49 protein-coding genes and 1 tRNA gene (2 of these 50 only partly in view) are annotated in these 57,109 nt (G+C 72.0%); 26 read left to right on the forward strand and 24 right to left on the reverse strand.

Going from position 1 to position 57,109, the window contains the following annotated elements; genetic code table 11:
* Positions 1 to 434: the final stretch of an AI-2E family transporter gene (locus tag V6R91_RS02210; protein WP_336393956.1), read on the forward strand. 781 nt of this gene lie to the left of the window's left edge; only the last 434 of its 1,215 coding nucleotides appear in the window; its start codon lies off the left edge, out of view; it ends in the stop codon at positions 432 to 434.
* A gap of 22 nt (positions 435 to 456) precedes the next feature.
* Here V6R91_RS02210 and V6R91_RS02215 read toward each other — a convergent pair whose 3' ends face one another.
* From V6R91_RS02215 to V6R91_RS02225, 3 genes are all read right to left on the reverse strand, one after another.
* Positions 457 to 1,692 carry a lactonase family protein gene (locus V6R91_RS02215; protein WP_336393957.1) on the reverse strand — a complete coding sequence of 412 codons (1,236 nt, stop codon included), beginning with the start codon at positions 1,690 to 1,692 and terminating at the stop codon, positions 457 to 459.
* Between the two features lie 7 nt (positions 1,693 to 1,699).
* The gene (locus V6R91_RS02220) at positions 1,700 to 2,986 is read right to left on the reverse strand and encodes an adenylosuccinate synthase (protein ID WP_336393958.1); all 1,287 of its coding nucleotides are present in this window, start codon (positions 2,984 to 2,986) and stop codon (positions 1,700 to 1,702) included.
* A gap of 93 nt (positions 2,987 to 3,079) precedes the next feature.
* Complete coding sequence (locus V6R91_RS02225; RefSeq protein ID WP_336393959.1) at positions 3,080 to 4,429, reverse strand: cytochrome P450; 1,350 nt, start codon at positions 4,427 to 4,429, stop codon at positions 3,080 to 3,082.
* 354 nt (positions 4,430 to 4,783) lie between these two features.
* Here V6R91_RS02225 and V6R91_RS02230 point away from each other — a divergent pair, with 354 nt between their 5' ends.
* The 3 genes from V6R91_RS02230 to V6R91_RS02240 all read left to right on the forward strand — a co-directional run bounded on the left by V6R91_RS02230 (position 4,784) and on the right by V6R91_RS02240 (position 9,836).
* Positions 4,784 to 5,518, forward strand: coding sequence for a Pr6Pr family membrane protein (locus tag V6R91_RS02230; RefSeq protein WP_336393960.1), 735 nt, complete (start codon positions 4,784 to 4,786; stop codon positions 5,516 to 5,518).
* Between the two features lie 48 nt (positions 5,519 to 5,566).
* Positions 5,567 to 7,009 carry an argininosuccinate synthase gene (gene argG, locus V6R91_RS02235; protein ID WP_336393961.1) on the forward strand — a complete coding sequence of 481 codons (1,443 nt, stop codon included), beginning with the start codon at positions 5,567 to 5,569 and terminating at the stop codon, positions 7,007 to 7,009.
* A gap of 199 nt (positions 7,010 to 7,208) precedes the next feature.
* Complete coding sequence (locus tag V6R91_RS02240) at positions 7,209 to 9,836, forward strand: penicillin acylase family protein (RefSeq protein WP_336393962.1); 2,628 nt, start codon at positions 7,209 to 7,211, stop codon at positions 9,834 to 9,836.
* Between the two features lie 21 nt (positions 9,837 to 9,857).
* On the opposite strand, the gene mnhG is transcribed toward V6R91_RS02240, so the two are convergent.
* The 7 genes from mnhG to V6R91_RS02275 all read right to left on the reverse strand — a co-directional run bounded on the left by mnhG (position 9,858) and on the right by V6R91_RS02275 (position 17,401).
* On the reverse strand, positions 9,858 to 10,232 hold the full coding sequence (gene mnhG / locus V6R91_RS02245; protein WP_336393963.1) for a monovalent cation/H(+) antiporter subunit G: 375 nt from the start codon (positions 10,230 to 10,232) through the stop codon (positions 9,858 to 9,860).
* On the reverse strand, positions 10,232 to 10,498 hold the full coding sequence (locus tag V6R91_RS02250) for a monovalent cation/H+ antiporter complex subunit F (protein ID WP_336393964.1): 267 nt from the start codon (positions 10,496 to 10,498) through the stop codon (positions 10,232 to 10,234). The genes mnhG and V6R91_RS02250 overlap by 1 nt, the downstream gene beginning before the upstream one ends.
* Complete coding sequence (locus V6R91_RS02255) at positions 10,495 to 11,127, reverse strand: Na+/H+ antiporter subunit E (protein WP_378879374.1); 633 nt, start codon at positions 11,125 to 11,127, stop codon at positions 10,495 to 10,497. The genes V6R91_RS02250 and V6R91_RS02255 overlap by 4 nt, the downstream gene beginning before the upstream one ends.
* Positions 11,124 to 12,707: a Na+/H+ antiporter subunit D gene (locus V6R91_RS02260; RefSeq protein ID WP_336393965.1), complete on the reverse strand. Its 1,584-nt coding sequence runs from the start codon at positions 12,705 to 12,707 to the stop codon at positions 11,124 to 11,126. Before V6R91_RS02260 ends, V6R91_RS02255 begins: the two co-directional genes overlap by 4 nt.
* A complete protein-coding gene (locus V6R91_RS02265) occupies positions 12,704 to 13,252 on the reverse strand; it encodes a Na(+)/H(+) antiporter subunit C (protein WP_336393966.1) in 549 nt (182 codons plus the stop codon). Before V6R91_RS02265 ends, V6R91_RS02260 begins: the two co-directional genes overlap by 4 nt.
* Entirely contained in the window at positions 13,249 to 16,185 is a 2,937-nt protein-coding gene (locus tag V6R91_RS02270) for a Na+/H+ antiporter subunit A (protein ID WP_336393967.1), read from the reverse strand. The genes V6R91_RS02265 and V6R91_RS02270 overlap by 4 nt, the downstream gene beginning before the upstream one ends.
* Before the next feature lie 151 nt (positions 16,186 to 16,336).
* Positions 16,337 to 17,401, reverse strand: a complete 1,065-nt coding sequence (locus V6R91_RS02275) for a LacI family DNA-binding transcriptional regulator (RefSeq protein ID WP_336393968.1) — start codon at positions 17,399 to 17,401, stop codon at positions 16,337 to 16,339.
* Positions 17,402 to 17,481: 80 nt separating this feature from the next.
* On the opposite strand from V6R91_RS02275, the gene V6R91_RS02280 reads away from it, so the two are divergent.
* On the forward strand, positions 17,482 to 18,711 hold the full coding sequence (locus tag V6R91_RS02280) for an MFS transporter (protein ID WP_336393969.1): 1,230 nt from the start codon (positions 17,482 to 17,484) through the stop codon (positions 18,709 to 18,711).
* 31 nt (positions 18,712 to 18,742) lie between these two features.
* On the opposite strand, the gene V6R91_RS02285 is transcribed toward V6R91_RS02280, so the two are convergent.
* The gene (locus tag V6R91_RS02285; protein ID WP_336393970.1) at positions 18,743 to 20,242 is read right to left on the reverse strand and encodes a chromosome partitioning protein; all 1,500 of its coding nucleotides are present in this window, start codon (positions 20,240 to 20,242) and stop codon (positions 18,743 to 18,745) included.
* A gap of 204 nt (positions 20,243 to 20,446) precedes the next feature.
* Here V6R91_RS02285 and nucS point away from each other — a divergent pair, with 204 nt between their 5' ends.
* From nucS to V6R91_RS02315, 6 genes are all read left to right on the forward strand, one after another.
* Entirely contained in the window at positions 20,447 to 21,142 is a 696-nt protein-coding gene (gene nucS, locus V6R91_RS02290; RefSeq protein ID WP_336393971.1) for an endonuclease NucS, read from the forward strand.
* Positions 21,143 to 21,229: 87 nt separating this feature from the next.
* Positions 21,230 to 24,157 carry a glycosyl hydrolase gene (locus V6R91_RS02295; RefSeq protein ID WP_336393972.1) on the forward strand — a complete coding sequence of 976 codons (2,928 nt, stop codon included), beginning with the start codon at positions 21,230 to 21,232 and terminating at the stop codon, positions 24,155 to 24,157.
* A gap of 21 nt (positions 24,158 to 24,178) precedes the next feature.
* Complete coding sequence (locus V6R91_RS02300) at positions 24,179 to 24,679, forward strand: MarR family winged helix-turn-helix transcriptional regulator (RefSeq protein ID WP_336393973.1); 501 nt, start codon at positions 24,179 to 24,181, stop codon at positions 24,677 to 24,679.
* Between the two features lie 9 nt (positions 24,680 to 24,688).
* Positions 24,689 to 25,408 carry an HAD hydrolase-like protein gene (locus V6R91_RS02305; protein WP_336393974.1) on the forward strand — a complete coding sequence of 240 codons (720 nt, stop codon included), beginning with the start codon at positions 24,689 to 24,691 and terminating at the stop codon, positions 25,406 to 25,408.
* Positions 25,401 to 26,696: a hypothetical protein gene (locus tag V6R91_RS02310; protein ID WP_336393975.1), complete on the forward strand. Its 1,296-nt coding sequence runs from the start codon at positions 25,401 to 25,403 to the stop codon at positions 26,694 to 26,696. Before V6R91_RS02305 ends, V6R91_RS02310 begins: the two co-directional genes overlap by 8 nt.
* A gap of 40 nt (positions 26,697 to 26,736) precedes the next feature.
* A complete protein-coding gene (locus V6R91_RS02315; RefSeq protein WP_336393976.1) occupies positions 26,737 to 28,812 on the forward strand; it encodes a bifunctional lysylphosphatidylglycerol flippase/synthetase MprF in 2,076 nt (691 codons plus the stop codon).
* A 93-nt stretch (positions 28,813 to 28,905) separates the two neighbouring features.
* Here V6R91_RS02315 and V6R91_RS02320 read toward each other — a convergent pair whose 3' ends face one another.
* Complete coding sequence (locus tag V6R91_RS02320; RefSeq protein ID WP_109208752.1) at positions 28,906 to 29,112, reverse strand: cold-shock protein; 207 nt, start codon at positions 29,110 to 29,112, stop codon at positions 28,906 to 28,908.
* 360 nt (positions 29,113 to 29,472) lie between these two features.
* Here V6R91_RS02320 and V6R91_RS02325 point away from each other — a divergent pair, with 360 nt between their 5' ends.
* From V6R91_RS02325 to V6R91_RS02345, 5 genes are all read left to right on the forward strand, one after another.
* Entirely contained in the window at positions 29,473 to 30,105 is a 633-nt protein-coding gene (locus V6R91_RS02325) for a GntR family transcriptional regulator (RefSeq protein WP_336393977.1), read from the forward strand.
* A 57-nt stretch (positions 30,106 to 30,162) separates the two neighbouring features.
* The gene (locus tag V6R91_RS02330) at positions 30,163 to 30,663 is read left to right on the forward strand and encodes a GNAT family N-acetyltransferase (RefSeq protein WP_336393978.1); all 501 of its coding nucleotides are present in this window, start codon (positions 30,163 to 30,165) and stop codon (positions 30,661 to 30,663) included.
* A gap of 184 nt (positions 30,664 to 30,847) precedes the next feature.
* Positions 30,848 to 32,818 (forward strand): cell wall-binding repeat-containing protein, encoded by a 1,971-nt coding sequence (locus tag V6R91_RS02335; protein WP_336393979.1) that lies wholly within the window; start codon positions 30,848 to 30,850, stop codon positions 32,816 to 32,818.
* A gap of 126 nt (positions 32,819 to 32,944) precedes the next feature.
* A complete protein-coding gene (locus V6R91_RS02340) occupies positions 32,945 to 33,649 on the forward strand; it encodes a hypothetical protein (protein ID WP_336393980.1) in 705 nt (234 codons plus the stop codon).
* The gene (locus V6R91_RS02345) at positions 33,646 to 34,191 is read left to right on the forward strand and encodes a hypothetical protein (protein WP_336393981.1); all 546 of its coding nucleotides are present in this window, start codon (positions 33,646 to 33,648) and stop codon (positions 34,189 to 34,191) included. Before V6R91_RS02340 ends, V6R91_RS02345 begins: the two co-directional genes overlap by 4 nt.
* Positions 34,192 to 34,577: 386 nt before the next feature.
* Here the strand turns inward: V6R91_RS02345 and V6R91_RS02350 are convergent, their stop codons facing one another.
* From V6R91_RS02350 to V6R91_RS02375, 6 genes are all read right to left on the reverse strand, one after another.
* A complete protein-coding gene (locus tag V6R91_RS02350) occupies positions 34,578 to 35,927 on the reverse strand; it encodes a hypothetical protein (RefSeq protein ID WP_336393982.1) in 1,350 nt (449 codons plus the stop codon).
* A 2-nt stretch (positions 35,928 to 35,929) separates the two neighbouring features.
* Positions 35,930 to 36,631 carry an ABC transporter ATP-binding protein gene (locus V6R91_RS02355; RefSeq protein ID WP_336393983.1) on the reverse strand — a complete coding sequence of 234 codons (702 nt, stop codon included), beginning with the start codon at positions 36,629 to 36,631 and terminating at the stop codon, positions 35,930 to 35,932.
* A complete protein-coding gene (locus V6R91_RS02360) occupies positions 36,628 to 37,638 on the reverse strand; it encodes an ABC transporter ATP-binding protein (protein WP_336393984.1) in 1,011 nt (336 codons plus the stop codon). The genes V6R91_RS02355 and V6R91_RS02360 overlap by 4 nt, the downstream gene beginning before the upstream one ends.
* 4 nt (positions 37,639 to 37,642) lie before the next feature.
* On the reverse strand, positions 37,643 to 40,327 hold the full coding sequence (locus tag V6R91_RS02365) for an FtsX-like permease family protein (protein WP_336393985.1): 2,685 nt from the start codon (positions 40,325 to 40,327) through the stop codon (positions 37,643 to 37,645).
* Positions 40,324 to 42,693, reverse strand: a complete 2,370-nt coding sequence (locus tag V6R91_RS02370; protein ID WP_336393986.1) for an FtsX-like permease family protein — start codon at positions 42,691 to 42,693, stop codon at positions 40,324 to 40,326. The genes V6R91_RS02365 and V6R91_RS02370 overlap by 4 nt, the downstream gene beginning before the upstream one ends.
* A gap of 154 nt (positions 42,694 to 42,847) precedes the next feature.
* Positions 42,848 to 42,931, reverse strand: a tRNA-Leu gene (locus tag V6R91_RS02375).
* A 155-nt stretch (positions 42,932 to 43,086) separates the two neighbouring features.
* On the opposite strand from V6R91_RS02375, the gene V6R91_RS02380 reads away from it, so the two are divergent.
* The 7 genes from V6R91_RS02380 (at position 43,087) to pknB (ending at position 51,997) form a co-directional block, all read left to right on the forward strand.
* Positions 43,087 to 43,845, forward strand: a complete 759-nt coding sequence (locus tag V6R91_RS02380) for a DUF3662 and FHA domain-containing protein (protein WP_336393987.1) — start codon at positions 43,087 to 43,089, stop codon at positions 43,843 to 43,845.
* A complete protein-coding gene (locus V6R91_RS02385; RefSeq protein WP_336393988.1) occupies positions 43,842 to 44,381 on the forward strand; it encodes an FHA domain-containing protein FhaB/FipA in 540 nt (179 codons plus the stop codon). The genes V6R91_RS02380 and V6R91_RS02385 overlap by 4 nt, the downstream gene beginning before the upstream one ends.
* Before the next feature lie 18 nt (positions 44,382 to 44,399).
* On the forward strand, positions 44,400 to 45,638 hold the full coding sequence (locus tag V6R91_RS02390; RefSeq protein WP_336393989.1) for a PP2C family protein-serine/threonine phosphatase: 1,239 nt from the start codon (positions 44,400 to 44,402) through the stop codon (positions 45,636 to 45,638).
* Positions 45,635 to 47,029, forward strand: a complete 1,395-nt coding sequence (locus tag V6R91_RS02395) for an FtsW/RodA/SpoVE family cell cycle protein (RefSeq protein ID WP_336393990.1) — start codon at positions 45,635 to 45,637, stop codon at positions 47,027 to 47,029. Before V6R91_RS02390 ends, V6R91_RS02395 begins: the two co-directional genes overlap by 4 nt.
* Position 47,030: 1 nt before the next feature.
* Complete coding sequence (locus V6R91_RS02400) at positions 47,031 to 48,491, forward strand: peptidoglycan D,D-transpeptidase FtsI family protein (protein ID WP_336393991.1); 1,461 nt, start codon at positions 47,031 to 47,033, stop codon at positions 48,489 to 48,491.
* Positions 48,488 to 50,212: a serine/threonine-protein kinase gene (locus V6R91_RS02405; RefSeq protein ID WP_336393992.1), complete on the forward strand. Its 1,725-nt coding sequence runs from the start codon at positions 48,488 to 48,490 to the stop codon at positions 50,210 to 50,212. Before V6R91_RS02400 ends, V6R91_RS02405 begins: the two co-directional genes overlap by 4 nt.
* Before the next feature lie 90 nt (positions 50,213 to 50,302).
* Entirely contained in the window at positions 50,303 to 51,997 is a 1,695-nt protein-coding gene (gene pknB, locus V6R91_RS02410) for a Stk1 family PASTA domain-containing Ser/Thr kinase (RefSeq protein WP_336393993.1), read from the forward strand.
* 24 nt (positions 51,998 to 52,021) lie between these two features.
* On the opposite strand, the gene V6R91_RS02415 is transcribed toward pknB, so the two are convergent.
* Genes V6R91_RS02415 through V6R91_RS02425 form a run of 3 tightly spaced genes read right to left on the reverse strand, consistent with a single transcriptional unit; the run spans position 52,022 to position 53,669 of the window.
* On the reverse strand, positions 52,022 to 52,672 hold the full coding sequence (locus tag V6R91_RS02415; RefSeq protein WP_378880215.1) for an anthranilate synthase component II: 651 nt from the start codon (positions 52,670 to 52,672) through the stop codon (positions 52,022 to 52,024).
* A gap of 8 nt (positions 52,673 to 52,680) precedes the next feature.
* Complete coding sequence (locus V6R91_RS02420; RefSeq protein WP_336395025.1) at positions 52,681 to 52,866, reverse strand: hypothetical protein; 186 nt, start codon at positions 52,864 to 52,866, stop codon at positions 52,681 to 52,683.
* Positions 52,866 to 53,669, reverse strand: a complete 804-nt coding sequence (locus V6R91_RS02425) for a class E sortase (RefSeq protein WP_336393995.1) — start codon at positions 53,667 to 53,669, stop codon at positions 52,866 to 52,868. The genes V6R91_RS02420 and V6R91_RS02425 overlap by 1 nt, the downstream gene beginning before the upstream one ends.
* A gap of 55 nt (positions 53,670 to 53,724) precedes the next feature.
* Here V6R91_RS02425 and V6R91_RS02430 point away from each other — a divergent pair, with 55 nt between their 5' ends.
* Positions 53,725 to 53,964: a cell division protein CrgA gene (locus tag V6R91_RS02430; protein ID WP_336393996.1), complete on the forward strand. Its 240-nt coding sequence runs from the start codon at positions 53,725 to 53,727 to the stop codon at positions 53,962 to 53,964.
* A 182-nt stretch (positions 53,965 to 54,146) separates the two neighbouring features.
* Here V6R91_RS02430 and V6R91_RS02435 read toward each other — a convergent pair whose 3' ends face one another.
* Together V6R91_RS02435 and V6R91_RS02440 are read right to left on the reverse strand one after the other, a co-directional pair.
* A complete protein-coding gene (locus tag V6R91_RS02435) occupies positions 54,147 to 55,040 on the reverse strand; it encodes a rhomboid family intramembrane serine protease (protein ID WP_336393997.1) in 894 nt (297 codons plus the stop codon).
* Between the two features lie 9 nt (positions 55,041 to 55,049).
* Positions 55,050 to 55,622 (reverse strand): peptidylprolyl isomerase, encoded by a 573-nt coding sequence (locus V6R91_RS02440; RefSeq protein WP_336393998.1) that lies wholly within the window; start codon positions 55,620 to 55,622, stop codon positions 55,050 to 55,052.
* A gap of 93 nt (positions 55,623 to 55,715) precedes the next feature.
* Here V6R91_RS02440 and V6R91_RS02445 point away from each other — a divergent pair, with 93 nt between their 5' ends.
* Together V6R91_RS02445 and V6R91_RS02450 are read left to right on the forward strand one after the other, a co-directional pair.
* Positions 55,716 to 56,231: a DNA helicase gene (locus V6R91_RS02445; protein WP_336393999.1), complete on the forward strand. Its 516-nt coding sequence runs from the start codon at positions 55,716 to 55,718 to the stop codon at positions 56,229 to 56,231.
* Positions 56,224 to 56,721 (forward strand): aminoacyl-tRNA deacylase, encoded by a 498-nt coding sequence (locus tag V6R91_RS02450; RefSeq protein ID WP_336394000.1) that lies wholly within the window; start codon positions 56,224 to 56,226, stop codon positions 56,719 to 56,721. Before V6R91_RS02445 ends, V6R91_RS02450 begins: the two co-directional genes overlap by 8 nt.
* A 52-nt stretch (positions 56,722 to 56,773) precedes the next feature.
* Here the strand turns inward: V6R91_RS02450 and V6R91_RS02455 are convergent, their stop codons facing one another.
* Positions 56,774 to 57,109 carry the 3' portion of an NUDIX hydrolase gene (locus tag V6R91_RS02455; RefSeq protein WP_336394001.1) on the reverse strand. Its footprint extends 105 nt past the window's final position, so only the last 336 of its 441 coding nucleotides appear in the window; its start codon lies beyond the right edge, outside the window — the gene reads right to left on this strand; its stop codon occupies positions 56,774 to 56,776.

Raw genomic sequence — 57,109 nt, forward strand, 5'->3', positions numbered from 1 at the left:
TCGGCGGCTACCTGATGGGGATGGTGATCCTCGCCTTCTGCAACTCGGTCGTGGCGTTCCTCCTGCACGCGTTCCTGGGTCTGCCCTTCCCGGCGTTGATGGCCGTGCTGGCCTTCTGCATCACGCTCATCCCGCTCATCGGCTCCGTGCTGTACTGGATCACGGCGACGGTGATCGCGCTGTTCACCGGCTGGGTGCCGGCGCTCATCTTCGCCGTCATCTATCTCGTCTACATGCAGCTCGAGGCGTATGTGCTCACGCCGCGCGTGATGAACAGGACCATCTCGGTGCCGGGAGCGCTCGTGGTGATCGGCGCCATGGTCGGCGGCACCCTGCTGGGACTGCTGGGCGCGCTCGTGGCGATCCCGGTGACCGCGTCGATCCTGCTCATCATCAAGCAGGTGTTCATCCCCCGGCAGGACGCCAAGCTCTGACGACGGCCGCGCCGCCGCCGCGTCAGCGGATCGCGACGATGCAGGTCGGCGAGGGCGCCGCCGCCCGGTGGCGCACGCGTCCGGGGACGCCGGTGCGGATGTCGAGGCTCAGCGAGGCGATCTCGTCGGAGCGCTGTCCGGCGACGAGGAGGGTGTCGCGCACCACCAGATGGTGTCGCGGCCAGTCCACGCCGGCGTCGACGAGCGCGACCGGCAGGACGGACTCGCCCGCGCCGCGGACCCGCAGCGCCGCGAGGGTGTTGCTGCCGCGCACGCCGGCGTAGAGGAACTCCCGGTCGTGCGACAGGGCGAGCTCGGCCGCGCTGTCGCCCGGGAGCGTCCCGGCGCCGAGCGGCGTGCCGGCCACGACGCGCCACGTCGCGGGGCCCGAGCCCGTCGCCGGCGGGAACGGCGCGAGCACGAAAAGCTCGCACGACAGCTCCGTGACGACGTAGAGATGCCCGCTCGGGTGCCACACCATGTGCCGCGGCCCGCTGCCCTTCGGCAGCGCCACCTGCTGGAGGGGCCGGAGCCCCTCGCCTGCGGTGCGCCAGAACCGCACCAGATCCAGGCCCAGGTCGGTTGTGGCGATCAGTCCGTCCGGCAGGAAGACGGTCTGGTGGGCTCGGGACAGGCGAGCGGATGCCTCATCCCCCGCGTCGTCCGCCGCCTCCCGGTCGTCCGCCGCCTCCCGGTCGTCCGCGACGTCGTGGTCGGGCACGAGGTGGGCGAACTCCGTCCCCGCCGCCGCGCGGAGGGCGCGGGCGGCCGCGGCCAGGTCGATGTCGCCCGCCGCGGGCTCCGACGATGCGCCCGGGCCGTACGGGTCGGCCGCGGCGGCCGCGAGGGTCGGCGACCCGGGCCGGCCGGCGGCATCCAGCTCCATCCGCACGACGCGTCCGTCGCCCCAGCAGGCGGAGACGAGGAAGCGTGCGTCGGGTGCGACCACGACGTGGCAGACCGCCTCACCGGCGGGAACCGGTGCGCCCAGCGGCACCAGCGTCGCCTCGCCGGTGCGCCGGAACGCCTGCACCTCGCCGCGGGCTTCCAGCGCCGCGTACACCACGTCGCCGCGCTCGATGCTGCCGGAGCCCGGATGCAGCGCGAGCCACGACGGCGAGTCGACGGCCGCGGCCTCCCCCGCGAAGGCCGGTGCGCCGCCGGCCGACGCCTCGTCGGCCGCACCGGCGAGCAGCACCCCGATCCCGGAGGCGCTGCCGTCCATGTCGGCGGTGTACCCGCCCAGCAGGAACCTCACCGGCTGCTCAGTCGATGAGGTCGTGACGGACGATCACCGCGTCGCGCGCCGCGCCGACGCCGATGACCGAGATGCGCGTGCCGCTCATCGCCTCGAGGGCGAGCACGTACTCCTGCGCCTGGATCGGAAGCTCGTCGAAGGTGCGGGCGCCCGAGATGTCCTGCTTCCAACCCGGGAAGTACTCGAGGATCGGCTTGGCGTGGTGGAAGTCGGACTGGTTGACCGGCACCTCGTCGAAGCGCTGCCCGTCGACGTCGTAGGCGACGCAGACCGGGATCCGGTCGAGGCCGGTGAGGATGTCGAGCTTGGTCAGCACGAGGTCGGTGATGCCGTTGATGCGGGTGGCGTAGCGGGTGATGGGCGCGTCGTACCAGCCGACGCGGCGCGGGCGGCCGGTCGTGGTGCCGAACTCGAAGCCGCGCGAGCGCAGGAAGTCGCCGTTCTCGTCGAACAGCTCGGTCGGGAACGGACCCGAGCCCACCCGCGTCGTGTACGCCTTGACGATGCCGACGATGCGATCCAGGCGGTTCGGGCCCACGCCCGAACCGGTCGCGGCGCCACCCGCCGTCGCCGACGACGACGTCACGAACGGGTAGGTGCCGTGGTCGACGTCGAGCATCGTGGCCTGACCGCCCTCGAACACGACGACGTCGCCCTCGTCCAGCGCCTCGTTCAGCAGGAGGCCGGTGTCGGCGACCATCGGCCGCAGCCGCTCGGCGTACCCCAGCAGATCGTCGACGATCTCGTCACACGTGATGGCGCGACGGTTGAAGACCTTGACCAGCAGGTGGTTCTTCTGGTCGAGCGCGCCCTCGACCTTCTGGCGCAGGATGTTCTCGTCGAAGAGGTCCTGCACGCGGATGCCGACGCGGTTGATCTTGTCGGCGTACGCCGGCCCGATCCCGCGACCGGTCGTGCCGATCTGGCGCTTGCCGAGGAACCGCTCGGTGACCTTGTCGAGCGTGCGGTGGTACTGCGTGATGATGTGCGCGTTCGCGCTCACGCGCAGGCGCGAGGTGTCGAGCCCGCGCGCGTGCAGCGCCTCGAGCTCGGCGAAGAGCACTTCGAGGTCGATCACGACGCCGTTGCCGATCACGGCGTTCACGCCGGGCGAGAGGATGCCGGAGGGCAGCAGGTGCAGCGCGTACTTCTCGTCGCCGATCACGACCGTGTGGCCGGCGTTGTTGCCGCCGTTGAACTTGACCACCCAGTCGGTGCGCTCACCGAGGAGGTCGGTGGCCTTGCCCTTGCCCTCGTCTCCCCACTGGACTCCGACGATCACGATGCCTGGCATGGGCTACTCCCCCGCTAGCGGACGGTTACACCCCATCCTATCGGGGCGGGCCGGGAGGGCCGGATGCCGAGGGCCGGATGCCGCGGGCCGGGGTCAGTGGAAGGGGCAGCGGGGCGTGGCATCCGTCGCCCGCACGCGTCCGCCCGACGCGGGCTTGGTCGGCAGTCGACGCCGGTCGACGCCGAGGCCGTCGCCGAGGATCGTGATGCGCGGATCGGAGAGCGTCGCGACGGCGGCGGCCAGCCCGGCGATCGCGAGCTTCTCACCCGGGCAGCGGTGGCCGGTGGCGACGGCGGCTCCGCCGTGGGGGACGAAGGCGGCGATGGCCTCGTAGTCGTCGACCCCCACGAAGCGCTCGGGGTCGAAGCTGCCGGCGTGCTCCCACGAGTGCGCGTCGAGGTCGGTGCCCAGGATGTCGAGCAGGACGCGACCGCCCGCCTCGACCCGGTGACCGTCCAGCTCGACGTCGGTCAGCGCCCAGCCCGGCAGGAACGGCACGAACGGGGCCGTGCGGCGGATCTCCTGCGCGAAGGCCGTCGCCAGCGTGCCCCCGACGAGCGTGCCGCGCCCCTCGGTCTCCGCCGCGATGCGGGAGCGCCACTCCGGCCGGTCGTGCAGCTCCTTCGCGGCGAACGCGACGAAGCGCGCCACCGCGATCATCGGGCGGAAGCTGTTCTGCAGCTCGACGCCGGCGAGCTTCGCGGGCAGGAGCGCCCCGTCGCGGTCGCGGTGCTCCGCCCACGCGCGCAGGGCCGAGCCGTCCGGTGCCGCCAGTCGACCGGCCCGCACCGCCTCGATGAGCTGCGCGGCGTGCCGGTCGGACCACCACCGGTTGATCCTCGCCATCACGTAGCCGGGTGAGTACGGCGCGCCGAAGCCGTCGACGATCTGCGCCTGGCGCTGCGCCCAGCGGGTCTGCGCGGCCGGGGTGCCCGGAATACCTGCCCAGCGCATGATCGCGCGGCCGAGCGCGCCGACCGCCGCATCGTACGCGCTGCGGCGCTCGCCTCCGATCCACGCGGCCAGCTCGGCCTGCCACTCCCGCTCGAGGAGCGGGAGGATGCGCCGGACCTCGACGTCCTCGTAGAGCACGGCGACGAACGTCGCCTTGCGGTGCCGATGCTCCTCGCCGTCGAGGCTGTGGACGGACGCGTGACCGAAGAGGGTCTCCTGCACGAAGGCGGGCATCGCGCCGTGCCGCCTGATGAGCCGCTCGTCGTAGAAGAGGGCGACTCCCTCCGCGCCGCGGACGAGCAGGGCGTCACGGCCGAGCAGCCGCATCGGCGCGGACCGGGCGCCCTCGCGCACCCGCTGCCAGACGTGCTCGCCGAGGTCGTAGCCGCGGGTGAGCAGACCGATCGCGTCGTCGAGGAGGGGGCCGCTGCCGAGCTCGTCGCCGTGCGGGCGGCCGTGCGGGGTCGGTGGTGTCACGGGAGGGGCCATGGGGTCAGGGTGTCAGGCCCGCGCGGGAGGAGGCAGGGGCTGTGATGTCGGCGGCCGCTGTGCTACCGGCGCCGTGGATGAGCCGCAGCCTGCGGCATCCGTCGCCGATGCGGCGCTCGCCCGCGAGCGATGAAGCTCCGCCCTCGACGGGTCCGAACCGCCGGATGTAAGCGCTTGTAGGAGTTGTCCCCCGAACGGCGGACGCGTTGTGGACTTCACACAAAGCGTCGACACGGATGAGCGTTTTCCGCGCTGTCCGCGGGCCAATCTTTGCCACCTCGGGCCTCCACCGCGAGTACACCGGTGCTCGGGGAGACGACACGCACCCGCGTGGAGTCGAAAGGGGTTGGGGAAATGCACTGGGCATGGTTCCGAATCGCAGCGGCGATCACCGGATTCTCCGGGGTCGTCGCCGGATTCATCGTCAACGTGGATCGCGCAGCGCGTCAGGGGCAGAGCCTCGGCGACGTGCTGGCGAACTACTTCAGCCTGTTCACGATCGTGTCGACGTCGCTCAGCGTCGTCGCACTGCTCGTGGCCGCATCATGGGCGATGCGGCACCCGGGCTCGAGCCGCGAGCCGCTGGGCATCGCGCTCGCCGTCGCCGCCGTCACAGGACCGATCCTGCTGCTCGGCCTCGTCTACAACATCCTCCTGCGGGGCCTGCCGTCGGCCGTCGCGCTCGGCGACTCCGTCGGCATCGCGATGCTCGACAAGTACGCCGTCGAGGTGCTGCACGTGGTGCTGCCGATCTACTTCCTGCTGGACCTGCTGCTCGCGCCGCGCCGCCGCGCGCTGCCCTGGTGGTCGCTGGGCGTGCTGGTCGGCTACCCGCTCGTGTGGACGACCTACACGATGATCCGCGGCGAGCGCGTCGGGAACCCGGACGGCACCACGCCGTGGTGGTACCCGTATCCGTTCCTCGACCCGCACGGTGCGGGCGGGTACGCGTCGGCGTTCGTCTACATCGGGGCGATCCTGGTGGGATTCCTCGCGATCGGCACGGCGATCGTCCTCATCGGCCGGTACCGGGAGCGACGGGCCACCCGTCACCGCGCGCCGGCCACCCGCGGACCGCTGGTGGTGTGAGGACATGCGTGCGAGGCATCCGGATGCCGCTCAGTAGACTTGTCATCCATGTCGAAGGTCCTCCAGTCCCTGCCCGTCGGCGAACGCGTCGGCATCGCCTTCTCGGGAGGACTTGACACCTCCGTGGCCGTGGCGTGGATGCGCGACAAGGGCGCCATCCCGTGCACCTACACCGGCGACCTCGGTCAGCCCGACGAGGACGACATCGGCTCGATCCCCGACCGCGCCCTCACGTACGGCGCCGAGATCTCACGCCTCGTGGACTGCAAGCCGGCCCTCGTCGAGGAGGGCTTCGGCGCGCTCGCGTGCGGCGCGTTCCACATCCGCTCCGGCGGGCGCACCTACTTCAACACCACCCCGATCGGCCGGGCCGTCACCGGAACGCTGCTCGTGCGTGCCATGAAGGAGGACGGCGTCGACATCTGGGGCGACGGCTCCACCTACAAGGGCAACGACATCGAGCGGTTCTACCGCTACGGGCTCCTCGCGAACCCCGCGCTGCGCATCTACAAGCCGTGGCTCGACGCCGACTTCGTCACGGAGCTCGGCGGCCGCAAGGAGATGAGCGAGTGGCTCGTCGAGCACGGCTTCCCCTACCGCGACGCCGCCGAGAAGGCGTACTCGACCGACGCCAACATCTGGGGCGCCACCCACGAGGCGAAGACGCTCGAGCACCTGGACGTCTCGCTCGAGACCGTCGAGCCGATCATGGGCGTGCGGTTCTGGGATCCCGCCGTCCAGATCGAGGCCGAGGACGTCACCGTCACGTTCGATGCGGGCCGCCCGGTCGCGCTCAACGGCAAGGAGTTCGCCGACCCCGTCGAGCTCGTCTTCGAGGCCAACCGCATCGGCGGCCGCCACGGCCTCGGCATGAGCGACCAGATCGAGAACCGCATCATCGAGGCGAAGTCGCGCGGCATCTACGAGGCCCCGGGCATGGCGCTGCTGTTCACGGCCTACGAGCGCCTGGTCAACGGCATCCTCAACGAGGACACCCTCGCGACGTACCACGAGCAGGGCCGCCGGCTCGGCCGCCTGATGTACGAGGGCCGCTGGCTCGAGCCGCAGTCGCTCATGCTGCGCGAGTCGATCCAGAAGTGGGTGGGCTCGACCGTCACCGGCTCGGTCACGCTGCGGCTGCGCCGCGGCGAGGACTACACGATCCTCGACACCACCGGCCCGCGCCTGTCGTACCACCCCGAGAAGCTCTCGATGGAGCGCGTCGGCGACGCGGCGTTCGGGCCGACCGACCGCATCGGGCAGCTGACGATGCGCAACCTCGACATCGCCGACTCGCGCGTCCGCCTCGAGTACTACGCGTCGAAGGGCCTCATCGGCGGCGCGACCGGCGAGCTCGTCGGGCACCTCACGCAGGGCGAGGCGGGCGAGATCACCGAGCGTGCCGAGCAGTACAGCGCCGAGCAGGAGGAGCTGGCCGAGGCGACGGATGCCGCGTCCGAGGCCGCGGCCTTCGACTCCGGCACCGACTGACGCGGCGGCCGCGGCCGGTCCCGCACACCCCCGGCGGTGCGGCGGCGACGCGGTGCGCCGGTGGTGGCGGGTGCGATTCGGCACCGGCGTGATTCGGGGTTAGCATGCGATCGGTGAGCACGCGACCCGACGCGTGCGGCACCCGATTCCGCGATGCCCGACACCGCGTACCCGCAGCCAACGCCCGGAAAGACTTTCGATGTCGAAGCCTGAACCCTCTCCGTACGCCGTCGACGACACCGTCCCCCGGCGGTCGGTCGGGCGGACCATCGGCATCACGCTCTACGGCATCGTCGCGGGCATCGTGGTGATCGCGCTGATCGCCGTCGGCTTCGTCGTCTACACCGCGCAGCGCTCCTTCCCCACACTGAGCGGGGAGGTGACCGCGTCGGGCCTGGACGACGAGGTGACGGTGCAGCGCGACGCGCTCGGCATCCCGACCATCACGGCGTCGTCGTCGCACGACCTCTTCTTCGCCCAGGGCTACGTCCACGCGCAGGACCGCTTCTGGGAGATGGACTTCCGCCGCCACGTGACGAGCGGCCGACTGTCCGAGCTGTTCGGCGAGTCGCAGCTCGGCACCGACACCTTCCTGCGCACGCTCGGCTGGCGGGCGATCGCCGAGCAGGAGGTGGAGGCGCTCGATGACACCGAGCGCGCGTACTACGAGGCCTACGCCGAGGGCGTGAACGCGTACCTCGCCGAGAACGACGGCGCCGACGCCTCGTTCGAGTACGCCATCCTGGGACTGCAGAACCCCGACTACCGGATCGAGCCGTGGACGCCCGCCGACTCCGTGGCCTGGCTGAAGGCGATGGCCTGGGACCTCCGCAGCAACATCGAGAGCGAGACGGAGCGCGCCGTGATCGCGCCCGACCTCGCCGAGGCGCAGATCGACGAGCTGTATCCGGCCTACCCGTACGACCGGCATCCCGTCATCGTGCCGAAGATCTCCGCCGTACCGGAGGTCGGGACGGCGCCCGACGTCGTCGCCGAGGGTGAGACGGATGCCGCCGACGCCGACGCGGACGCCGACACCTCGGCGATCGAGTGGACCGAGGTCGACAGCGTCCTCGAGGCCGTGGGCGAACTCGTGGGCGATGCGGGCGAAGGCATCGGCTCGAACTCGTGGGTCGTCTCGGGAAGCCTCACCGACACCGGGATGCCGCTGCTCGCGAACGACCCGCACCTCGGCGCGTCGCTGCCGAGCGTGTGGCACCAGATCCAGCTGCGCTGCGAGACGGTCGGCGACGAGTGCCCCTTCGACGTCGCCGGCTTCAGCTTCTCGGGACTGCCCGGCGTGATCATCGGCCACAACGACCGCATCGCATGGGGGTTCACCAACCTCACCACCGACGTCACCGACCTCTACCTCGAGAAGGTGCAGGGGGACTCGTACTGGTACGACGGCGCGCTCGTGCCGCTGGAGACGCGCACCGAGACGTTCCAGGTGGCCGGTGGCGACGACGTCGAGGTCGAGGTGCGATCCACCGTCAACGGACCGATCGTCTCGGGCCTCACCGAGGACTTCACGGCGATCGCCGACGCGCCCTACACCGGCACCGCTGACGCCGTCACGGCGCCGGCCGGTGCGCCCGAGGGCGACTACGCGGTGAGCCTGCGGTGGACGGCGCTGCAGCCGGGCACCACGGCATCCGCCATCTTCGCCCTCAACGCGGCGCGGGACTTCGACGACTTCCGTGGCGCGGCGGCGCTCTTCGACGTGCCGGCGCAGAACCTCATCTACGCCGACGTCGACGGCAACATCGGGTACCAGACGCCCGGAAAGCTCCCGATCCGCGGCGCGGGCGACGGTGCGATGCCCCAGCCCGGCTGGGACCCGGCCTACGCCTGGAAGGGCTTCATCCCGTTCGAGGACCTCCCGGTGTCCTACAACCCGACCGACGGCTACATCGTGACGGCGAACAACGCCGTCGTGGCCGACGACTACTCCTATCCGCTGACGACGGACTGGGACTACGGGTGGCGCGCCGCGCGCATCGACGAGCTGATCCAGCGCGCGATCGCCCAAGGCCCGATCACCGCGACGGACCTCCGCGACATCCAGGCCGACAACTACTCCTTCATCGGCATGCGCCTGACCGCCGCGTACGCCGATGTCACCACGGGAGACGACGACACCGACGCCGCCCTGGCGCTGCTGCAGGAGTGGGACGCGCAGAACAGCGCCGACTCGGCGGCCGCCGCGTACGCCAACGTGCTGTGGGACACGCTCGCCGAGAACGTCTTCGTGACCGGGCGCGAGAGCCCCGCGCCGTTGAGCGGTCAGGGGCGCCTGTTCCTCGTCATGGACACGATGCTCGACGACGAGACGTCGACGTGGTGGACGAACGAGGAGCTGGGCGTGGACGGCATGACCGACATGCTCAAGCGCTCCGCGATCGACGCCTACGAGCACCTGGTCGAGCTGCAGGGCGACAACCCCACGCGCTGGAACTGGGGGGCGCTGCACGCCCTCCCGCTCGTGAGCGACTCCTTCGGCTCGTCGGGCATCGCGCCGATCGAGTGGCTCTTCAACCGCGGTCCGTTCCCGGTGGGCGGCGGCTCGTCGGTATCCAACGCCACCGGCTGGGACCTCGGCGGGGGCTTCGAGACCGTCACCGTTCCGTCGATGCGCATGATCGTCGATCTGGGCGACTTCGACGACTCCCGGTGGAACCAGCTGACCGGTCAGAGCGGCCACGCGTTCCACACCAACTACACCGACCAGGTGGAGTCGTGGCAGAAGGCGGAGCTGACGCCGTGGGCCTACACCGAGGACGCGGTCGATGCGGCGACCACCGACACGCTCGTGCTGAAGCCCTGACGCCCCGGCGCGGCTGCGGACTCAGCCGCCGGCCGCGGGCGGGGTGCGCTGGGAGTCGGCGAGCTCGTCGACCAGGAGCCCTGCCTCGTCGAAGGTGCCGTTGCGGTACGCCTGCCGGCCCACCATGTGCGCCGACAGGGGCGCGGTCGCCAGCTGGATGAGGACGACCGGCACGAGGAAGGCCACCACCGGCCACGACCGCAGTGACAGCGCGATGGCCAGGCAGATGAGGATGAGGCCGAGCACCTGCGGCTTGGTGGCCGCGTGCAAGCGCGTCGGCACGTCGCGGAACCGCAGCAGGCCGATCGCGGCGGTCAGGCACAGCAGCGCGCCGGCGAGGATCAGGATCAGGGCGATCCAATCCAGGACGACGGTGGGCTCCATCGCGGTCTCCATCAGCGATCCGGGTCCCTTCTCGCGACGAACCGGGCGATCGACACCGAGCCGAACACGCCGACCGCCGCGATGATCAGCAGCACCGGGAGCGTGCGGGTGTGCTGGTTGATCGCCATCTCGGCGCCGAGCACGCACAGCACCAGCGTGAGGAGGACATCGGATGCCACGGCCCGGTCGAGGATCGACGGCCCGATCACGATGCGCCACAGGGTCAGCAGCGCCGCCGCGGCGAAGACGACGTAGATGACGATCAGCAGCACGTTCATCGGGCGCCTCCCTCGGTGCGCTTCTCGGTCGCGGTCACCTTCGTGCGCACACCGTCGGCCCTCCGCACCGCCCGCAGCTGGGCGCGCGACCCGGCCGCGCGCACGATGCGGGCCTCCCAGCGCAGCACGCTCTCGCGCTGCCGCTCCACGGCGGCGGCGTCGCGCACCCCGATCACGTGCAGATAGAGGATGCGGCGGTCGCGATCGGCGTCGACGATGAGCGAGCCGGGGATGAGCGATGCCGTGACGCCGGTGTGGGTCATGATGAGGTCGTCGTCGGTGCGCAGCTGCACGGCGATGATCGCGGCGCCGGGCTGCCGGCGGACGTCGAGCACCTGCCAGGCCACCGTGAGCGAGCCCCGCAGCACCGCCAGCAGGAACTCCAGGATGAACACGAACCCCCACCACAGGTTGAGGCGGCCGGACAGCTCGACGGGCGGCAGCCGGAAGACGCGCGCCACGATGAGCGCCGCGACCAGTCCGGTGAGGAACGCCAGCCACGTGAACTGGCCCCACAGCAGCATCCACAGCGCGATGAGCCAGGCGAAGAACGGCAGCTGCCGCCACGCCGTGGCCAGGCTCCGGCGGAAGGCGCTGCGGGGTGCGGTGCGGGTGCGGTCGGCGGTCACGGCGTCCCCTCCGTCACCTGCACGTCATCCTCCAGCTGCGTGAGCGAGACGGGCTCGAGCAGCGCCTCGCCGATGCGTGTGCACACGTCGTACAGCGGGCCGGCGAAGACCGTGAGCGCGACCGTCACCGCCACCATGCCGGTGGTCGCCGCGGTCATGATCTTCGGGATGACCCGGCGCTCGGTCTCGACGCCCGCCGCCGGGGAGGCGCCCAGGTACGAGATGCGCGCCTCGGTCTCGGCGGAGTCGTCGTCCTCGCGCCAGAACGACAGGTTCCAGGCCCGCATGAGGGCGTAGAGGGTGAGCAGGCTGGTGAGGATGCCGCCCACCATGAGCACCATCATGATCGGCGTGCCGACCTGCGCGGCGGCGTCGAAGAGGGCGAACTTGCCGATGAAGCCGGAGAAGGGCGGCAGCCCGCCCAGGTTGACGGCCGGGATGAAGTAGAGCACCGCGATCACCGGCGCCGCCTTCATGAGCCCCTTGACACGCAGGATCGAGGTCGAGCCGGCATCGCGCTCGACGAGACCGACCGCGAGGAAGAGGGTGGTCTGGACCACGATGTGGTGGACCATGTAGTAGATGGTCGCGCCGATCGCCGCCGGTGTCGCGATCGCGAGCCCGAAGATCATGTAGCCGATGTGGCTGACGAGCGTGAACGAGAGGATTCGTTTGAGCTCGGCCTGCGCGACCGCGCCGAGCACGCCGACGATCATCGTCGCCAGCGCCACCCACATCAGCAGATCGTTCACGTCGTTGTCGAGGAACAGCTCGGTCTCGGTGCGGATGATCGCGTAGACGCCGACCTTGGTCAGGAGGCCCGCGAACACCGCGGTCACCGGCGCCGGCGCCGTCGGGTAGGAGTCCGGCAGCCAGAACGACAGCGGGAAGACGGCGGCCTTGATGCTGAACGCCAGCAGCAGCATGAGGTGCAGGATCGTCTGGGTCTCCTGCGGCAGCTCGCGCACGCGCTCGGAGATCTGCACCATGTTCACCGTGCCGAGGGCGCCGTAGATCATGGCGATCGCGGCGAGGAACAGGATGGACGAGACCAGCGAGACGACGATGTACACCACGCCGGTGCGGATGCGGGACTCGGTCGAGCCGAGCGTGATGAGCACGTACGAGGCGACGAGGAGGATCTCGAACCCGACGTAGAGGTTGAACAGGTCGCCGGCGATGAACGCGTTGAAGATGCCGGCGCCCAGGATGAGGTACGACGGGTGGAAGATCGACACCGGGGTCTCGTCGTCGCCGTCGGCGGCGCCCTGGCCGACCGAGAAGAGCAGGACCGCCAGGAGCACGACGCTCGAGACCATCACGAGCAGCGCCGCCAGCCGGTCCACGTACAGCACGATCCCGAACGGGATGGGCCACCCGCCGACCGACACCGCGATCGGCAGGTCGCCGACGTCGACGACGTACAGCAGGACGGCCGCGACGACGGTCACCGCGGTGAGCGTCACCACCGACACGGCGACCTGGGTCCTGCGGTGGCGGCCCGCGATCAGCGCGACGGCCGCGCCGAGGAGCGGCAGCGTCACCAGGAGCGGGACCAGGGCCGGGGCGAACTGGGTCATGCGTCACCGCCCCTGTCGCCGCGCCCTCGGTCCGCCGGGCGGTCGACCGGCGCGTCGTCGCGGACGCCGGCGACGTCGCGCGCCCCGAGGATCGTGATCGGCGCGGTGGCCGTGCCCACGAAGTCCGTGGTGGCGTCGTCGTCGGCGTCTTCGATCTCGGTCTCTTCGTCCATCGTGTCTTCGGTCTCGGCGGCACGCTCGCGCACCTCGATGTCGGCGGCGTCGTCGGTGACGGTGTCGGCCTGGCCGAGCTGCCACGAGCGGTAGATCAGAGCCAGCAGGAAGGCAGAGACGGCGAACGTGATGACGATGGCGGTCAGCGTGAGCGCCTGCGGCAGCGGGTCCGACATCTCGTCGACGCTCCCCGAGCCGAAGAAGGGCGCCACTCCCGGCTCGCCCATGACGATCAGCAGCAGGAGGTTCGCGGCGTTGCCCAGCAGCAGGAACCCGATGAGCACGCGCGTGAGACTGCGCTCGAGCATCGCGTAGACGCCGCACGCGAAGAGCACCGCCATCACGATGATGAGCACGAGCGACACGTTCACGAGACGCTCACCCCCTGCGCGGCGGGCGACTCCAGCGCCTGGCGGTCGACCTCGGCGCCGAGGCTGCGCAGCACGTCGAGCACGAGGCCGATGACGACGAGGTAGACCCCGACGTCGAAGATCGTCGACGTGACGAACTCCACGTGCCCGAGCACCGGGAGCTCGGCCTCCCAGAACTGGCTGGTGAGCGGGGCCTCGCCGAAGAACAGCGGGACGATCGCACACGCCACGGCGATCGTCATGCCGGCGCCCAGGAGGCGCCCGGCGTCGGTGGGCGCGGCGGCCCCGAGCTCGTAGCGACCGCCGGCGATGTAGCGCATGACGAGCGCCATGCCCGCGACGAGTCCGGCGGCGAATCCGCCGCCGGGGAGGTTGTGGCCGGCGAAGAGCAGGTACAGCGACACGATGACGATCGTGTGGAAGAGGATCCGCACGATCACCTCCAGCATGATCGAGCGGTTCTCGGGCCGCACGCGCTGACCGCCCACGAGCCAGGCCATCCGTCCGCTGCCGCGGGCGTCCTCGCGCTGCTTGAGACCGTCGGAGGTCTCGACGAGCGGGCGGCGGGCGCGCGTCGCCCCGCTCGGCAGCGGCTGGATGAAGCGCGAGAGCGTGTCGGCGCGGTGGGTCACGAAGACGAGGGATGCCACGCCCGTCGCCGCGAGGATCAGCACCGAGAGCTCGCCCATCGTGTCCCAGCCGCGCAGGTCGACCAGCGCGACGTTCACGACGTTCCTGCCGTGGCCGATCTCGTACGCGAGGTCCGGGAAGGCGCCGGAGATCGGCTCCTGGACGCGGGCTCCGGTGGCGACGATCGCCACGAGCGCCATCGTGACGCCGACGGCGGCGCCCAGGACGGCGCGGGCCACCGGCCAGACCGAGGCGTTGTGCTCGCCGAGGCGGGACGGGATGCGGCGGAGCACGAGCGCGAAGGCGACGAGCGTCACCGTCTCGACGAGGATCTGGGTGAGCGCCAGGTCGGGTGCGCCGCTCGTCGCGAACAGCAGCACCATGCCCAGGCCCGTGACCGACACCAGGACGACGCCGGTGTAGCGCTTGCGCGCGCGGACGGCGATGAGCCCGGCCGCGATCATGAGCGGCGCCACGAACAGCTGGGTCGGGGTGTGGTACGCGTCCAGCTGCGCCTGCCACTCGTCGCTCGCGATGAGCGCGGTGGCCTCGGCCGCGACGAAGACCACGAAGATCGTGCCCACGTAGACGGGCAGCGAGCCGCGCTGCGTCATGCTCGTCGTCACCACCGACAGTCGCGCCACGCCGCGCAGCGTCGCGTTGTAGGCGTCGGCGGCCGTGAAGGGGAGCAGGCGCTTCGCCGGGCGCCAGCCGCGCGTGAGCGCGAAAACCAGCACGCCGACGACGATCGTGGCCAACGAGATCCCCAGCGCGGGCTCGAGACCGTGCCACAGCGCGAGGTGGGCAGGGTGCTCGGGAGCGGCCACACCGGGCGTCGCGGGCGGAGCCTGATCCGCGTACGGCGCGAACGCCTCATCCAGCCACGGCGTGGCGATTCCGGCGACGACGGTGAGCGCGGCGAGCAGGATCGGGGCCACCAGGAAGCCGATCGGCGGGTCGGGCCATTCCGTCTCGGGCAGACGGTCGCCGCCCGGCTCGCGCTTCGTCCAGAACGCGCCCCAGAGGAAGCGGATGCCGTAGGCCGCGGTCAGCACGGACCCGAGGGCGATCCCCGCCAGCGCGACGACGCCCCAGACGGCGCCGCCCTGCGCCTCGAACAGCAGCGCCGTGAGCACGCCCTCCTTCGCGACGAATCCGATGGTGGGCGGGAGCCCCACCATCGAGGCCACGGCGATGATCGAGAACGTCGCCATCACGGGTGCCCGCCGCCCGACGCCGGAGAGCTCGGTGAGGTCGCGGGTGGAGAGCTGACGGTCGAGGACACCGACGACGAGGAACAGTGCCGACTTGAACAGCGCGTGACTCAGCAGGAGCGCGAGGCCCGCGAGGGCGGCATCCCGCGTCCCGTAGCCGAGCACGACGGCGAGCATGCCGAGCTGGCTCACGGTGCCGAAGGCGAGCACGCGCTTGAGGTCGGTCTCGCGGAGCGCCTGGAACCCGCCGAGGAGCATCGTGAAGACCCCGAGGGCGATGACGATCGGTCGCCACGTGGGCGCGATCGCGAACACCGGCGCGAGCCGGGCGATGAGGTAGATACCGGCCTTCACCATGGCCGCCGCATGCAGGTAGGCGCTGACCGGGGTGGGCGCCGCCATGGCGCCGGGAAGCCAGAAGTGGAAGGGGAAGATCGCGGACTTGCTCAGCGCGCCGACCAGGATCAGCACGAGGGCCGCGTCCACGATGGGCCCCGTCGGTGCCTGCGAGAGGATGGCCGAGATGCTCGAGGTGTTGGCGTCGACGACGAGCAGGACGACGCCGATCAGCATCACCAGACCGCCGAGGGTCGTGACCAGCAGCGCCTGCAGTGCGGCACGGCGGCTCGCCGCCCGGCGGTTGTAGTACCCGATGAGCAGGTACGACAGCACGCTCGTGACCTCCCAGAACATCACGAGCACGACGAGGTCGTTGGTGAGCACCAGGCCGTACATCGCGCCGGCGAAGGCCAGCAGGACGGCCGCGAACTGCCCGAGGTTCTCCTTCTTGTCGCGGAAGTACCAGCGGCAGTAGATCATCACGAGCGCGCCGACGCCGGTGACCACGAGGGTCATGAGCCAGGAGAGCGTGTCCATGCGCAGCGACATGTCGATGCCGAGCGGCGGGATCCAGGCGTATGACTCGAACGGAATGTCCCCGGCCAGGACGGCCGGCGACATCGCCGCCGCGTGCGCGAATCCGGCGATCGGAAGGATCGCGGCGAGGTAGAAGGCCGAGGCGCCGAGGCGTGCCACCAGCCATGGCAGCAGGATCGGGAGGACCGCGAACGCGCCGAGAACGAGGAGCATTCAAGCCTCCTCTGGTCGTCGGCCGCGCTGGACGTCAGGGGACGGCGCGAGTCAAGGCGATCGGGGTGTCGTGGACCATCCTACCGGCCCGGCTTGCCCGCCCGGGCGGATGCCGTGCGAGGAATGACCTCCCGGGAGCCCGGCGAGCGCACTACTCCGTGGGTGCCGGCCCCGTGGTGTTCCCCTCGCGGAACGTGCACGTGAAGCGGATCGACGCCGCGGGCGCGCCCTCCAGCATGGCGGCGACCGCCGCGCCCGCGGCCCGGCCCTTGTCGGTCGCGGGCTGCACGAGGGTCGTGAGGTCGTAGGGAGCCAGTCCGTCGACGACGATGCCGTCGAACCCGGTCACGCTGACGTCCTCCGGCACGCGGAGCCCCGCCTCCTCGGCGGCCCTGATCACCCCGGCCGCGAGCAGGTCGCTCTGCGCGATGACGGCGGTCGGACGGCGGTCGGGATCGGCGAAGATCTCCCGGCCGGCGGCCAGCCCCTCGTCGATGAAGCTGCCGGCGGCGGCGTAGGCGGCGGCATCCGGGAACACGTCCAGCGCCCCGGCGAGCCGCTCGCGGGTCACGTCGACCGTGATCCCGGTGTCGTCGTGCAACCAGCCGCGCTGCCAGCCCGCCCGCGCGGGCAGGGCGACCACGACGGCCCTGCGGTGGCCGAGCGCGCGCAGGTGGCTGGCGGCCTGGCGCTGCGCCTCGCGGTTGTCCAGGCCGATGCGGGGGACGTCGTCTCCGGCATCCCCCTCGATGACGACGACGGGGATGCGGCGCGCCTTGACGGTCTCGAGCGACTCCCGCAGCAGTCCGCTGCAGCCGATGAGCACGGCGGCGTCCAGCGGCGCCGTGGTCAGGGACGGCCCGCCGCCCGTCGGCTCGTGGTCGCGCAGCAGCAGGAGCCCTGCTCCGAGCGGCGTGACCGCATCGGCCAGGCCGTCCATCATGAGCGTCTTGACCGGGTCCTGGAACGCCGTGCCGAGGTGCTCCTCGAAGACGACGCCGACGATCCCGGAGCGGCCGCGCCGCAGCGACGCCGCCCGGGGATCAGGACCGGTGTAGCCGAGGGATGCCGCGGCGTCGAGCACGCGCCGGCGCGTGGCATCCGACACCGGCGTCTTGCCGCTGAAGACCACCGACGCCGTCGACGGCGAGACGCCGGCCTCGCGGGCGACGTCCGAGATGGTGGCACGGCGCGTGCCGGAGTCGTGTCGGGTCATGTCGTGACGATCGTAGCCCGTGCCGCTCGGGCGGTCGAATCGATTCGAGGAATGCCGGAGGGACTCGGTACCCTGTGCTGATGGACTCCCTGCTCACCCGAACGCAGCTCGTCGCCTGGCGCACCGCGATCTTCACGATCTTCTTCGTCACCGGCCTCGGCTTCGCCTCGTGGGCATCGCGTCTGCCGGCGGTCAAGAACGATCTCGGCATCAATGACCTGCAGGTCGGCATCCTGCTCTTCGTCGCGGGCGCCGCGTCCATCGTCGGCCTCTCCCTCGCCAACGTCATCGTCGTGCGCTGGGGAGCCCGCCGCGGGATGATCGCCACCATCATCACCTTCTCGCTCGGCGTCGCGGTCGTCGGCGTGGGCGTGCAGACGATGGAGTCGTACGCGATCACCGCCGTCGGACTCGGGCTCATGGGCATCGGCATGAGCGCGACAGACGTGATGATGAACGTCGAGGCCGCGGCGGTCGAGCAGGCCTTCGAGCGCACCCTCATGCCCCTCTTCCACGCCTTCTTCAGCATCGGCACGGTCGTGGGCGCAGGGATCGGGGTGGCCATGGCGGCATGGCAGGTCGGCGTCGGCTGGCACCTGTGGGCGATCGGCGTGCTGGTCCTCGCCGCTGGGCTGTTCTCGCTGCGCGCGGTCCCCTCGCGGGAGATCGTCCACGACGATCCCGCGACGAAGGCGACCCGGCGCGAGCGGATCGCCGAAGCGCTCTCCGTGTGGCGCGATCCGCGCACGTACGCCATCGGCGCGATCATGCTCGGCATGGCGTTCGCAGAGGGCAGCGCCAACGACTGGCTCACGATCGCGATGGTCGACGGCCACGATCAGACCGAGGCCGTCGGCGCGGTCGCCCTCACCGTCTTCTCGGTGGCGATGACGGTCTTCCGCATCCTCGGCGGCCCGCTCGTCGATCGCATCGGGCGCGTGTGGACGCTGCGGATCCTGGCGGTCGCCGCGGCCGTGGGCCTGGTGATGTTCATCCTGGCGCCCTCGCTGCCCATCGCGTTCATCGGCGTGGCGCTGTGGGGCGCCGGCGCCTCCCTCGGCTTCCCCCTCGGCATGTCCGCGGCGGCAGACGATCCCGCCAAGGCCGCGGCATCCGTCTCGGCCGCCGCCACGATCGGCTACCTGGCGTTCCTGTGCGGGCCGCCGATCCTCGGCTGGATCAGCCACGAGATCGGCCTACTGCCGACCCTCTGGATCATCGTGGGTCTCATCGTGATGTCGGGACTCGCCTCGGGCGCGGCGAAGCCGATCGCCGGATCGCACGTCGGCGCCGGCCACGCGCACCGGTGATGGTGCAGGGCCGGGCGGTCGCCCGGCGTCTCTAGAGGCGGTCGGCGACCGTCGCCGCGACCGTCAGCCACGCATCCCGCGTCTCGGGGGCGAGGGCGTCGAAGTCGATCGGCCCGCCGTCCACCAGGGACGGGTCGAACGGCGCGCTGACGACCGCCGACGTGACCTGCTCGAAGTGACGCGAGAGGCGCGTCTCGAGGCGGCGGTCCGGGCGTGAGGACGGCGCGGTGAGCACGGTCACGGCGTCGTCGATCTTGTCGCCGAACCCCTTCTCGCGCAGCCCGTCCAGCAGCCAGGCGGCACTGGCGGCGGTGTCCTCGCGCACCGTCGAGACGATCACCAGCTGGTCGGCCGCGGCGACGGCGGCCACCCAGTTGGAGGCGCGCATGTTGTTGCCGGTGTCGACGATCATGAGGCGGTAGTACCTGCGGAGCAGGGCGTGCAGCCGGTCGAATGCCGCCGAGTCGATCGTCGAGGATGCCGCCGCGTCCTCGTCGGACGCCAGGACGTCGAAGCGCGCGTCGACCTGCGTGCGCACGTACGTGTCGAGCGCCGCGAGGCTCGAGCCCTGCGGATTCCAGAACTCGTCGAGATCGGCGAGCAGGTCCACGGCGGTCCGGTGATGGGGCGCGTTCTGTGCGCGCCAGCCCAGCGTGCCGCGGGTCTCGTTGTTGTCCCAAGCCAGGGTCGCGCCGCCGCGGAGCGTGCCGAACGTCGCCGCGAGCAGCAGGGTGCTCGTGGTCTTGTGCGCCCCGCCCTTCGGGTTGAGCACGACGATCGTGCGCGGGGCGTCGAGGCGTCGCTGCACCCGCTTCACGCGGTCGAGCCGCTCCTGCTCGGCGCGGCCCGGCGCCGGCGAGACCAGGCCGCCGGTGGCGCGGCGGATGACGCCCTGCCATCCCTCGGTCGCGCGCGGGCGGGTGCTGCTGCCGCCGCGCGACTCGAGCAGGTCCTGGACGGTGGGCCGCGCGGGGCCGCGGCTGTCACTCCCCGCGCGCACCGGGGAGTCAGCGGGGGTCGCCGGCACAGCGGGGATCGCCGGCACGGCGGACGTCGCCGGCACAGCAGGGGTCGCCGGCACAGCGGGCGTCGCCGGCACAGCGGGGGTCGCCGGCACAGCGGGGGCCGGCACAACGGGGGCAGGTACGGCCGAGATCGGCGTGGCGGCGGCCGGCACGCCGGACACCGGGAGGGGGGCGGTCGACGCGCGGGGCGTCGGCTCCGCCTCGTCCTCGGAGTCGGCGAGGTCGCCGACGGCGATGCGCCCGGTCTTGGGCGTGGCGGGGTCGAGGGACTCCGCGTAGGTGCCGTCGGGGTGCACCACGAGCGGCCAGCGGGACGCGCCCTCGACGAGCGTGGCCTGTGCCGGCTCGCCCGACGAGGCGGCGAGCTGGCGCATCTCCTCGACGATCCGGTCGCGCAGGGCGCGGGGGTCGGGGGCGACGACCTCTTCGACCTCGGTGCCGACGTGCAGTTCGGCGACGGTGCTGGAAAGGATGTGCACGGTCGCATCGGGGTGACGCGAAGTCATCGGTTCTCCTCCGGGAGGGCGGAATCAGGCGCCGGCGGCACGGTGGGGCGGCCGCCGATCGGTGGGGGCAGGCGGTGGGCGCGGAGGCCGGCGAGGGCCGTCGGAGCGCGAGCACGCGCGTGGGCGCGCGTTCGGCGTGCATGTTCACGGTAGTCGACGCTCGCCGCTCACGCCGCCTCGGCGAGCGCGGACTAGGCTCTTCGGGTGCGTCTCGTCATCGCCCGCTGCTCGGTCGACTACACCGGTCGGCTCAACGCCCACCTCCCGCTCGCGACGCGCCTGCTGGTGCACAAGGGCGACGGCAGCCTGCTCGTGCACTCCGACGGCGGCTCGTACAAGCCGCTGAACTGGATGAGCCCGCCCTGCCGCCTGGACGTCGAGATCCCGGATGCCGAATCCGCCGCCGCGGGCGTCCTCGAGCACTGGCGGGTCACACACGCCAAGACCGGCGACGCGCTGCTCGTGCGCATCTACGAGGTGCTGCACGACACCTCGCACGAGCTGGGCCTCGACCCCGGCCTGCAGAAGGACGGTGTCGAAGCCGACCTGCAGCGCCTCCTCGCCGAGCAGGTGGACGTGATCGGCGACGGGCTCACCCTCGTGCGCCGCGAGTACCCCACGGCGATCGGTCCCGTCGACCTCCTGCTGCGCGACCCGGAGGGCGGGACGATCGCGGTCGAGGTCAAGCGACGCGGCGACATCGACGGTGTCGAGCAGCTGACCCGCTACCTCGAGCTGCTGGGACGCGACCCGCACCTCGCGCCGGTGACCGGGGTCTTCGCGGCCCAGGAGATCAAGCCCCAGGCGAAGGTGCTGGCCGCGGATCGCGGCATCCGCTGCGTCACCCTCGACTACGAGGGCATGAAGGGCATCGAGTCCGGCGCTCCCCGGCTGTTCTGAGGCGGGCCCGCCCGGCCGAGGCTTGTGTGTTGTCGGTGCGACGGTACATACTGTCGCCCAGACAGTACTGAGAACGGATGCCGCGCAATGACGCTCGACGACTTCCGGCGTGAGATCGCCGACCCCGCCATCGAATTCCGCCCCGAGCTGCGCTGGTGGCTCGCGGAGGGCCTGCACACCGACGCCACACTCCGGCGCGAGATCGACGACGCCCACCGGCTCGGCTTCGGCGGCATGGAGTTCCTGGCGATGGACGAGGGTGCGATCGACCATGCCCGGTACGGCTGGGGGTCGGAGGAGTGGGTGCACGACTCGCAGGTGGTCGTCGAGGAGACGACCCGGCGCGGCATGTCGGTGAGCTTCACCTCGGGCACGAACTGGTCCAACGCCAACCTCCCGACGATCGACCCCGACCAGCCCGCCGCCGCGCAGGAGCTCGATGTCGTCCACGAGACGCTCGCCGGCGGCGAGTCCCGCAGCGGAGCGCTGCCGCGCATCGACCTCGACGCGCCGATCGCCGAGACGACCCTCCCCGGCCATCGCGGCACGGTGACGCGGCAGCACCTCGTGGCGGTCGTCGCGGCACGCCTCGCGGGCGAGGGCGTCCTCGACGTCGCCTCGGTCGTGGATCTGACCGCCCTGGTCGACGGCGAGCGGCTCGACTGGACCGCGCCGGACGACGGCCGGTGGCGCCTCTTCGTGTACTGGATGCACGGCACGGGTCAGACCGCCTCGCCGTCGGCGGGCGTGAACCACACCGTTAACTACCTCGACCGCGACGGGGTGGACGCCGTCATCGCGTACTGGGACGACGTCGTGCTGACGCCCGAGCTGCGCGACGAGCTGAGCCGCAACCCGCGCGCGCAGATGTACATGGACTCGCTGGAGCTGTCCACCTACGGCGCGGGCGGGCTGTTCTGGGGGTTCACCGTCGCCGAGGAGTTCCGCGCGCGGCGCGGCTACGACATCACGCCGTGGCTTCCCTTCCTCACGCGCGACGTGCCGTTCATGGCGGTCTCGACCGTCTACCACCACCAGCCCGCCGACGACGCCGACCGCACGACGGTCGACAAGGTCAGGTTCGACTACGCCCGCACGCTCACCGACCTGTACATCGAGAACATGCTCCGTCCGTTCGCCGAGTTCCTGCACGGCGTGGGCATGACGCTGCGGGCCGAGATCAGCTACGGCCTGCCGTTCGAGCTCACCCGTCCGGGTCCGGAGGTCGACGGCATCGAGACGGAGTCCCTCGAGTTCGGTGCCCAGATCGACGCGTATCGGCTCATGGCCGGCCCCGCGCACCTGTTCGGCAAGCAGTACTCGTCCGAGACGGGCGCCACGACGCGCAACCACATGCTCGACCATCGCTTCTACGACCAGATCATCGCCACCCAGCTGGCGGCGGGGATCACCAAGTCGGTCCTGCACGGCTGGGCCAGCCCCGCCGGCGCCGAGGGCGTGACCGAGTGGCCGGGCCACGAGGGCATGTGGCCGATGTTCTCGGAGCGGTTCGACACCCGCCAGCCGGGGTGCGAGTTCTATCCGCTGTGGACCGCGGCGATCGGCCGCCTCCAGTACGCCCTCCGCCGTGGGCGGCCCCGCATCGACGTGGGCATCCTCCGCACCGACCACTTCACCGACAACCTCATCGGCGTCGCCTTGGCGGACGTCGATGGCGAGCGGATCCCCGACGAGGTCGCCTACGGCACGATGTGGATGCGCGACCGGCAGAACCACTGGTGGCAGGACCTGGGGATGCAGGACGCCGGCATCACCTACGAGTTCTTCGACGGATCGCTGCTGCTGCGGGACGACGTGACGTTCGACGGCGACGAGGTGCAGCCCGGCGGCCCCGGCTACCGCGCCCTCATCGTCTACCAGAGCGCGCTCGACCCCGACACGGCCGCGCACCTGCTGACGTGGGCCCGGCGCGGCCTGCGCCTGGTCATCGTGGACGGCGCGCGCGAGCTGGAGTCGCTGCGCGACCAGCGCTTCCGCACGCACGAGCGCGCGGCATCCGCCACCCCCGGTCTCGACGGCCGGGACGACGAGCTGGCGGGGGTCATGACGGAGCTGCGACGGATGCCGGGCGTCCGGGTGGTCTCGCCCTCCGGCGTCGTGGCCGCTCTCGACGAGCTCGGGGCCGGCGGCCGCGCGCGCTTCGTCGAGGACGACCGGCACGTGCTCACGCACCTGCGCGAGGACGGCGACCTGACCGTGCTCTACGCGTACCACTTCCTCTACGAGACGACCGAGTCGACGACGGTCCGCGTGCGGCTGCAGGGCTCCGGCGCGGTCCACCGCCTCGACGCGTGGAGCGGCCGGCTGCGGCCGCACCTCGGCGCGCGGCGCGACGGCGACGGCACCGTCGTCGAGCTGACGCTGGCTCCCGGTGAGGTCGCCGTCGTGGCGCTGGACAGGGCGACGGATGCCGACGACTCGGCCGCCCCGCCCGTCGCCGAGGTCGCGCGCGCCGACGAGTGGGAGCTCGTCGTCGAGAGCTGGGACGCCGGCGAGCCCGAAGTGCTCACGGAGGACCGCGGGCTCGGCTACGTCTCGACGGAGGTGCGCCCGACGACCGCCGTGACACCGCGGGACGCCGGTCGCGTGCGGCTCGCCCCGTGGTCGGAGCTCGACGCGATCGGGCCGGAGGTGTCGGGCGTCGGCGAGTACCGCGCGACGCTGCGCGCCCCGGATCCGGCCCCTGGCGCGCGCTACGTCCTCCATCTCGGCTCGACGGCGGGCGGGCTCGGTTCGGTGCGCATCGGTGACGGTCCCGCGCGCGGCTTCGACACCGCGCACCCCGTCGTCGACGTCACCGACGACATCCGCGCGGGCGACAACGCGATCACCGTGCGCGTGGCCAGCTCGCTCAACAACAGGCTGCGCGCCCGCGGCTACTATGAGCGCGTCCCCGACATCATCGCGCGGGACAGCGGGCGGGAGGGGTTCCAGCGCGCGGTCGTGCGGGAGTACGGACTGCTGGGTCCCGTGCGACTGCTGCGGGAAGGGTGATCCGGGAGGGAGCCGGGGGCGATGGCACGAGGTGACGTCGACACCGACGCGTCCGCGGACCTGCGCCCGGTCGTCGGCGAGGACCCGCTCGACCTCCGCCTGTCGCTGGCGACGGTCATCCACTGGGCCGACAGCACGGCCGTCCGCAGGGACGTCATGGCGAGGGTCGACTTCCCCTCCGACGACATGGGCATGTTCCTCGTGGTGAACCAGCTCTCGTACAACGGCGCCATGCGGCCCGTCGAGCTCTCGGCGGCCCTGGGGATGACGGCGACCAACATGAGCAAGATCGTCGGCCGCCTCGTGCAGGCCGGCCTCGTCGTTCGCGTCGCCGCCCCCGATGACGACCGGGGTGTGCTGGTGGCCCTCACCGCCGAGGGCCGCCGCATCGGCGGGCGCATCATGGCGACCGCCGAGCAGAACCTGCGCGATGCGCTCGCGGACTGGTCACCGGCCGAGGTGGACCAGCTGCGGCGGATGATGGCGCGACTGGCCCGCGGGCGGCGCGGCGCGTCCGCATAGGGTGGACTCATGCCGAGTCGATCGCCGTGGACCTGTGTGCTCTGGGACGTGGACGGGACGATCGTCGATGCGTCCGACGGCATCCTGCGGCGCCTCACGATCTGCCTCGAGCACTTCGGCAGGCGCCCGCCGACCCGCGCCGAGCTCGTGCACTGGATCGGCCCGCCGATGTACGAGTCCTTCCAGGTCAACGTCGGCATGACGCCGGAGCAGTCCACCGAGGCCGTGGCGTTCTACCGCCGGCTCGGCAAGGAGGACGGCTACACGACGGGGGCGAAGCTGTTCCCCGGCATCGCCGAGCTGATCACCGACGTCGCAGCCGCCGGCATCCCGCAGGCCACGGCCAGCTCCAAGCCCGAGGTCCAGGTGGACGCGCTGATGGACCACTTCGATCTGTCGCCCTCGCTCACCGCGATCGTGGGGGCGACGCCCGACGAACGGACCCTGAGCGCCAAGTCCGACATCGTCGCCGAGGCGCTGCGCCGCCTCGCCGCGGCCGGCGCCGACATCAGCCGCCCGGTGCTCGTCGGCGACCGGCACCACGACGTGGACGGGGGCGCCGAGCAGGGTGTGCCGGTGATCTTCGTCCGCTGGGGATTCAGCTGGCCGCACGAGTCGGAGGGCGCCCAGGCGGTGGTCGACGACGTCGACCAGCTCCGCACACTGCTGCTCGTCGGCGAGCAGGCATCGGAGGCCGCCGAGGACGTCGTCGTGGGCGCCGATGGCTGAGATCGTCGCCGCGATCCTGGGGTGGGTGGTGCCCGCCCTGGTCGTGTTCGGCGTGACGGCGCTCGCCATCGCCGCCATCGCCTGGGGGGTGCGCCGCGCACGCCGGTCGCCGCGGGCGCGCGCGGCGGCCGAGAAGGAGCGCGGCCGCGCCGGCGCCGCGCTCGTGCGCCTCGACGACGCGGTGTCCGAACTCGAGCTCGAGGTCGGGCTGTCGGGCGCGCTGTACGGCGGCGACGCGCCGCCGTCGCTGCGGCGGGCGCGGCTGACCGCGCAGCACGTCCGCGACGCGTCGTTCGAGGAGTACCGCGACCTCAGCGACGAAGGCCTCACGCCGGCCGACATCCGCCGCGCCTCGTCGCGGATCGAGCGGCACGCCCAGGAGGCCCTGGCCAAGGTCGCGTCTGCGCGCGCCGAGCACGCCGCGTGGGTCCGGTCGAACGTCTCGGCCGCCGGCCAGGTCGAGGCCGCCCGTCGCCGTCTCGCCGCGCTCCGCGCGTCGATGGGAGACCCGGCCGCCCTGGTGGCCGACCTGTCGTCGCGTTTCGCCGAGGAGGAGTGGCGGGATGCCGCGCGCGCAGCGCGTGCCGCGCTGGAGGGTTCCGCGGCGGCGGGACGCCACCTCGACGACGCGGCCGCCCGGGCCGGAGACCCGTCGCTGAGCGCCCTCGCCGACCTCGCCGCGGCGGAGCGGGCGCTGCGCCAGGCAGAGGCCGACTCCCGCAGCCTGGAGGAGACCCACCGGCTGGTGCTGCAGGCGGCGCAGGCCGTGCCCGAAGAGGTGTCGGCGGCGCGTGCGGCGCTGCGCCAGGCATCCGTGACGCGCGAGCACCTCGAGATCGCCGACGCCGAGCGCCTCGGCGCCGAGCTGCACGCCATCTCGGACGAGCTGGACCGCATCGAGGACGACGCCGCGCGGCGCCCCACCCGTGCGGTCCACGCCATCGCGCGGCTGCGCAGCCGGCTCGACATCGCGCTGGGCGACGCCCGGACCGCGCAGCAGCGCCTGCGGGGCGCGCGCACCGCCCTGCCCGGCACCCTCGCTGCCGCGCGCGGCGCGATCGCGCAGGCGGAGGCATCCGTCTCCCACGCCCATGCGGGAGCGGACGCTCGGGCCCGCCTCATCTCGGCGCAGCGGGAACTCGCCGAGGCGCGTCAGGCCGAAGACCCGGTCGAGGCGCTGGACGCGGCCCGGCGGGCGATGCGCGACGCCGAGGACGCCAGATCGCTGGCCGAGTTCGCACGCACCGCGGTCGCGCCGGGCGACCACGGCGAGACGCGCCGCAGCTGAGGCCGCTGAGGCTGCCGGTCTCCGCCGCTATCGTGAACCCATGAGCGACGGGGCGCCCCAGCGACCGAACCGCGCCCTCGCGGGCGCAGCCAGGATCCCCGCGACGCTCACGATGATCGCGCTCATCCTCGTCGCGGGCATCGTGTGGCAGGGGCTGTGGCGACCGTTCGAGGAGTCCGACCTGTTCGACGTCGTCGCGTACGGCCTTCCGGCGCTGCAGGACGGCCGGTGGTGGACGCCCGTCACCGGCACGTTCTTCGTCGACCTGCCCTGGGTCTACCTGTTCACCATCGCCTCCTTCGCGGGCATGGCGTACCTCGAACTGCGTCGCGGATCACGCGTCGCGCTGGCGTACTACGGGGTGGGGCAGCTCTTCGCGATCTTCGCCGCCGCCCTCGTGCTGTGGACGCTGTCGGCCCTGCCGTGGGAATGGGCGCAGCAGCAGGCCGCCGCTCTCGACGTCGGCGCGTCGGGCGGGACGATGGCGTGCCTCGCCGCGGCGGCGGGACTGCTGCGGGCCCCATGGCGGGTGCGCGCCTGGCTCTTGCTGCTCGGGTTCGTCTTCGTCGCGATGCTGTTCTGGGGAGCCCTCGCCGATCTCGAGCACCTGCTGGCCGTGCTGCTCATCCTCTTCGTCGACCGGTCCCTGCGCATCCGCCGCACCACCGTCCGCGAGCAGCGGCTCATCGCGTTCATGGCGCTGCTCGTGCTCGGGGCGGTCCAGCTCATCACGATCGTCGTGCCGACCGACGGCCCCTTCGGCCCGACCGAACCCGTCTCCGGGGGCCTGATCGACTTCGCGATCGACGCTGTCGTGATCCTCGTCGTCGCCAACGGCCTGCGGCGCGGCCGTCGGTGGACCTGGGTCGTGGCCGTGGTGCTGGCGGCCATCAACGTGCTGACGGGGCTGGCGGTGGTCGCGGCGATCATCATCGCGAGCGAGGCCCGGCTCGAGGCCACGATCGACGGCGAGACCGAGCTCGCGCTCGCGAGCGGCCTGCTGTGGCTGCTCATGCTCGTCTACCTGGTCTGGGTGCGCGGCGCGTTCCGCGCACGGCGGACGTCGAGCATCGGGCAGCAGCCGGCCCCGGACGTCGACGAGGTCAAACGGATGCTGCACGCGCACGGCGGCGGCACGCTGTCGTGGATGACGACGTGGGACGGCAACAGCTACGCCCGCGCCGCCGACGGGATCGTGGCGTACCAGCGCCGGGCCGGCGTCGCCCTGGCCCTCGCCGACCCGCTCGGGCCGCCCGCCTCGCGGGAGGCATCCGTCCGCGAATTCATCCACGCCGCCGAAGTCGCGGGACTGGTGCCGTGCTTCTTCAGCGCCGACGAGCGCACGCGCGCAGCCGTGCCGTCGTCATGGCGCAGTCTCGTCGTCGCCGATGACACCATCGTGGACCTGCCGGGGCTGGAGTTCACCGGCAAGCGGTGGAACTCGGTGCGCTCATCGCTCAACCGCGCCGGCCGCGAGGAGATGACCTTCCGGATGACGCGCCTCGAGGACGAGCCCTGGGGCGTGCAGCAGCAGCTGCGGGCCATCTCCGAGATGTGGGTCGGCGACAAGGGGCTTCCCGAGATGGGCTTCACCTTGGGCACGCTCGCCGAGGCGGAGGACCCCGGGGTGCGGCTCGCGCTCGCGATCGCGCCGAACGGCGACGTCGACGGCTTCCTGTCGTGGCTTCCCGTCTACGGGTCCGAGGGCACGCCACGCGGCTGGACGCTGGATCTCATGCGACGACGCGACGGCGGCTTCGCGCCCGTGATGGAGTTCCTCATCGGGTCGTCGGCGAAGCTGTTCTCGGAAGAGGGCGCCGAGATCATGTCGCTGTCGGGAGCGCCGCTCGCGCACGACTATCCCCCCGACGCCGGGATGATCGCCGCGCTCAGCGACAAGCTCGCCGACGCTCTCGAGCCGGTCTACGGATTCCGGTCGCTCCACCGGTTCAAGGAGAAGTTTCACCCGCGGTACGAGACGATGTACCTGCTGTACCGGGACGAGAGCGACCTGACCCGCATCGGGGGCGCGCTCACCCGTGCGTTCCTCCCCGACGCCACGCTGCGTCAGTTCGCCGGCGCGGGGATGGAGCTCGTCCGGGGCGACCGCGACTGACAGCACGCGGACGGCACCCGAGAGCCGCGGCATCCGCAGCCAAGCGCGGACGCCGCGGCTCACCGATCGCACGAGGCGATCGGCCCGCTCGACTCAGAGCGGGCGGATGTTCTCGGCCTGGAGGCCCTTGGGTCCTTGCGCGATCTCGAACTCGACGCGCTGGTTCTCCTCGAGGGAGCGGTAGCCACCCGACTGGATGGCGCTGTAGTGCGCGAAGACGTCTGCGCCGCCTTCGTCGGGAGCGATGAACCCGAAGCCCTTCTCCGAGTTGAACCACTTCACGGTGCCCTGCGTGCTCATTACTTGCCGTTCTTCTGTGATCTCGTCGCTTTTGCGGCGAGTCCCTCCAACGTAGTGAAGACGCGCGCGCGCGGCGAGACCCTCTTCGGATGGTGACAGAAATGTTGCACTGACCACGGCGACGCAGTCTCGGGCCCATCGCACGCCCGGGCTGAGCCTTGCTCGAAGCCCGGGCGTCGACGGATCCCCCCGGATAGGCCACGCCGAAGCGTGGACATCGACATCGTACCGATATATCAGCAGATGGGCGAGGGTCGGATGCCACGATCCGCCGCGTGCCGCGAGACCCGGTCGTCGCGCGATTCCGCCGCTCATCGGGGTCTCTGCCGCGGATTCCTGCGGCGTACACTGGTGCCAGCCATGACCGCCCCCTTCGTTCCGCTCGAGCCGCGCGGCGCCGTCCTCGGAGACGAGGTGTACGCGCTCCTGGGCGAAGCCATCCTCGACGGCCGCCTCGCGCCGGGCGAGCGACTGCGCGACCACGAGCTGGCGGAATGGCTCGGGGTGTCGCGCACGCCGGTGCGCGAGGCGCTGCAGCGGCTGGAGCGCACCGGGCTCGTCGAGGTGTCGCCGCACCGGTACACGCGGGTGTCGTATCCGAATCACGAGAGCGACACCGTCGAGCTCGTGGCGTACAACATGGGGCTCGCGGTGCGCATGGCCGCCGTCCGCGCCGACGACGAGTCGCTCGCCGTCGCGCTGGAGCGGCTGGACGATGTGATCGCGGCCTCGCGCTCCGATGACGCCGCCGCCATCGCGGCCGCCAGCCACGAGTTCTTCGCTGTCATCACGCACGCGAGCGGAAACCTGCCGCTGCTGAAGTTCATCCGCGAGTACGAGATCGCGATCCGCCGCGACCTCAGGGGATGGCGTCCCTTCATCGAGTGCCCGCTGGGCCGCACGGCGGCGTACGAGGACTTCCGCGCGTCGCTCGCGGCGCGTGACGGGGATCGGGCCGAAGCGCAGCTGCGCCGCATCCACGGACTGGCGTGAGCGCGGGCCCGGCCCGAGCCCTTCTCGCGGCGATCGCGCGTCGATAGCGTGGTCCGCGTGAACCACATCGAGCTGCGCGCCCTCGACGACGACGACCTCGACGCCATCTTCGAGATGATGCGGGACCGTGAGGCGATCGCGATGGCCGCGTTCACCGCGGAGGACCCGGACGACCGCGCCGCGTTCGACGCGTGGATCGAGCGCCAGCGCGCCGATGAGAACGTGCTGTCATTCGTCGTCACCGAGAACGGCGGCTTCGCCGGCACCATCGCCGCCTTCACCGTCGACGGCGACCGCGAGGTCACCTACTGGATCGCCCGTCACGCATGGGGTCGGGGCGTGGCGACGGCGGCGCTGCGCCTGCTGGTGTCCCACGAGCCGATCCGGCCGCTGTTCGCCCGCGCCGCCGCCCACAACGCCGCCTCGATCGCGGTGCTCGAGAAGGCGGGCTTCACCGAGGTCTCCCGCAACACCGACTACGCCCCGGGCGTCGGTCGCGAGATCGACGAGATCGTGTTCACGCTCGTTCCCGCCCTCGACGGGCTGGGCGGCGGCTGAGGCTCCTCGGGCTCTCGCCTGCGGAGCGGCGCGTGGTGGACGGCCTGCCCGTGACGACGCCCCTAGGCTGAGAGCGCGGTCCTGGGGGGCCGCTCGTTCTCTACCGAAAGGCCGAACTTTCGTGTCTATACGCGCGCGCCTGGCAATGGTCGCCGGCGCTTCCGTCCTCCTGTCCATGATCGCCGTGGCACCGCCGTCCGCGGCTTCGACCACTACCGCGTCCCAGCTCCCCGCTCTCCTCGCGCAGGCGGCGGAGACGACGTCGCCCGCCTACGACCGCGATCTCTTCGAGCACTGGGTCGATCTCGACGGCGACGGGTGCAACACCCGGTACGAGGTGCTGATCGAAGAGTCGACGACGCCGGCGACGGTCGGGACGGGTTGCTCCCTCACGGGTGGGACGTGGGTCTCGCCCTACGACGGGGCCACGGCGACGACGCCCGCGGAGATCGAGATCGACCATGTCGTCGCGCTGGCGGAGGCGTGGCGCTCCGGCGCATCGGCATGGTCGGCCGAGCAGCGGCGGTCGTTCGCGAACGACCTCGGAGTCCCGTACGCCCTCACCGCAGCCTCGAGTGCCTCCAACCAGTCGAAGTCGGACAAGGACCCGGCCGAGTGGCTTCCGACCAACACGGCGTACACGTGCGAGTACGTGATCGGCTGGACACTGACGAAGTACCGGTGGTCTCTCGCCGTCGACGTCGCGGAGCTGTCGGCACTCCAGACCTTGCTGAGCGGGGAGTGCGGTGCGACGGAGGTGACTCTGCCCGAGGTCATGATCGTGGTGTCCGAGGAGCCCGAGACCCCGCAGACCGACATCGCCGCGTTCCCCGCCGGCGTGACCCGACTGGCCGGACTGAGCCGGTACGACACCGCCCTGGCCGCTGCTCAGCGGTACGCGGCGGACGTCCCGGCGGTGTTCGTTGCCACCGGAATGAACTTCCCGGACGCCCTCTCGGCGGCTTCGGCGGCGGCGAAGCTGGGTGGCCCACTGCTGCTCACGCCCCGGGCGGAGGTGCCTGTGAACGTGCTCGACGAGATCGCGCGGCTGAGCCCGCAGAAGATCTACGTCGTCGGCGGCGCGGACGTCGTCAGCGCGCACGCCTTCGACCAGCTCGCGAAACTCGCCGCAACCGAGCGCCTGGCGGCGATCGACCGCTATGGAACAGGCCTCGCCGTCGTGAACTCGGCCTTCGCCTCGGCGACGACCGCCATCGTGGCGACCGGGCGGACGTACCCCGATGCGCTCGCTGCGACGGGAGCGGCCGGCAAGCTGGGTGCGCCGGTGGTGCTCGTCGATGGCACCGCCGGCGTCGTTCCCGAACCCGTGCTGCAGGAGCTGAACAGGCTGGGCGTCGAGTCGATCGCGATCGCCGGCGGCACCGGCGCGGTGTCCGCCGCGATCGAGTCCCACCTCCGCAGCGCGGGGTTCGGCGTGTCGCGGCTTGCGGGACCGGACAGGTACGGCACCGCGGCGGCCATCAACAGCCAGTACTTCGGAGCAGGCTCGACGGACACCATGTTCCTCGCGACGGGTCTGAACTTCCCGGACGCGCTCGCGGGCGCAGCGATGGCGGGGCGCTTGGGCGCACCGCTGTATGTCACGGCGAAGGACTGCGTGCCGCAGAGTGCTCGCGACGCGATCCTCGGTCTGGCACCCGCCAAGACCGTCGTCATGGGTGACGTGGGAGTCGTGAGCGAGGCAGCGGCAGCCAACCTCGGGTGCCTGACGTCGTCGATTCCGACGATCAGCGGGACGGTCAAGGTCGGGCACACCCTGACCGCCCAGGCAGGAACGTGGACGCCCGGCACCTCGCTGTCGTATCAGTGGCTGGTGAACGGAGCCGCCGCGGGCGGCGGGACAACCCTCGCCCTCACGAGCGCACACCAGGGGAAGACCATCGCCGTGCGCGTCACGGGTGCGCTCACCGGCTATGTCAGCGTCGTCCAGACCTCTCGGCCGACGGCTGCCGTCGCCGGCGCCGATCCGACCCCGCCGCCTCCGCCGGCGAACCCGGGCAACACCAAGAACTGCAGCGACTTCGCCACGCAGTGGGCCGCGCAGGTGTGGTTCAACACGTACTACCCGTACTACGGCGACGTCGCGCAGCTGGATTCCGACGGCGACCTCGTCGCGTGCGAGTCGCTGCCCTGAGCGCGTGTGCGCGACGACCTCGTGGAGCGAGCTGACCTGACGAGGCCCCGGCCCGGTGAAGCCGGGTCGGGGGCTTCCGCGTGTACTGAGCCGCCGAGGCGAAGGTCCCCGCCATAGGATGTGCGCGTGACCTCCGGCGCCCCCTCGTCCTCCGCGCCGGGAGGCGAAGAGGCCGAGCGCGCGCGATGGGTGTCGCGTGCCTGGGACCGGGTGCCGACCGGCTGGTTCGCCGGCATCCTGACGGCGGCGTTCCTCGCCGCGACGGCCGCGTTCGGGGGTCTCGCCGAAGCGGCGGTGCCGCCCGTGCCGGAGCTGCGCGCCGGCGAGACGCACGAGAACGAGCAGTTCGCGCTGACCGTGGAACGGGCCGTGCTCATCGACGAGCTCCCCGAAGCAGGCGTGACCGTCGAGGCCGGCGAGCGGGTGCTCGCCCTCGTGCTCACCGCGGAGAACGCGTGGGACCGCTCCCAGCCGTCGGCCGGCAGCGGGGGGATCACGGCGGCGGTGCGCATCCCCGAGCTCGGCGACGTGCCCGCCGACTCGGTCGCCCGGTTCGACGACACCACCGTCTCGCCGTACCTGCAGCCGAGGGTGCCGGCGCAGCTCGTCCTCGCCTGGGCGGTCGACGCGGAGCGCTTCGAGACCGCCGAGAACGTCGACGTCGAGCTCAGAGACCTCTCGCTGCGCACGGGCGCGCTGGTGGTGTCGGGTCAGTGGTGGGACACGCCGATGACGGCGGCCCGGGTGAGCGTCGGGCTGACCGACGTCGGTGCGGGCGCCGACGCGGCGGAGGCGGATGCCGCGACCGACGAGGCGGAGGGCGGGGAATGAGGCCCTGGCTGAGCTGGGTGATCGGTGTCGCGCTGCTCGCGGCGGCCTGGGGTGTCGTGCAGCTCACCCCCGGCGACGAGGCCGCCGAGGCGTCGTTCGCCGTGCCGGCGGCGATCGGCGAGGAGGCGACAGGACGCGCCCTCGCCGTCACGGTCACCGACCTCCGGCTCGGCGATCGCGCCGTCGCGGGCGGCTGGTACGCGGACGGCACCTGGCTCGTGGTCGACCTCCGCGCGCAGGCGCTGCGGGAGGAGCGCGGGGCGCTTCTCGCGCATGCCGCGCTCGTGATCGACGGCGTCACCTACCGGGCGAGCGAGCGGCCCGCGTCGATGTTCCGCTCGCCCCTGGCCGTCGGCATCCCTCGCGAAGGGAGCCTCGCGTTCGAATTGCCCGCCGACCTCGCCGATCGCGCCGGCACGCTGCAGCTGGCCGTCGATGCCGAGACCCGCCTCGACTCGCTCGTCGAGGTGCCCGTGGACCTCGGAACCCTCGACCGCGCGGACGAGGTCGAGCTCCTGGCCGAGGGGTGGGTGCAGCGGTGAGCCGACGTTGGTGGCGGCGCAACGCGGTGGCGCTTGGAGCGGTGGCCGTCCTCCTGCCGGTCACGGCCCTGGTCATCGGCGGCAGCGAGTGGTGGCTGGTGAACCAGTCGCGCCCTGTCGTCCCGACGACGGTGCCGGCGGGCACCGGCGCCGACTGGGCGGGGATGAAGTGGGGACCGGCGACGCTCCGCGAGCTGCCGTCCGACGCGGAGGCGGGGTTGCCGCCCGGCGCGAGGGTGGTCGTCGTCGAGGTCCCCGTCGATCCCGGCGGGCACCCCGTGGCGTGCTCGACGCCGGTGCTCCGGGAGCTCGACGGCGCACAGCGGCAGTGGGACGATGCCGCGTCGGCGGTGGACTGGGACTACGACCGGCCGACGGCCTGCGTCTCAGACGCCGACGGTCCCTACACCGTCGCCGCGCCGTTCCTCATCCCCGACGACGCCGCCGGCCCGTTCGGCGTGGAGCTCACCGTCGTCGACGAGCTGCCGGCCTTCCTCCGACTCGTCGTCCCCTGACGCGACGACCGGCTCGCCGATGAGGACGCCGACCGTGGCGTCGTACGCGCTGGCGACGAGCGCCGTGCGCACGGGCTCGATCACGAGCGGCACCAGCAGCAGCAGCGGGGTTCCCGCGACCAGCCAGAACGTCTCGAAGTCCTGAGGACCGACCAGGCGCGTGAGGCCGATGCGCAGGAGCTGCTCGCTCAGCAGGACGAGCGAGTACAGCAGCACGTACCCGCCGATGAGGATCGGGCCGCCGCGCCACATCAGCACCACCGCCTTCCACAGCGGCCGGAATCGCGACCCGACCTCCGAGCCGAGATCGCCGAGCCGTCGGCGGAGCCGCTGCGGGATGGCGCCGTACCGGGTGCGCGCGCGCTTCGCGAGCGGGCTCTCCCAGGTGAGCCCCTGGGGCGAGACGGCCTGGCCGTAGACGACGCCGGCGATCGTCAGCCAGGCCAGCGGCACGATCAGCACCACGCCGGCCTGTGCGATGAGCCATCCCACGGCGTCCCACGCCCAGCCGAGCGGGGCGAACCATCCGCCGACCCATTCCCGGGCATCCGCGAGCCACACCATGGCCTGCCGCGCCTCGATCCACCCCGTGAGCTGCCCGATCGCCTCGCCGATGAAGTACGCCGCGAGGAAGACCCAGAGCGCCTCCAGGTAGGTCGCGACGATCGACGTCCACCGCGGCAGCGCCTTCTGCCACCGCTTCCACGCCCAGCGACCGGCGAACGCGAGCACGACGACCCCGACGGTCCACGGCTCGAACGTCAGGTGGTCCACCGTGCCCGACGTGTCGATCTCCACCCCGGCCACGACCGCCATCGCCTCGCGACCGGTCTTCACGATGAGCGCCGCGTCGAGGTAGGCCGCGACATCCTCCACCAGGAAGCCGAGCAGGGCGTACACCGCGATGAACGGGAGAGTCGCCGACAGCAGCGCGTCGCGGAACGACCGGCGCCGGGTCAGCCGATCCACCGGAGCGGGTGCGATCACGCCGAGGCGCGGCATCGCGTCGCGGAGCACCAGGAGCATCGCGACGACGCTCACCAGCTTCGCGAGGATGGCGAGAGGAAGCAGCAGGATGCCGCCGATCGCGGAGTAGCCGCCGACGAACCCGGCGAGCTGGATGCCGGCGTACCGGCCCAGCGTCCCCGCGAGATACCACGCGACCAGCGCGGGCCAGTGCGCGATGATCAGTCGCCCCGCGAGCACGATCATCGCGCGCATGCTCACACCTCAGCGGCGCGCTGGACGCGCGTGTCCGTCACCCGGCCGTCGTGCAGCTCGATCACCCGATCGGCGCGCTGGACGAGCAGCGGATCGTGCGTCGTGACGACGGCGGCCAGGCCCCGCGCGTGCACGAGTTCGCCGATGAGGTCCATGACGGTGGCGGCGGTGCGGGAGTCGAGCTGCCCGGTCGGCTCGTCCGCGAGCAGGACGCTCGGCCTCACCGCGATAGCCCGCGCGATGCCGACGCGCTGCTGCTGCCCTCCCGAGAGCTCGCTCGGGCGCTGCGCGGCCTGATCCGCCAGCCCCACGAGCGCGAGCGCCTCGGCGACCCGCGCGGCCCGCTCGGCGGGCGGCGTCTTCGCGATGCGCAGGGGCACCTCGACGTTCTCGGCGGCGGAGAGGATCGGCACCAGACCGAAGGACTGGAAGACGAATCCCAGGCGCTCCCGGCGGAGCGCGGCCAGCTCGTCCTCGCCGAGGGCGGTGGCCTCGGCATCCCCGATCCACACCCGCCCGGACGTCGGGCGGTCCAGCCCGCCGAGCAGGTTCAGCAGCGTGGTCTTGCCCGCTCCGGAGGCCCCGCGCACCACTACCAGCTCGCCCTCGGCGACCTCGATGTCGACATCCACGCACGCGTGCACCTCGCCCGCCGGCGAGCGGAAGGTGCGGCTCAGCCTCTCTCCGCGCAGCGCCACGCTCATGTCCGATCCTCGCTCTCGTCGACGGATGCCGCGTCCCGCCGTCCCTGACCGGGCCAGACGCCGACGTGGTCGGCCTCCAGCGCGAGCCGCACGCGGTCGCGGAGGTCCAGGGCGGCGACGAACTCATCGGGCAGCTGCAGGCGACCCACGCGATCGAGCACGGCGTACTCCTCTGCGACGTGCTCCTCGGCGCCGTGCTCGTCCACCCGCGTCGAGCGCAGCACCTCGGTCGACGTGCGTCCGTCGCGGATCTGAACGGTGCGTGCGACGTGCTCCGAGACGCCCGGGTCGTGCGTGACGATGAGCGTCGTCACCCCGAGCTCGCGGTTCACCGACCGCATGGCCTCCAGGACGTGGGCGCTCGTGGCGTCGTCGAGCTCGCCCGTCGGCTCGTCCGCCAGGAGCACGCGGGGCTGATTGGCGATGCCCACCGCGATCGCGACCCGCTGCTGCTCGCCGCCGGACATCTCGGCGGGACGACGCTCGGCGCAGTGCGAGACTTCGAGCAGATCCAGCAGTTCCGCGACGCGCGCCCGCCGGCCGCGGGCCGACTCGGTGCCGGCGATCGCCAGCGTCGTCGCCACGTTCTCGCTCGCCGACAGGTACGGCAGGAGGTTGCGGGAGGTCTGCTGCCAGACGAACCCGACGCTGCGGCGGCGGAAGGCCACCCGCTCCTTCTCCTTCATGGTCAGCAGGTCATGCCCGGCCACCCACGCGACCCCCGCGGACGGCTGATCGAGGCTCGAGAGGATGGCCAGGAGCGTCGACTTGCCCGACCCCGACGCACCCACCACCGCCACGAGCTCGCCCGGGTCGACGCGGAGATTCAGTCCCTGCAGCGCCTGCACCTCGACGCCCGGCCCCGAGCCCGACGCCACCTTGAAGATGCGGACGAGGTCCGCGCACAGGATGTCGGCGTCCGGGACACCCCCCGGCCGACCGGCGGCGCGCGCCGCCGACGCGGACCCGCCGTCCGGCTGCTGCCGCTCTGCACCTCGAAGCGCCATCGCCCTATCCTTCCTCCACAGTGCGCAGCGCGCCCGCCGCGCCGACGCGCCGCGACACGACGAGAGCCAGCGCGGTGAGCAGAACCGCGGCGACGACGAAGCCCCCGAGGGTCAGCGCCAGGATGCCCGGGTCCAGAGCATACGCGGGCGCCACGGACGACCCCGTGAACGGCCGCAGGTCGACGGCGGCCATGACCACGACGGGCACCACCGCGCCGAAGACGGTTCCCGCGATGATCGCGGCGACAGCCGGCGGACCGATCTCCCACAGCGCGAGCGATGTCGCAGAGCGGGGCCGCGCGCCGAGGGTGCGCAGCAGGGCGAGCAGTCGTGCCCGCGGCGCTGCGGCGAGCGCCAGCGTCATGACGATGGCCAGCGCGCTGAGCAGCGCCGCGGTCCCGGTCGCGATGAGCAGCGCCGCCCGCACGCCCTGCACCGCCGGTCCCGACTCGATGCCGCCGGCGACCTGAGAGACGGTGTCGATGCGGACCCCCTGCCCCAGTACGGTCCGCACGCCCTCTGCGACGGCATCGGCGTCGGCCTCGGCATCGAGCGTGAGGAGCAGGGTGCGGGCACTGGAGACGCTGCCGAGCACGGCCTCCGCGGCGGTCGAGTCGATCAGCACCCAGTCCTCACGCGCGCCGATGGGGACGGGCCCGCGTGTCACACCCACGACCTCGGCCGCCACGCCGTCCAGGAGCAGGTCGTCCGGACTGCCGATCTCCTGCGCGGCAGCCGCCGAGGCGACGAGCGGCAGGGGCTCCGCGCCGGGGCGCGGCGTGACGCCGGGCGGCAGCATCCCCGGTCCGTCGCCCTGCACCTCGCGCAGCGTCGCCGTGTCGGCGACGAAGACGACGGTGCTCTCGTCCACACCGTCGATGTCGAGCCGCGCCGGCTCCCCGCCGGAGAGCCACGCCACGGCGGCGACCCCGTCGACGCCGGAGACGCGCTCGCGCTGCTCCTGCGTGAACACGAACCCCGCGACGCGCATGTCGGCGCCGATCCGCGCACGCGAGGCGTCGGCGACGCCGGTCTGGAGGGCCGAGAGCAGGATGCCGCTGGAGACGGCGACCGAGACGCCGACCACGAGCGCGAGCACCGGCGTGAGCCCGATGGAAGGCTCGCGCAGCGCGCGGGCCGACCCGAGGAAGCCGTCGAGCTCCGCGCCGGCGCGCGCACGGCGGAACACCGCCCGCAGGGGGATCGGGTAGAGCCGGAGCGTCACCAGGCACGCCACCAGCGCGAGGAGGAGCGGGGTCGCCGCGAGGAGCACGTCGACGCCGTCCGAGTAGCCGCGCACGAACAGGAGGGTGAGCGCGAGCAGAGCGAGGACGACGACGGCGCCCTCGGTGATGCCGCGCAATCGCGAGCCGCGGCGACCGAGATCGGCGCGAAGGGGTCGTTCGGCGGCCGACGGAGCCAGGACGGCGAGGATCCCGATCGGCGCGAGGCCGAGGAGGAGGACGGGCACGAGCGCAGCCGGAGTGGGAGTGATGCCCACCAGCACGCCGACGAGGAGCGCCGCCGCTGCGCCCAGCAGCGCTGGGATCGTGCCCCACAGCACCGCCTCGGTGCCCACGAGGCGCCGCAGCTGTGCGGTGGAGGCGCCGCGCGCCGACAGCAGCCGCATGCTGGACCGCCGGCCCTCGAGGATGAGCCGGCATGCCAGCACCAGCACCGCCGCGGCCACTCCCGCCGGTCCCGCGACCAGCATGGCGATGACGCCCACGGTGGCGTCCTGCTGCGCGAGCGCCGACTCGAGCTCGGCCGTCATCTCCGCTTCGAAACGCACCCCCAGGATGCCGGGGCCACCGGCCGTCGTGCCGATCACCTGCGAGACGGAGGTGAGCCTGCGGAGGGCGGCGGCGGCCTGCTCGGCGTCGTCGGCGGCGATGGCCGCGACGTCGGCCGGGAACCAGGCGTCCGTCGTCTGGGCCGTCGAGAAGCGGTACGCGTCGGCGAGCGCCGCCGGGTGTGCGAATCCGGTGCCGGTGACCAGCCGCGGCGCATTGCCGTCGTCGAAGATGTTCGGCTCGCGCACCGAGGTCGCGTGCTGCCAGAAGTCGTCGCCCTCATCGACCGGCTCGAAGGCTCCGACCAGGTGGAAACGGATCGGCTCTTGCGCCGGCCCGCCGATCGTGCGCGCCTCGCCGACGGGCCACTCCATCTCGGCGGCCGTGTCGACGGAGAGCACGATCTCGATGCTCGCGCCCTCGCCCGCCGAGGGCTCCGGCAGTCGACCCTCCACGACGGTCACGCGCTCCGAGAAACCCGGCGAGTAGGCGACGGAGAGCTGACGCGTCCTCGGATCCTCGGCGAGGGGCGCGGGGGCCGTGCGCGCGATCGCGACGGGAGCGCCGAGCACGGCCGGCAGCGGCCGATCGGCGGTGGAGCGCACGCGCTCGAGCTCGCCGAGGAAGGGCGCCCAGACCTCGTCGGTCTCGAGGGACAGTCCATCCCCGCCGATCTGCGGCAGCCCCGGCGTGGTGGAGACGACGTCCCGCACGGTCGGCGACAGCGTGTCGATCCGGTCGCGCACAGTGGCGTCGCCGAGCTGAGCGAGCGCGAGCGGCGCGGCCGTCGCGAGCAGCGACAGCACCAGCACGAGCAGGCCGAGGATCGCGCCGCCTCCCGCATGCGAACGCAGGTGGTGCGCCACCAGGGCGCGCGTCGAGACGCGGCGGCTCATCGCGCCTCCTCGCCGACCGTGGCCGTGCGCGCATCCCGCACCGCGCCGGCTGCGGCGAGCGCGACGATCGCCGCAAGGCCCAGAAGAAGCAGGGCCAGCCCGAGCAGGAGCGGCGGCCAGGCCAGCGTGACGCCGGTCGGCAGCGGCAGGACGCCGGGCGTCACGGCGCGCACGATCCCCGGAACGACCAGCCACGAGGCGAGCAGTCCGGCCGGGACCCCCAGCAGGAGAGCCGCGCCCAGCACGCCGCCCAGCTCGGCCGCGCGCATCGCGCCCTGGCGTCGCGGCGTCACCCCGAGGGCGCGCAGCACGCCCAGCTCGCGGCGGCGCGCGAGCGCGAGGGTCTGGACGATCGCGAACGCCGCGACCAGCGCGAGCACTGCGGCCCCCGCCGTGGCGATCCACCACGCGGGGATGAGCGCGCCCACGAGGGCGGCGGCGGTGCCGGGAGCGGCCGTGGCGACGGGCCGATCGCCCAGGACGGCGCTGTACTCGTGGACGGATGGCGCACCCGACGCCCACACCGAGTTCGGCGGCACGATGGAGGTGCCGCGCTGCAGCTGCGAGACCAGGAGGTTCTCGAGCGGGGCGAACACGGCGACCGGGCTCGTCGCGCCGGGGACCGCCGACACGATGGCGGACACCACGGCGCCCCCGCGCCGACCGGTGCCGTCGTAGCGGAACTCGAACGCATCGCCCTCGACCAGGCCGAGCCGGGCCGCGAACGCCGTCGTGACCACGGCCGCGAGGGGCGGCGCATCGCCGCCGCTCGCCAGCACGCCACCGTCGGCCAGCCACACGACGGCGTCCCGCGAACCGTCACCCAGCGTCACCTCTCCCGCGGCGTCCAGCGCCGAACCCCCGAGCGCCTCGACCTGCGTGAGCTCGACCGTCACCGTGCGGTCGGCGAACGTCGGGCCGGTGCCGGCAGCCAGTGCGAGCAGTCGCCACGGCGCGGTGCCGGGCGGCAGCGACGCCTCGGCGGTGAGCACCACCGTGCCGTCCGTCGCCGGCTGCAGGCCGGTCTCGTCGAGGGCGACCGCAGCCGGCGCTCCGGTGTCGTCGATGAAGACCGCGAAGACCGTGACCGAGGGGAGGGACGCGGGGCCCGAGAGCAGCGCGCGGACCCGGATGCCGCGCGCGGCCTCGCCCAGTGGCAGCGGCTGCGCGGCCACGGCGTCGGGCACCGTCGCCGCGGCGGCCAGGGCGGCCTTGTCGACCAGACCGCCGGCCGCGGCGACGACGGGTCCGACCGCGGGAAGGGGCACCGCCACCAGCGGGGCGGTGGTCTCGCCGACCTCGAGGAGGGCCGTCAGCGCGGGGGCCGCGGCATCCACCCCCTCCACTTCGGCGGCGGCGGCGACGTCGCCGGGCGACACGGACTGCGGGGAGGTGTCCACGCGCAGGTCGGCGCCGGCGCGCAGCGCCGACGAGTCCGACGTCATCGCGCGCCAGGTCGCGGAGTAGGCGGACGCGAACACCGTCAGCGAGACCGCGAGCACGACCAGCAGCACGGCCACCGCGTACACCGGAAGGCGGCGGGCGACCTGCCGGGCCGGGTATGCGGGCTCGAGCAACGGGATCCCCGCGGCGGCTCCGGTCCATGCGGCCGCACCGGCGCCGAAGACGGCCAGCGCCAGGATCGCTCCCGCCAGCAGCAGGACGGCGGGAGCGACGGCGACGATCGGGTCGAACCCGGCGCCGCGGCCCTGCGGCAGCTGCCACACGACCAGCGCCGCGGCCAGCAGCACCACGACCACGAAGGCGCCTGTCGTCGCACCCGCGGCGCGAGCGGTGGCGCGACGCCGCTCGCCTCGGCGCAGGGCGACCGTGAACACGGCCACGAGCGCGACGGCGAGAGCCGTCGCCCACGGCCACTGCAGCAAGACGTCCGCCGGACCGGAACCGGTGACCGCGGCGGCCGCGGCGGCGAGGACGACGCCCATGAGCGCACCGGCGACGGCGATCGACGCGCCCTCGGCAGCGTCGGCGGTCCACCCCTGCGCGCCGGAGAGGCCACGCGCACGGATGGCCGCCGTCTCCTGCTCCCGCGCCGTGGCGACGAGGCGGGCCAGCTGCGCGACGGCGGTGCCGGCGAGGAGCGCGACCAGGATCACCAGAGCGGGAACGGCGGAGGCGAGGGCGGCGGCGCCCTCCGCGACCTGTGCGGCGACGACGTCGGGCTCGACTCCGGGAGGCGCGGGCGTTCCCGCCGCGGCGACCGCGCGGGCGAGCGTCGCCGGCAGCAGGCACACCGTGGCGACCGCGACAGCGACGGCAGCCGCGGCGCTCACGAGCAGCCCGGCGCGCGCACGACCACGGGCCGCGAGCAGCCGCACGGAGGAGACGGCGCGGCGATCGGGCATGGGCTCGGTCCTCCGCGGTTCGTCTGGCGCTGACGTGGGTTGCCTCCGAACCTAACCGACGCGGGCGGCGAGCCGCGATCGGGCGGGCCCTCCCGGCGCGGCCGAGAAACGCAAAGGCCCGTGGGGCCCCTTCCGGGACCTCACGGGCCTGCTGTGCGCGAGGGGGGAGTTGAACCCCCACGCCCTTTCGGGCACTGGCACCTGAAGCCAGCGCGTCTGCCTATTCCGCCACTCGCGCGAGCCGCGGGATCCAGATCCCGCGAAACTCAACTTCCCGAGGATATCATGCGTCGCCGCCGGGTCCGAACTCGCCTGGTCGCGTGGGCGATCCACGACGGGTACAGGCTGTGCAACTAGCATGTAGCAACCGGCACCCCCCTCAAGAGGAGCTCCGTGGGACTACTTGACAGCTTCGAGAAAGGTCTCGAACGCGCCGTGAACAGCGCGTTCGCCAAGACCTTCCGCAGCGGCATCCAGCCCGTCGAGATCGCATCGGCCCTGCGCAGCGAGCTCGACAAGAAAGCCGCGGTGGTCAGCCGGGATCGCATCCTCGCGCCGAACACCTTCACGGTGTTGCTCTCGCCGGCCGACGACGACCGCATGTCGAACCTCGGCGACGCGCTCACGCACGAGCTCGACACGCTCGTGCACAAGCACGCCAAGGCGCAGGGCTACTCCTTCGCCGGACCCGTCTCGATCTCGCTGCGGCGCGACGACCAGCTATCCACCGGCACGCTGCGGGTGGAGTCGACCGCCGCGCAGGGCGGACGGGTGGCATGGCGCGGCGTGCTCGACGTCGAGGGCCGCCGCATCCCGCTGACCAAGTCGCGGACGGTGATCGGACGCGGGAGCGACGCCGACATCACCGTCGCCGACTCCGGCACGAGCCGCAAGCACGTCGAGATCCTGTGGGACGGCGAGCGCGCGATGGTCCGCGACCTGAACTCGACCAACGGCACGATGCTCGATGGCCGCAAGGTGACCGAGGGCGCGCTCGCGCCGGACTCGACGGTGCGCATCGGCCGCACCGACATCGTCTTCCGCGTGGTCGCGCAGGCCGCCGCCCCACGCCCCGCCGCGCCCGCCGAGGACGCCACCCGCGTCTTCGACGCGCCGCCGTACGACGCGCGGGAGAGGGGGCCGCTGGCATGAGCGAGCTCACCCTGCTCCTGCTGCGCATCGGCTTCCTGGTCCTGCTGTGGGCGTTCGTCTTCGGCGTGGTCTACTCGCTGCGCGCCGACCTGTTCGGCGTGAAGGTCAGGCGGATGCCGGATGCCGCAGCCGCTGCAGCCGGGCCGGCCGCAGCGCCCGCCGCCTCGGCCTCGGCCGCGACGTCGGCCGTCGGACAGGCCCCCCCACCGCTCCCGCCGACGCCGCGCGGACCGGCGACCACCTCGACCGCGGCGCGCATCGTGATCACGAGCGGGCCGAAGACGGGGCTCGAGCTGCCCCTGGGCAACGAGCCGCTCACGATCGGCCGGTCGAGCGAGTCGGGGCTCGTCGTGCGCGACGACTACACGTCCAGCCACCACGCGCGTCTGGTGCTGTGGGGCGACCAGTGGATGATCCAGGACCTCGACTCGACGAACGGCACCTGGCACGACGGCGCGCGCGTGACCGCCCCGGTCCCCGTGAACCTCGGCGCTCCGATCAAGGTCGGTGCGACGACGTTCGAGCTGCGGAAGTAGCGGGCGGACTCCTCGCACATGGTCTTCCAGGGCTCGAGCGCCGCCATCTCGCACACCGGCAAGGTGCGCTCCAACAATCAGGACTCCGGCTATGCCGGCTCCAACCTGTTCGTGGTCGCCGACGGCATGGGCGGGCATGCGGGCGGCGATGTCGCCTCCAGCCTCGCGATCGCGCGGCTCGAGGCCCTCGACCGGCCGTACGACTCGACGGCCGAGGCCGAACGGGCGCTCCGGGATGCCATCGCCGACGCCGCCGTCGACCTCATCGACACCGTGAACGTCCGGCCCGAGCTCGCCGGCATGGGCACGACCGTGAGCGCGCTCATCATGGTGGACGACTACGCCGTGATCGCCCACATCGGCGACTCGCGCATCTACCTCTACCGCGACGGCGCCCTGACGCAGATCACGACCGACCACACGTTCGTGCAGCGCCTCGTCGATTCGGGACGCATCACGCCGGAAGAGGCCCGCTACCACCCGCGCCGCTCCGTGCTGATGCGGGTGCTGGGCGACATGGACGCCGACCCGGAGCTCGACACCTTCATCATGCCGACGCAGCCGGGCGACCGCTGGCTGCTGTGCTCCGACGGGCTGTCGGGCGTCGTCGACGACCCGCACACCGCCAAGGCCCTCAGCCTCGGCCTGGCCCCCGGCCGGACGGCCGACACCCTGCTGAAGCAGGCCCTCGACGGGGGCGCCCCCGACAACGTCACGATCGTGCTCGTCGACGTCGGCGGGCAGCATCCGCTCTTCTCCGGCACCCCCACGATCGTCGGCTCCGCGTCCAACCCGGTCGGCGTCGAGGTGCCCGCGGCCGCCCCGCGGCGGTCGAGCTGGCTGCACCCGAACCGCCAGGCGGCCAACGAGCCGACGCACTTCGAGCCGGCGGCCGAGTTCCTCGAGGAGCTCATCGAGGAGGACCGGCGCCGTGCCCGCCGCCGCCGAATCGGCTGGATCACGGGCGTCGCGCTCGTGCTCGCCCTGCTCGCCGGGGCCGCGTGGATCGGCTACCAGTGGACGCAGACCCGGTACTTCGTCGGCGCCGACGAGGACACCGTGGTCATCTATCAGGGCGTTCAGCAGAACATCGGACCCATCTCGCTGTCGACGCCGTACGAGGACACCGGCATCCCGCTGGACGATCTCTCGGACTTCGCGCGAGCGACCGTGGAGGGCACGATCTCGGCGAGCTCCCTCTCAGATGCGCGCCGTATCGTCGCCGACATCAGCGACTTGGCGGGAGGAGCCGGATGAGCGCGTCCACGAGCACGCCCGCGGATCCGGTCGCGGCCGACACCGCGGTGATCCGCGCGCTGCGCCGCCTGCGCGTGCCACAGACGCAGCGCAACCGCGAGCTGGCGCTGCTGGTGTTCGCCTTCCTCATCAACGGCTCGGCGGTGGCCCTCGTCCAGCTCGGTGCGCTCGGCGCGATCGACTGGACCTTCCTCGTCTACTGCGGCGGGCTGACCGCGCTGGTCATCGCGCTGCACATCCTGCTGCGCCTGCGCGCCCGCGCCGCGGATCCCTTCGTCGTGCCGATCGCGACCATCCTCACGGGTCTCGGACTCGCGATGATCTACCGACTCGACCTGCACTGGGACCGCCACGGCTGGAACGCGTACTCCACGAGGCAGCTGGCGTGGGCGGCGATCGCGCTGGTGGCGGCGATCCTCGTGGTGATGTTCCTGCGCAACTACCGGGTGCTGTTCCGGTACACCTACATCTTCGGCTTCGTCGGCATCCTGCTGCTCATCCTGCCGATCATCCCGGGCCTCGGAACGGACGCCAACGCCGACGTGTGGGTCTCGCTCGGGTTCTTCTCGTTCCAGCCGGGCGAGCTGGCCAAGATCGCGCTGGGCATCTTCTTCGCCGGATACCTGGTGCGCACCAGGGAGAGCCTGACCTCGACGGGCACCCGCTTCCTCGGCATCACGTGGCCGCGGGCGCGCGAGCTCGGACCGCTGCTGGTGATCTGGCTCGTCTCGCTCGGCATCATCGTCATGCAGCGCGACCTCGGCACGGGCCTGCTCATCTTCGGGATGTTCGTCGCGATGCTCTACGTCGCGACGGGCAAGACGAGCTGGGTGCTCATCGGCGTGCTGCTGGCCGCCGCCGGGGCGGCCCTGGCGTCGCAGGTGCTGCCATACGTGCAGGGGCGCTTCCGCAACTGGCTGGACGCGTTCAACCCCGAGCTGATGGACAACTCCAGCTACCAGCTGGTGAACGGCCTGTTCGGCATGGCCAACGGCGGTCTCATCGGCACGGGACTCGGTCAGGGAAGGCCGTACCTGACACCCGTCGCCGAGAGCGACTACATCCTCCCGGCGCTCGGCGAGGAGCTCGGCCTCATCGGCGTCTTCGCCATCCTGTGCCTCTACATGGTGTTCACCAGCCGCGGCATCCGCATCGGACTGGCCGGCCAGGACGACTTCGGCAAGCTGCTGGCGACCGGGCTGTCGTTCACCATCGCGCTGCAGGTGTTCATCATGGTCGGCGGGGTCACGCGCCTCATCCCGCTCACCGGCCTCACCACGCCGTTCCTCGCGGCGGGCGGGTCGTCGCTCGTGGCGAACTGGATCATCGTCGCGCTGCTGCTGCGCATCTCGGACGCGGTGCGCAGCCGTCCGCGGGTGGTGATCGGCTGACATGACGAAAGAACTCCGTCGCCTCAGCATCCTGATGCTGCTCATGTTCCTCGCCCTCTTCGCGTCCACGAGCTGGATCCAGGTGATCCAGTCCGACGAGCTCGGCGCGAACCCCGAGAACCGCCGCGCGCTGTACGACTCGTACGAGGTGCAGCGCGGGTCGATCATCGCGAGCGGCTCGGCGATCGCCTCGTCCGTGGCATCCGACGACCTCTACAGCTGGCAGCGGGTGTACACCGACGCCGCCATGTGGGCGCCGGTCACCGGCTACATCAACCCGGCGCTCAACTCGGCCACCGGCATCGAGCAGGCGATGAACCAGCAGCTCAGCGGCACCGCGGGCTCGCAGTTCCTCTCCCGCCTGGAGCGCATCTTCACCGGACAGCCGCCCCGCGGGTCGAACGTCGTGCTGTCGCTGGATGCCGACGTGCAGCGCGCGGCCTTCGAGGCGCTCGGCGACCTGCAGGGCGGCGTGATCGCGATCGAGCCGTCGACCGGCCGCGTGCTCGCACTCGTGACGAGCCCGAGCTACGACACCAACGTGCTGGCCTCGCACGACACCGAACAGGTGAACGCGACCTACGACGAGCTCGTCGCCGACCCCGGCATGCCCCTGTCCAATCGCGCCATCGCGGGCGACCTGAACCCGCCGGGCTCGACCTTCAAGCTGGTGACGGCGTCGGCCGCGCTGGCCTCCGGCGAGTACACGCCGGACTCGCAGCTGCCGAACCCGGCGACGTACCAGCTGCCGCAGTCCAGCAGCGTGGTGCACAACGCCAGCGGCGGGACGTGCGGTCCCGGTGAGACGGTGTCTCTCGCGGACGCCCTCCGGCTCAGCTGCAACATCCCGTTCGCGGAGCTCGCGGTCGAGCTCGGCGACACCGCGATCCGCGAGGAGGCGGAGAAGTACGGCTTCAACGTCCCGGTGGAGATCCCGCTCGTCTCGACGCCGTCGGGCTACCCGCGCACGATCCAGGACGACGCCCAGACGGCGCTGAGCGGCTTCGGTCAGGGCCAGGTGACCGCGACTCCCCTGCAGATCGCGATGGTGTCGGCGGGCATCGCCAACGGCGGGATCGTCATGAACCCCCGCATGGTCGACCGCGTGATCGGACCGGATCTCTCGGTCCAGCAGACATTCGAAGACACCGAATTCGGGCGGGCTCTCGACGCCGATCTCGCAGAGGAGCTGGTCGCCATGATGGTCGCCAATGTCAGTGACGGCGCTGCGTCGGGTGCAAGAATAGACGGAGTCGACGTGGCCGGTAAGACCGGTACCGCGGAGAACGGAACCGGCGAACCATACACGCTGTGGTTCACCGGGTTCGCACCCGCGCAGAGCCCGGAAGTCGCCGTCGCCGTCGTCGTGGAAGACGGCGGCGGGCAAGGGCAATCGGGCAGCGGCAACACCATCGCCGCTCCTATCGCGAAGAAGGTCATGGAGGCGGTGCTGGGACGATGAGACCGACGCAGGGCGTGACCTTCGGCGGCCGCTACGAACTCGACTCGCGCATAGCGATCGGCGGCATGGGCGAGGTCTGGGAGGCGACAGACCACGTCATCGGACGCACGGTCGCAATCAAGATCCTCAAAGACGAGTACATGGGCGATCCCGGGTTCCTGGAGCGCTTCCGCGCCGAGGCCCGGCATGCCGCGCTGGTCAACCACGAGGGCATAGCGAGCGTGTTCGACTACGGCGAGGAGAACGGCAGCGCGTTCCTGGTCATGGAGCTCGTTCCCGGCGAGGCGCTGTCGACGATCCTCGAGCGCGACGTGTCGCTCTCGACCGACAAGACCCTGGATGTCGTCGCGCAGACCTCCGCCGCCCTGCAGGCCGCGCACGCCGCGGGGCTCGTGCACCGCGACATCAAGCCCGGCAACCTGCTCATCACGCCGGACGGGCGCGTCAAGATCACCGACTTCGGCATCGCACGCATCGCCGACCAGGTGCCGCTCACCGCGACGGGCCAGGTGATGGGCACCGTCCAGTACCTGTCGCCCGAGCAGGCCTCCGGTCACCCGGCCTCGCCGGCCACCGACATCTACTCGCTGGGCATCGTCGCGTACGAGAGCCTCGCCGGGAAGCGTCCCTTCACCGGTGAGTCCCAGGTGGCGATCGCCATGGCGCAGATCAACGAGCAGCCGCCGCCGCTTCCGGCCACGGTCGCCGCCCCCGTGCAGAACCTCGTCATGGCGATGATCGCCAAGAAGCCGGAGGACCGGCCCGCGTCCGCCGCCGCCGTGGCGCGCGCCGCGACCGCGCTGCGGCGCGGAGACGTGGCCGCCGCGGCCGCGGCCGTGCCCGCCATCGCGGGCGGAGCCGTCGCGGCCGATGCGACGACGCAGCTCCTGGGTGCCGGGGCCGACGCCGGCGCGGCGACGCGCATCCTGGCGACCCCGGTCGAAGAGGTCGTGACCGACGAGCCGGCCGAGAAGAAGAAGCGCAGCCCGTGGACGTGGCCGCTGATCGCGCTCATCGCGCTGCTGCTGCTCGTGCTGGCCGGCACGATCTGGGCGGTCATCGCCAACCAGGACACGCCGACCCCCGAACCGACGCGCAGCTCGCCGTCGGCCACCCCGACCCCGACGAACACGCCGACCCCGACGCCGACCACGGCGAACGTCGTCGCGGCGGACTACATCGGCTCGGACTGCGCCACGGCCTCCGCCGCGCTGGACGGCTTGGGCCTGGGTGCGACGTGCGCCGAGGGGAACGCCGCTCCCGATCAGCCGAGCGAGGGCAAGGTCTACGACGTCAGCCCGACGGGCAACGTCCAGCTGGGCACGGTCATCGAGCTGACGGTGTATGCCGGCCAGACTCCGATGCCCACGCCCACCGCGCCCACGTTCCAGGGCTCGCCGCAGACGGTGGAGCCCGGGGGCGACCTGACGGTCATGTGGGAGGGCTACAGCTGCCCGCCGGGCACCGGATCGGTGAGCGCGTACACCTTCACGGTGCAGAACGGCTCCATCGCGAACGGCCCGAACTTCCCGCAGAACGCCCGCAACGCGACGGTCACCGCGGGCGACGCCGCCGGGCAGACGGTCATCGTCACCTACAACGTGACGTGCAGCGGCGGGTCGGCGGGCAACCGCACCTCGGGCGAGTCCGGCGAGGCGACGGTGCTCATCGAGGCCGCGACTCCGACACCCGAGCCGACGGACGTGCTGGGCGACGGCTGAGCCTGAGTGAGTCCGGGGAGCGGGTCCGGTCGGCCGCGTGACCCGCTCTCGCTCGGATAGTCTGGCTTGTGTTCCAGGCAGGGAGTGACCGTGACAGCTGAGCCGCGTGTGCTTTCGGGGCGCTATCGCATCGACGAGCCCATCGGCCGCGGCGGAATGGCCAGTGTCTACCGTGGGTACGACCTGACGCTGGGCCGCGAGGTCGCGATCAAGGTCCTGGATCGCGAGCTGGCCGACGACAACGCCTTCCGCACCCGGTTCCGCCTCGAGGCGCAGGCGGCCTCCCGCATGGCCCACCCGACGATCGTGCGCGTCTACGACGCCGGCGAGGACTCCCTCACCACGCCCGACGGCACGCTGCGCCCGGTTCCGTTCATCGTGATGGAGCTCGTCAAGGGGCGCCTGCTCAAAGAGATCATCTCCTCCGGCCCGGTTCCGGTGACGGATGCCGTCCGCTACGTCGACGGCATCCTCGAGGCTCTCGAGTACTCGCACCGCGCGGGTGTCATCCATCGCGACATCAAGCCGGGCAATGTGATGGTGACCGACGCCGGCCAGGTGAAGGTCATGGACTTCGGCATCGCGCGCGCGGTGTCGGACGGCTCGTCCACGGTGGCCGAGACCACCCAGATCCTCGGGACCGCCGCCTACTTCTCGCCGGAGCAGGCCAAGGGGGAGCCCGTCGACGCTCGCGCCGACGTGTACTCCACCGGCGTGGTGCTGTACGAGCTGCTCACCGGCCGCCAGCCCTTCCGCGGCGAGTCGCCGGTCGCCGTGGCGTATCAGCACGTCAGCGAGGCGCCGGTGCCGCCCTCGGAGGTCAACGAGACCGTCCCGCGCGCCCTCGACACCGTCGCGCTCCGGGCGCTCGCGAAGGACCCGTTCCAGCGCTACCAGGACGCCGCCCGCTTCCGGGAGGCGCTGGACGCGACGGTCGACGGCCGCGAGCCGTCCAAGCGCCAGGTCGGCGCGCTCACCAGCGAGCTGTACGGTCCCAACCCGCGTCAGGCGGCCGAGACCGCCCGGTCGCTGCGTCAGCTCAGCACCGACACCACGATGAAGCGCACCCAGGCCGGCCCGCCGGTCGCGTGGATCTGGGCGGGCGTCGGGCTGCTCGCGGTGCTGCTCATCTCGCTGCTGTTCTGGGTGCTCTCGATCCAGCCGGGCGACGACATGCCCGCGAACGTGCGGGTCGTGCCGAACGTCGAGGGGATGACCTACGAGAGGGCCAACGAGGAGCTCGCCGAGAGCGATCTGCTGGCGTTCCGCGTCGACGAGGAGAACACGGCCGTCCCCGAGGGCAACGTCATCCGCACCGATCCCGAGGCCGGCACGTCGGTCGAGCCCGAGCAGCAGGTGCGGGTGTACGTCTCCAGCGGCCAGGAGATGGCGACCGTGCCCACGCTGACGGGGCTGGCGCAGGATGCCGCGATCGCGGCCCTCACCGACGCCGGTCTGGTGCTCGGCACGATCACGACGCAGAACGACGCCGGTCTCACGGCGGGCACCGTCATCTCGAGCGATCCGGCGGACGCGGCGAGCGTTCCGCAGGGCACCACGGTGAACCTCGTCGTCGCCTCAGGACGCGTCGCGATCGACGATGTGCGCGGGTACACGCTGGATGCGGCGACGCGCGAGCTGGAATCGGCGGGACTCACGGTCATCCCGGCCGAGGACCCGAATTGCCCGGGCGCCGATCCGGCGACCGTCCAGTCCCAGTCCCTCCCGCCGGGCGACGTGCCCGTGCGATCCGAGATCACCCTCACGTACTGCTCGGGGTCGTAGCGGGAGGCCCGACGCCGGACGCGCCTACGCGCCCTGGCCGCGCGCGCCCCGTCGCGGGCTCAGCGCCGCGCCGCGGGTCGCGGCATCCGCGTATCCGACGGAGGCGAGCCAGTTGCCCAGCAGCCGGTACCCGCCGTCGGTGAGCACGCTCTCGGGGTGGAACTGCACACCGAGGACGGGAGCGGTCCGGTGGGCGATCCCCATGATGACGCCGCTGTCGGTGCGGCTGGTCACGACGAGGTCGTCCGGGACCGTCTCGGGCACGATGGCGAGGGAGTGGTACCTGGTCGCGGTGAAGGGATCGACGAGTCCGGCGTAGAGCGCGGAGCCGTCGTGATGGACCTGCGACGTGATGCCGTGCATGAGCTCGGGGGCGTGATCGACCCGCGCGCCGAAGGCCTCGCCGATGGCCTGGTGTCCCAGGCACACGCCGAGGAGAGGAATGCCGGCCTCCGCCGCGGCGCGGACCACGTCGATCGACGCCCCCGCGTCGGCCGGGGTCCCCGGGCCGGGCGACACCAGGACCCCGGGGCGCCCGGCGATGTCGCGCGCGGGGTCGGCGATGCGGTCCGCCTCGACGAGGTCGGTCTCGGCACCGAGCTCGTGCAGGTACCCGATGAGGGTGTGGACGAAGCTGTCGTGGTTGTCGACGACCAGGACCGGCGCCGCCGGCATCGCCGAGGTCATGACCTCCGCCCGTCCGCGACGCCGGCGAGGGCGACGGTGACCTCCTGCGGGTTGACGAACTGGCTCACCCACGGAAAGACGTGGAAGAGGAGTCCGTACAGCGCCGCGGCGACGAGCACCACGAGGATCAGCACCCGCACCCACCAGGGGCCGGGAAGCACATGCCACAGCGCCGCGTACATCACGCCACCGCCTGCAGGGACGCCGGCTCGCCGGCCGTGCGCGGCGTGAACGATTCGAACACCCCATACGCGACGATGCGCTCGGTCATCGCGAACATGGGGCTGCAGCTGGTGAGGGTGATGTATGCAGTACCGGCGGGGACGTCCGCCGCCTGCGGCACCGGCAGCAGCACCTCCACCTCGCTCGGCGTCACGTACTGGAGGGTGCGGAATCGGTAGGTGAACCACCCCTCGGGCGTCTCGACGACGATGGCGTCGCCCAGGCGGAGCTCGGCGATGCGGTTGAACGGCTTGCCCCACGTCGTCCGGTGTGCGGCGACGGCGAAGTTCCCCGGCTGGCCGGGCATCGACGTGCCCGGGTAGTGTCCGATCCCGATGGGGTCCAGCGTGCGCGCCCGCGTCACGCCGCCGGCGACCGGCACCGCATAGTCGTCACCGAACCGCGGGATGCGCATGACCGCGAAGGTCTCGGCGTCGGCGGGTTCGGCGAGGACCGGGGGAGCGGCCGTGACGGGGCCGGCGGGTTCGGAGGCGGGCTCGTCAGTCTCATCGGTCGCAGCGGGGGCCGGCGGTGCGGGCACGCCCCCCTCCTTCGCCCACTCCTGCGACAGCGAGGAGCCCGTGGCGTTGCGCTCGGCACCGTAGATCATGTCGCCGACCCACAGCTGCCACACGACGTAGAGCAGCACGATGACGCCCGCGGTGATGAGGAGCTCGCCGATGACGCCCACGACCGACGGGCGCCGCGCCGGGCGCGCACTCGTCCCCGCGACGCGGCCGGAGGGTGCCACCGCTTCATCCACAGGGGGATTCTCGCACGCACGGGTTCACACCGACGGCCAGGCTAGACTTCTCTGCATGGCACGACCCGGCAAAGACGACGACCCGCTCGTCGAGCGCGCAGAAGGCGAAGCCGCACCCAACCCGGTGTGGTTCAAGCCGATCATGATCGGACTGATGCTCATCGGTCTCGTGTGGATCCTCGTGTTCTACCTGAGCGGAATGGCGTGGCCCATTCCCGGCATCGGTGCGTGGAACCTGGTGATCGGCTTCGGCATCGCCTTCATCGGCTTCCTCATGACGACACGCTGGCGCTAGCGCGTCGCCAGCAGAAGCCCCGGTCTCTGATGACCGGGGCTTTTCCGTGTGCCGATGCCGTCCGTCGTGGCATCCGACGGTTGTTAGCAACCCTGTTAACAGGTGTGAATTACACAGGTGTGATTCTCCCCACCTGTGGATGAACCTGTGGATAAGTCCACCCGGCCGCTCGAACGGGCAGGCTACAGGAGGATCAGCGAGGGGAAGACGACGGGCACGAACAGCAGTGCCACGAGTCCTGCGCCGACGACGACGAGCAGGCCGATCTGCAGGCCGCGCTGACGCACCGCACGCGTGCGCGTGAAGATGAACGCCACGAGCAGGCCCACCAGAAGGCCGCCGATGTGCGCCTGCCACGAGACGTTGAAGCCGGGGATGAACCCGATGACCAGGTTGACGCCCAGCACGATCGCGATCCCCGCGATGTTCGCGCCGATGTGGCGGCCGATCACCAGCAGCGCGCCGAACAAGCCGAAGATCGCTCCGGATGCCCCGACCACGGGTGTCGTGAATGACAGCAGCGTGACCGCCACGGAGCCGCCGAGCGTGCTGAGGACATAGAGGGTGAGGAATCGCCAGCGACCGAGCAGCGGCTCGAGGCTGCGGCCGATCATCCACAGCGCCAGCATGTTGAGGCCGACGTGCCAGAACCCGGAGTGCACGAGCGAGACGGTGACGAGCCGCCACGGCTGGAATTCACCGTTGAACTGCGGGTAGAGCGCGGGGGCCCAGTAGAGGAGCGCGCCCTGCACCGCGTCGCCGACGCCGCCGGGGATCAGCGACAGCAGGAAGACGAACGCGGTCAGCGCGATGATCGTGTAGGTGACGACCGGCTGCCCGGCAGACGCCGACAGCGCCCGCGGGCGAGACCACCGACGCTCGGCCTTGCGCTGCGCAGGGGACTGCGCCTTCTGCTGGTCGCGCAGGCACTCCGGGCAGATCACGCCGACGGCGGCGGTGGTCTGGCACTCCGGACAGATCGTGCGCAGGCACCGCTGACAGAGCACGAAGCTCTGGCGATCGGGGTGCCGGTAGCAGAAGTTCTCGCGGTTGCGGCTGAGGTCGTCGGTGGTCACGCGCTGCGGTCAGACCGTGGCGACGTCGATCGACTCGATTACGACGGGCTCCACCGGACGGTCGCCGGCAGCGGTCGGGACCTCGCTGATGGCGTCGACGACGGCCTTCGACGCGTCGTCGGCGACCTCGCCGAAGATCGTGTGCTTGCCCTGCAGCCACTCCGGGCCGCGGCCGCCCTGACCGGGAACCGTGATGAAGAACTGCGAGCCGTTGGTGCCCTCGGGCTGGCCGGTGATGGCGTTGCGGCGAAGACCGGCGTTGGCCATGGCGAGCTTGTACGGCGCGGTGAAGGTGAGCTCGCCGTTGATCTCGTCGTTGAAGTTGTAGCCGGGACCGCCGACGCCCTGACCCAGCGGGTCGCCGCCCTGGATCATGAAGCCCGAGATGATGCGGTGGAAGATGACGTCCTTGTACAGGGGGCCCTCGCCGGGCTTGCCCGTCGCGGGGTGCGTCCACGCCTGCGAGCCGTCGGACAGGCCGATGAAGTTCTGCACCGTGCGCGGCGCGTGGTCGCCGAACAGGTTGACGACGATGTCGCCGTGGTTGGTGTGGATCGTTGCGACTGCGGTGTGAAGCGGCATTCATACATTGTCTCAGAGTTCCCTGCAACCCCTGCCGTCCGGGCGGAGGTCTGGCAAGATGAAGGAGACCGACATCCCCAAAGGGAGGGCACCGTGAGCCTCAGCCGCAAGCGCAAGAAGGAACTCGTGAAGCTGCAGAAGCAGGCCAGCAACCTGTGGGAGACGCAGCAGGTCCTGGTCGGAGAGGCGGCATCCATGGCCCGCGAGGCCAGCCGCCAGCTCGGCAACTACGGTCGCGAGCAGGTCAAGCCGCAGGTCCAGGCCAACTACGACCGCTACGCCGCGCCGTATGTCGACAAGGGCAAGAAGGTCGTCAACAGCACGATCATCCCCGCCGCCGGTGCCGTCATGGGCTCTGCGATGTCGGTGTGGGATGCCGCGAACGACACGCGCGAGCGTCTGGCGGGCGGGCGCGGCCTCGATCTCAAGGCATCGTTCCGCAAGGCGGCTCCCGAGCCCGTCAAGAAGGGCATCGGCGCCGGCGGCTGGATCGCCATCGTCCTGGGCGTCGCCGCGGCTGTCGGTGTGCTGTACGCGGCATGGCAGACGCTGCGTGCCGACGACGAGCTGTGGGTCGCGGACGACCCGCTGCGCGCGCCGGATGCCTGAGTCCGCGACCGACGAGAGTTCCACCGGCACCGACCGCGTCCGCGCGGCCGCTGCCGCGCGCGGTCTGGCGATCGAGATCCGCGAACGCCCCGCGGCGAACAGCCTCCCGGAGGCGGCAGCCATCCTCGGCATCCCGCCGTCGGGGATCGTGAAGACGCTCGTGGTCAAGCGCAGCGACGACACGTTCCTGTTCGCGCTGATCCCGGGGGACCGCGCGATCTCGTGGCCGAAGCTGCGCGCCGTCGTGGGGGTGAACAAGCTCCAGTTGCCCGACCCGGCGCGCGCCCTGGCCGCGACCGGCTACGAGCGCGGCACCATCGTGCCGCTCGGCAGCACGCACGACTGGCCGGTCTACGCCGACAGCGCGATCGTGGGTGAGCGCATCGCGATGGGCGCCGGCGCGCACGGTTACAGCATGTTCGTGGACGCCGACGATCTCATCGCCGCGTACGGGGCCACGGTCGCCGACATCTCGCAGCCGATCGACTGACGGCTCGAAGCGCCGCGCCGCTCGACCGGGCGGCCGCGTCCCCCGCCGGGCCTCAGCGTTTCCGGGGCAGTTCGATGCCGGCCATCTCGATCGCGATGTCAACGAGCTTCACGCGCTGGAGCCCTTTGACATCCGAGAGGGGGAACCACTCCGCCCGGTCGGTCGAGCCGTCCTGCTCGTGGCGCAGGCGTCCGCCGGTGACACGGGCGCGGTAGACGATGCGGAGGGTATGCAGCGGTGCCTCGGCCTGCGGCGTCAGCCGCCGCCCCGGCGGGATGACGCGGGAGTGGATGCCGAGAAGTCGCTCGATCGCGACCCGGTAGCCGGTCTCCTCCCGCACCTCGCGGCGCGCCGCCCGCTCGGGGTCCTCGCCGGGCTCCAGCCCGCC

It is taken from the genome of Microbacterium sp. CCNWLW41 (assembly GCF_037083505.1).

What these genes read in the sequence shown, in the direction of transcription:
- V6R91_RS02250 (WP_336393964.1), bottom strand. Translation starts at nt 10,498, where the DNA reads ATGAACGTGCTGCTGATCGTCATCTACGTCGTCTTCGCCGCGGCGGCG.
- V6R91_RS02320 (WP_109208752.1), bottom strand. Translation starts at nt 29,112, where the DNA reads ATGAGCACGCAGGGCACCGTGAAGTGGTTCAACTCGGAGAAGGGCTTC.
- V6R91_RS02260 (WP_336393965.1), bottom strand. Translation starts at nt 12,707, where the DNA reads ATGACCCAGTTCGCCCCGGCCCTGGTCCCGCTCCTGGTGACGCTGCCG.
- V6R91_RS02415 (WP_378880215.1), bottom strand. Translation starts at nt 52,672, where the DNA reads ATGCCGGCGGCGCCGGTCCTGGTCGTCGACAACCACGACAGCTTCGTC.
- V6R91_RS02420 (WP_336395025.1), bottom strand. Translation starts at nt 52,866, where the DNA reads ATGTACGCGGCGCTGTGGCATGTGCTTCCCGGCCCCTGGTGGGTGCGG.
- V6R91_RS02315 (WP_336393976.1), top strand. Translation starts at nt 26,737, where the DNA reads ATGAGCGACGGGGCGCCCCAGCGACCGAACCGCGCCCTCGCGGGCGCA.
- V6R91_RS02305 (WP_336393974.1), top strand. Translation starts at nt 24,689, where the DNA reads ATGCCGAGTCGATCGCCGTGGACCTGTGTGCTCTGGGACGTGGACGGG.
- V6R91_RS02405 (WP_336393992.1), top strand. Translation starts at nt 48,488, where the DNA reads ATGAGACCGACGCAGGGCGTGACCTTCGGCGGCCGCTACGAACTCGAC.
- V6R91_RS02400 (WP_336393991.1), top strand. Translation starts at nt 47,031, where the DNA reads ATGACGAAAGAACTCCGTCGCCTCAGCATCCTGATGCTGCTCATGTTC.
- V6R91_RS02280 (WP_336393969.1), top strand. Translation starts at nt 17,482, where the DNA reads ATGGACTCCCTGCTCACCCGAACGCAGCTCGTCGCCTGGCGCACCGCG.
- V6R91_RS02450 (WP_336394000.1), top strand. Translation starts at nt 56,224, where the DNA reads ATGCCTGAGTCCGCGACCGACGAGAGTTCCACCGGCACCGACCGCGTC.
- V6R91_RS02370 (WP_336393986.1), bottom strand. Translation starts at nt 42,693, where the DNA reads ATGCCCGATCGCCGCGCCGTCTCCTCCGTGCGGCTGCTCGCGGCCCGT.
- V6R91_RS02230 (WP_336393960.1), top strand. Translation starts at nt 4,784, where the DNA reads ATGCACTGGGCATGGTTCCGAATCGCAGCGGCGATCACCGGATTCTCC.
- V6R91_RS02310 (WP_336393975.1), top strand. Translation starts at nt 25,401, where the DNA reads ATGGCTGAGATCGTCGCCGCGATCCTGGGGTGGGTGGTGCCCGCCCTG.
- V6R91_RS02285 (WP_336393970.1), bottom strand. Translation starts at nt 20,242, where the DNA reads ATGACTTCGCGTCACCCCGATGCGACCGTGCACATCCTTTCCAGCACC.
- V6R91_RS02355 (WP_336393983.1), bottom strand. Translation starts at nt 36,631, where the DNA reads ATGAGCGTGGCGCTGCGCGGAGAGAGGCTGAGCCGCACCTTCCGCTCG.
- V6R91_RS02325 (WP_336393977.1), top strand. Translation starts at nt 29,473, where the DNA reads ATGACCGCCCCCTTCGTTCCGCTCGAGCCGCGCGGCGCCGTCCTCGGA.
- V6R91_RS02240 (WP_336393962.1), top strand. Translation starts at nt 7,209, where the DNA reads ATGTCGAAGCCTGAACCCTCTCCGTACGCCGTCGACGACACCGTCCCC.
- V6R91_RS02395 (WP_336393990.1), top strand. Translation starts at nt 45,635, where the DNA reads ATGAGCGCGTCCACGAGCACGCCCGCGGATCCGGTCGCGGCCGACACC.
- V6R91_RS02220 (WP_336393958.1), bottom strand. Translation starts at nt 2,986, where the DNA reads ATGCCAGGCATCGTGATCGTCGGAGTCCAGTGGGGAGACGAGGGCAAG.
- V6R91_RS02350 (WP_336393982.1), bottom strand. Translation starts at nt 35,927, where the DNA reads ATGCGCGCGATGATCGTGCTCGCGGGGCGACTGATCATCGCGCACTGG.
- V6R91_RS02440 (WP_336393998.1), bottom strand. Translation starts at nt 55,622, where the DNA reads ATGCCGCTTCACACCGCAGTCGCAACGATCCACACCAACCACGGCGAC.
- V6R91_RS02360 (WP_336393984.1), bottom strand. Translation starts at nt 37,638, where the DNA reads ATGGCGCTTCGAGGTGCAGAGCGGCAGCAGCCGGACGGCGGGTCCGCG.
- V6R91_RS02270 (WP_336393967.1), bottom strand. Translation starts at nt 16,185, where the DNA reads ATGCTCCTCGTTCTCGGCGCGTTCGCGGTCCTCCCGATCCTGCTGCCA.
- V6R91_RS02365 (WP_336393985.1), bottom strand. Translation starts at nt 40,327, where the DNA reads ATGAGCCGCCGCGTCTCGACGCGCGCCCTGGTGGCGCACCACCTGCGT.
- V6R91_RS02345 (WP_336393981.1), top strand. Translation starts at nt 33,646, where the DNA reads ATGAGGCCCTGGCTGAGCTGGGTGATCGGTGTCGCGCTGCTCGCGGCG.
- V6R91_RS02385 (WP_336393988.1), top strand. Translation starts at nt 43,842, where the DNA reads ATGAGCGAGCTCACCCTGCTCCTGCTGCGCATCGGCTTCCTGGTCCTG.
- V6R91_RS02430 (WP_336393996.1), top strand. Translation starts at nt 53,725, where the DNA reads ATGGCACGACCCGGCAAAGACGACGACCCGCTCGTCGAGCGCGCAGAA.
- V6R91_RS02275 (WP_336393968.1), bottom strand. Translation starts at nt 17,401, where the DNA reads ATGACCCGACACGACTCCGGCACGCGCCGTGCCACCATCTCGGACGTC.
- V6R91_RS02225 (WP_336393959.1), bottom strand. Translation starts at nt 4,429, where the DNA reads ATGGCCCCTCCCGTGACACCACCGACCCCGCACGGCCGCCCGCACGGC.
- argG (WP_336393961.1), top strand. Translation starts at nt 5,567, where the DNA reads ATGTCGAAGGTCCTCCAGTCCCTGCCCGTCGGCGAACGCGTCGGCATC.
- V6R91_RS02390 (WP_336393989.1), top strand. Translation starts at nt 44,400, where the DNA reads ATGGTCTTCCAGGGCTCGAGCGCCGCCATCTCGCACACCGGCAAGGTG.
- V6R91_RS02300 (WP_336393973.1), top strand. Translation starts at nt 24,179, where the DNA reads ATGGCACGAGGTGACGTCGACACCGACGCGTCCGCGGACCTGCGCCCG.
- mnhG (WP_336393963.1), bottom strand. Translation starts at nt 10,232, where the DNA reads ATGGAGACCGCGATGGAGCCCACCGTCGTCCTGGATTGGATCGCCCTG.
- V6R91_RS02295 (WP_336393972.1), top strand. Translation starts at nt 21,230, where the DNA reads ATGACGCTCGACGACTTCCGGCGTGAGATCGCCGACCCCGCCATCGAA.